The organism is Actinoalloteichus caeruleus DSM 43889 (assembly GCF_000429185.2).
In the GTDB taxonomy this organism is placed as follows: Bacteria; Actinomycetota; Actinomycetes; order Mycobacteriales; family Pseudonocardiaceae; genus Actinoalloteichus_B; species Actinoalloteichus_B caeruleus.
The window spans coordinates 3,164,941-3,222,386 of sequence record NZ_AUBJ02000001.1 but is presented as its reverse complement, the minus strand read 5'-3'; the positions used below and the strand labels follow the sequence as shown (position 1 = coordinate 3,222,386).

51 protein-coding genes, 1 tRNA gene and 2 pseudogenes (2 of these 54 only partly in view) are annotated in these 57,446 nt (G+C 74.0%); 27 read left to right on the top strand and 27 right to left on the bottom strand.

Annotation, left to right across the window (positions count from 1 at the left end; all coding sequences use genetic code 11):
- The 4 genes in view from G443_RS12285 to G443_RS12270 are tightly spaced (each overlapping or abutting the next) and all read right to left on the bottom strand, a layout consistent with a single transcriptional unit that may run on beyond the window.
- On the bottom strand, positions 1–262 hold the 5' end (the start) of the coding sequence (locus G443_RS12285; RefSeq protein WP_245588664.1) for a hydroxyacid dehydrogenase. It extends 815 nt beyond the left edge of the window; the window shows 262 of its 1,077 coding nt (coding positions 1–262); the start codon lies at positions 260–262; the stop codon falls past the left edge of the window.
- Positions 259–1,116, bottom strand: a complete 858-nt coding sequence (locus G443_RS12280) for a carbohydrate ABC transporter permease (protein WP_016699882.1) — start codon at positions 1,114–1,116, stop codon at positions 259–261. The genes G443_RS12285 and G443_RS12280 overlap by 4 nt, the downstream gene beginning before the upstream one ends.
- A complete protein-coding gene (locus tag G443_RS12275; protein ID WP_016699883.1) occupies positions 1,113–2,057 on the bottom strand; it encodes a carbohydrate ABC transporter permease in 945 nt (314 codons plus the stop codon). The genes G443_RS12280 and G443_RS12275 overlap by 4 nt, the downstream gene beginning before the upstream one ends.
- On the bottom strand, positions 2,054–3,376 hold the full coding sequence (locus tag G443_RS12270; RefSeq protein ID WP_016699884.1) for an ABC transporter substrate-binding protein: 1,323 nt from the start codon (positions 3,374–3,376) through the stop codon (positions 2,054–2,056). Before G443_RS12270 ends, G443_RS12275 begins: the two co-directional genes overlap by 4 nt.
- A gap of 215 nt (positions 3,377–3,591) precedes the next feature.
- On the opposite strand from G443_RS12270, the gene G443_RS12265 reads away from it, so the two are divergent.
- Together G443_RS12265 and G443_RS12260 are read left to right on the top strand one after the other, a co-directional pair.
- Positions 3,592–4,692: a substrate-binding domain-containing protein gene (locus G443_RS12265; protein WP_026417223.1), complete on the top strand. Its 1,101-nt coding sequence runs from the start codon at positions 3,592–3,594 to the stop codon at positions 4,690–4,692.
- A 210-nt stretch (positions 4,693–4,902) separates the two neighbouring features.
- Positions 4,903–5,763, top strand: a complete 861-nt coding sequence (locus G443_RS12260) for a hypothetical protein (RefSeq protein WP_155886011.1) — start codon at positions 4,903–4,905, stop codon at positions 5,761–5,763.
- A gap of 328 nt (positions 5,764–6,091) precedes the next feature.
- Here the strand turns inward: G443_RS12260 and G443_RS12255 are convergent, their stop codons facing one another.
- The 5 genes and pseudogenes from G443_RS12255 to G443_RS12235 form a co-directional block, all read right to left on the bottom strand.
- The gene (locus tag G443_RS12255; RefSeq protein ID WP_026417221.1) at positions 6,092–7,696 is read right to left on the bottom strand and encodes an outer membrane protein assembly factor BamB family protein; all 1,605 of its coding nucleotides are present in this window, start codon (positions 7,694–7,696) and stop codon (positions 6,092–6,094) included.
- A gap of 434 nt (positions 7,697–8,130) precedes the next feature.
- Complete coding sequence (locus G443_RS12250; RefSeq protein ID WP_253860206.1) at positions 8,131–9,585, bottom strand: outer membrane protein assembly factor BamB family protein; 1,455 nt, start codon at positions 9,583–9,585, stop codon at positions 8,131–8,133.
- A 701-nt stretch (positions 9,586–10,286) separates the two neighbouring features.
- Complete coding sequence (locus tag G443_RS12245; protein ID WP_253860205.1) at positions 10,287–10,820, bottom strand: hypothetical protein; 534 nt, start codon at positions 10,818–10,820, stop codon at positions 10,287–10,289.
- A gap of 583 nt (positions 10,821–11,403) precedes the next feature.
- On the bottom strand, positions 11,404–12,756 hold the full coding sequence (locus G443_RS12240; RefSeq protein ID WP_253860204.1) for an ATP-binding protein: 1,353 nt from the start codon (positions 12,754–12,756) through the stop codon (positions 11,404–11,406).
- Positions 12,757–13,079: 323 nt separating this feature from the next.
- A pseudogene (locus G443_RS12235) lies at positions 13,080–13,823 on the bottom strand (AfsR/SARP family transcriptional regulator); the annotation flags it as partial.
- Positions 13,824–14,411: 588 nt separating this feature from the next.
- Here G443_RS12235 and G443_RS12230 point away from each other — a divergent pair.
- Positions 14,412–15,296, top strand: coding sequence for an alpha/beta fold hydrolase (locus tag G443_RS12230; protein WP_016698688.1), 885 nt, complete (start codon positions 14,412–14,414; stop codon positions 15,294–15,296).
- 219 nt (positions 15,297–15,515) lie between these two features.
- Here the strand turns inward: G443_RS12230 and G443_RS12225 are convergent, their stop codons facing one another.
- A complete protein-coding gene (locus G443_RS12225) occupies positions 15,516–16,637 on the bottom strand; it encodes an NADH:flavin oxidoreductase (protein ID WP_026417219.1) in 1,122 nt (373 codons plus the stop codon).
- A gap of 141 nt (positions 16,638–16,778) precedes the next feature.
- Here G443_RS12225 and G443_RS12220 point away from each other — a divergent pair, with 141 nt between their 5' ends.
- Positions 16,779–17,225, top strand: a complete 447-nt coding sequence (locus G443_RS12220) for an RrF2 family transcriptional regulator (RefSeq protein ID WP_016698686.1) — start codon at positions 16,779–16,781, stop codon at positions 17,223–17,225.
- A 158-nt stretch (positions 17,226–17,383) separates the two neighbouring features.
- Here G443_RS12220 and G443_RS12215 read toward each other — a convergent pair.
- Positions 17,384–18,552, bottom strand: a pseudogene (locus G443_RS12215) (MFS transporter).
- Between the two features lie 204 nt (positions 18,553–18,756).
- Between G443_RS12215 and G443_RS12210 the strand changes: the two are divergent.
- Complete coding sequence (locus G443_RS12210; RefSeq protein WP_026417218.1) at positions 18,757–19,728, top strand: LysR family transcriptional regulator; 972 nt, start codon at positions 18,757–18,759, stop codon at positions 19,726–19,728.
- Positions 19,729–19,932: 204 nt separating this feature from the next.
- Here G443_RS12210 and G443_RS12205 read toward each other — a convergent pair whose 3' ends face one another.
- A complete protein-coding gene (locus G443_RS12205; protein ID WP_211237445.1) occupies positions 19,933–20,124 on the bottom strand; it encodes a VOC family protein in 192 nt (63 codons plus the stop codon).
- A 262-nt stretch (positions 20,125–20,386) separates the two neighbouring features.
- Here G443_RS12205 and G443_RS12200 point away from each other — a divergent pair, with 262 nt between their 5' ends.
- From G443_RS12200 to G443_RS12190, 3 genes are all read left to right on the top strand, one after another.
- Positions 20,387–20,863 (top strand): SRPBCC domain-containing protein, encoded by a 477-nt coding sequence (locus tag G443_RS12200; protein ID WP_035291273.1) that lies wholly within the window; start codon positions 20,387–20,389, stop codon positions 20,861–20,863.
- Positions 20,860–21,204 carry an ArsR/SmtB family transcription factor gene (locus G443_RS12195; RefSeq protein WP_026417217.1) on the top strand — a complete coding sequence of 115 codons (345 nt, stop codon included), beginning with the start codon at positions 20,860–20,862 and terminating at the stop codon, positions 21,202–21,204. The genes G443_RS12200 and G443_RS12195 overlap by 4 nt, the downstream gene beginning before the upstream one ends.
- A 584-nt stretch (positions 21,205–21,788) precedes the next feature.
- Positions 21,789–22,529: an MBL fold metallo-hydrolase gene (locus G443_RS12190; RefSeq protein ID WP_026417216.1), complete on the top strand. Its 741-nt coding sequence runs from the start codon at positions 21,789–21,791 to the stop codon at positions 22,527–22,529.
- Positions 22,530–23,033: 504 nt separating this feature from the next.
- On the opposite strand, the gene G443_RS12185 is transcribed toward G443_RS12190, so the two are convergent.
- Positions 23,034–23,109: transfer RNA gene (locus G443_RS12185), tRNA-Ala, on the bottom strand.
- A gap of 322 nt (positions 23,110–23,431) precedes the next feature.
- Positions 23,432–24,694, bottom strand: coding sequence for an MFS transporter (locus tag G443_RS12180; RefSeq protein ID WP_026417215.1), 1,263 nt, complete (start codon positions 24,692–24,694; stop codon positions 23,432–23,434).
- 288 nt (positions 24,695–24,982) lie between these two features.
- Between G443_RS12180 and G443_RS12175 the strand changes: the two genes are divergently transcribed.
- Complete coding sequence (locus tag G443_RS12175; protein ID WP_026417214.1) at positions 24,983–25,828, top strand: putative RNA methyltransferase; 846 nt, start codon at positions 24,983–24,985, stop codon at positions 25,826–25,828.
- Positions 25,829–26,962: 1,134 nt separating this feature from the next.
- Here the strand turns inward: G443_RS12175 and G443_RS12170 are convergent.
- The 4 genes from G443_RS12170 to G443_RS12155 all read right to left on the bottom strand — a co-directional run bounded on the left by G443_RS12170 (position 26,963) and on the right by G443_RS12155 (position 31,112).
- A complete protein-coding gene (locus G443_RS12170; protein ID WP_026417213.1) occupies positions 26,963–28,084 on the bottom strand; it encodes a polysaccharide deacetylase family protein in 1,122 nt (373 codons plus the stop codon).
- A gap of 287 nt (positions 28,085–28,371) precedes the next feature.
- Positions 28,372–29,343, bottom strand: coding sequence for a 5-oxoprolinase subunit C family protein (locus tag G443_RS12165; protein WP_081715195.1), 972 nt, complete (start codon positions 29,341–29,343; stop codon positions 28,372–28,374).
- Entirely contained in the window at positions 29,340–29,996 is a 657-nt protein-coding gene (locus tag G443_RS12160) for a 5-oxoprolinase subunit B family protein (RefSeq protein ID WP_081715194.1), read from the bottom strand. Before G443_RS12160 ends, G443_RS12165 begins: the two co-directional genes overlap by 4 nt.
- 351 nt (positions 29,997–30,347) lie before the next feature.
- Entirely contained in the window at positions 30,348–31,112 is a 765-nt protein-coding gene (locus G443_RS12155; RefSeq protein WP_245588663.1) for a LamB/YcsF family protein, read from the bottom strand.
- 362 nt (positions 31,113–31,474) lie between these two features.
- Here G443_RS12155 and ctaD point away from each other — a divergent pair, with 362 nt between their 5' ends.
- The 5 genes from ctaD to G443_RS12130 all read left to right on the top strand — a co-directional run bounded on the left by ctaD (position 31,475) and on the right by G443_RS12130 (position 37,026).
- On the top strand, positions 31,475–33,253 hold the full coding sequence (gene ctaD, locus G443_RS12150) for an aa3-type cytochrome oxidase subunit I (protein WP_026417209.1): 1,779 nt from the start codon (positions 31,475–31,477) through the stop codon (positions 33,251–33,253).
- A gap of 198 nt (positions 33,254–33,451) precedes the next feature.
- A complete protein-coding gene (gene serB, locus G443_RS12145) occupies positions 33,452–34,657 on the top strand; it encodes a phosphoserine phosphatase SerB (protein ID WP_030104072.1) in 1,206 nt (401 codons plus the stop codon).
- Positions 34,658–34,825: 168 nt separating this feature from the next.
- Positions 34,826–35,599 carry a peptidyl-tRNA hydrolase gene (locus G443_RS12140; protein ID WP_026417207.1) on the top strand — a complete coding sequence of 258 codons (774 nt, stop codon included), beginning with the start codon at positions 34,826–34,828 and terminating at the stop codon, positions 35,597–35,599.
- A 116-nt stretch (positions 35,600–35,715) separates the two neighbouring features.
- Positions 35,716–35,946 carry a hypothetical protein gene (locus G443_RS12135; RefSeq protein WP_155886010.1) on the top strand — a complete coding sequence of 77 codons (231 nt, stop codon included), beginning with the start codon at positions 35,716–35,718 and terminating at the stop codon, positions 35,944–35,946.
- Between the two features lie 237 nt (positions 35,947–36,183).
- A complete protein-coding gene (locus G443_RS12130; protein ID WP_308208852.1) occupies positions 36,184–37,026 on the top strand; it encodes an MsnO8 family LLM class oxidoreductase in 843 nt (280 codons plus the stop codon).
- Positions 37,027–37,088: 62 nt separating this feature from the next.
- On the opposite strand, the gene G443_RS12125 is transcribed toward G443_RS12130, so the two are convergent.
- The 4 genes from G443_RS12125 to G443_RS12110 form a co-directional block, all read right to left on the bottom strand.
- The gene (locus G443_RS12125; RefSeq protein ID WP_026417204.1) at positions 37,089–39,221 is read right to left on the bottom strand and encodes an ATP-dependent DNA helicase; all 2,133 of its coding nucleotides are present in this window, start codon (positions 39,219–39,221) and stop codon (positions 37,089–37,091) included.
- A gap of 512 nt (positions 39,222–39,733) precedes the next feature.
- A complete protein-coding gene (locus G443_RS12120) occupies positions 39,734–40,330 on the bottom strand; it encodes a biotin transporter BioY (RefSeq protein WP_026417203.1) in 597 nt (198 codons plus the stop codon).
- A 142-nt stretch (positions 40,331–40,472) separates the two neighbouring features.
- Complete coding sequence (locus G443_RS12115; RefSeq protein WP_026417202.1) at positions 40,473–41,042, bottom strand: isochorismatase family protein; 570 nt, start codon at positions 41,040–41,042, stop codon at positions 40,473–40,475.
- Positions 41,043–41,123: 81 nt separating this feature from the next.
- The gene (locus G443_RS12110) at positions 41,124–42,422 is read right to left on the bottom strand and encodes a nicotinate phosphoribosyltransferase (RefSeq protein WP_026417201.1); all 1,299 of its coding nucleotides are present in this window, start codon (positions 42,420–42,422) and stop codon (positions 41,124–41,126) included.
- Between the two features lie 107 nt (positions 42,423–42,529).
- Here G443_RS12110 and clpS point away from each other — a divergent pair, with 107 nt between their 5' ends.
- From clpS to G443_RS12070, 8 genes are all read left to right on the top strand, one after another.
- Positions 42,530–42,829 (top strand): ATP-dependent Clp protease adapter ClpS, encoded by a 300-nt coding sequence (clpS, locus tag G443_RS12105; protein ID WP_026417200.1) that lies wholly within the window; start codon positions 42,530–42,532, stop codon positions 42,827–42,829.
- Between the two features lie 192 nt (positions 42,830–43,021).
- Positions 43,022–43,585 (top strand): DUF2017 domain-containing protein, encoded by a 564-nt coding sequence (locus G443_RS12100; RefSeq protein WP_026417199.1) that lies wholly within the window; start codon positions 43,022–43,024, stop codon positions 43,583–43,585.
- Positions 43,582–44,664 carry a P1 family peptidase gene (locus G443_RS12095; protein ID WP_026417198.1) on the top strand — a complete coding sequence of 361 codons (1,083 nt, stop codon included), beginning with the start codon at positions 43,582–43,584 and terminating at the stop codon, positions 44,662–44,664. Before G443_RS12100 ends, G443_RS12095 begins: the two co-directional genes overlap by 4 nt.
- Positions 44,665–45,271: 607 nt before the next feature.
- A complete protein-coding gene (locus G443_RS12090) occupies positions 45,272–45,520 on the top strand; it encodes a hypothetical protein (protein ID WP_030146987.1) in 249 nt (82 codons plus the stop codon).
- Positions 45,521–45,522: 2 nt separating this feature from the next.
- Positions 45,523–46,167 (top strand): DUF2017 family protein, encoded by a 645-nt coding sequence (locus G443_RS12085; protein WP_030104066.1) that lies wholly within the window; start codon positions 45,523–45,525, stop codon positions 46,165–46,167.
- Positions 46,168–46,176: 9 nt separating this feature from the next.
- Positions 46,177–46,632 (top strand): M67 family metallopeptidase, encoded by a 456-nt coding sequence (locus tag G443_RS12080; RefSeq protein WP_026417195.1) that lies wholly within the window; start codon positions 46,177–46,179, stop codon positions 46,630–46,632.
- A 71-nt stretch (positions 46,633–46,703) separates the two neighbouring features.
- A complete protein-coding gene (locus G443_RS12075) occupies positions 46,704–46,976 on the top strand; it encodes a MoaD/ThiS family protein (RefSeq protein WP_026417194.1) in 273 nt (90 codons plus the stop codon).
- Between the two features lie 62 nt (positions 46,977–47,038).
- Entirely contained in the window at positions 47,039–47,989 is a 951-nt protein-coding gene (locus G443_RS12070) for a PLP-dependent cysteine synthase family protein (protein WP_026417193.1), read from the top strand.
- A gap of 468 nt (positions 47,990–48,457) precedes the next feature.
- On the opposite strand, the gene G443_RS12065 is transcribed toward G443_RS12070, so the two are convergent.
- On the bottom strand, positions 48,458–49,372 hold the full coding sequence (locus G443_RS12065; protein WP_308208851.1) for an SMP-30/gluconolactonase/LRE family protein: 915 nt from the start codon (positions 49,370–49,372) through the stop codon (positions 48,458–48,460).
- Positions 49,373–49,631: 259 nt separating this feature from the next.
- Between G443_RS12065 and G443_RS12060 the strand changes: the two genes are divergently transcribed.
- The 3 genes from G443_RS12060 to G443_RS12050 all read left to right on the top strand — a co-directional run bounded on the left by G443_RS12060 (position 49,632) and on the right by G443_RS12050 (position 52,002).
- Positions 49,632–50,273, top strand: coding sequence for a rhomboid family intramembrane serine protease (locus G443_RS12060; protein ID WP_026417191.1), 642 nt, complete (start codon positions 49,632–49,634; stop codon positions 50,271–50,273).
- Between the two features lie 35 nt (positions 50,274–50,308).
- Positions 50,309–51,127 (top strand): glutamate racemase, encoded by an 819-nt coding sequence (murI, locus tag G443_RS12055; protein ID WP_035273341.1) that lies wholly within the window; start codon positions 50,309–50,311, stop codon positions 51,125–51,127.
- Between the two features lie 101 nt (positions 51,128–51,228).
- Complete coding sequence (locus tag G443_RS12050) at positions 51,229–52,002, top strand: MBL fold metallo-hydrolase (protein ID WP_026417190.1); 774 nt, start codon at positions 51,229–51,231, stop codon at positions 52,000–52,002.
- Between the two features lie 175 nt (positions 52,003–52,177).
- Here the strand turns inward: G443_RS12050 and G443_RS12045 are convergent, their stop codons facing one another.
- The gene (locus G443_RS12045; RefSeq protein WP_026417189.1) at positions 52,178–53,263 is read right to left on the bottom strand and encodes a magnesium transporter CorA family protein; all 1,086 of its coding nucleotides are present in this window, start codon (positions 53,261–53,263) and stop codon (positions 52,178–52,180) included.
- A 244-nt stretch (positions 53,264–53,507) separates the two neighbouring features.
- On the opposite strand from G443_RS12045, the gene rph reads away from it, so the two are divergent.
- Together rph and rdgB are read left to right on the top strand one after the other, a co-directional pair.
- Positions 53,508–54,263, top strand: coding sequence for a ribonuclease PH (gene rph, locus G443_RS12040; RefSeq protein ID WP_026417188.1), 756 nt, complete (start codon positions 53,508–53,510; stop codon positions 54,261–54,263).
- Positions 54,260–54,910, top strand: coding sequence for an RdgB/HAM1 family non-canonical purine NTP pyrophosphatase (gene rdgB, locus G443_RS12035; protein WP_026417187.1), 651 nt, complete (start codon positions 54,260–54,262; stop codon positions 54,908–54,910). Before rph ends, rdgB begins: the two co-directional genes overlap by 4 nt.
- Positions 54,911–55,306: 396 nt before the next feature.
- On the opposite strand, the gene bcp is transcribed toward rdgB, so the two are convergent.
- The 3 genes from bcp to G443_RS12020 form a co-directional block, all read right to left on the bottom strand.
- The gene (bcp, locus tag G443_RS12030) at positions 55,307–55,780 is read right to left on the bottom strand and encodes a thioredoxin-dependent thiol peroxidase (RefSeq protein ID WP_026417186.1); all 474 of its coding nucleotides are present in this window, start codon (positions 55,778–55,780) and stop codon (positions 55,307–55,309) included.
- A 272-nt stretch (positions 55,781–56,052) separates the two neighbouring features.
- Entirely contained in the window at positions 56,053–56,649 is a 597-nt protein-coding gene (locus G443_RS12025) for a hypothetical protein (protein ID WP_026417185.1), read from the bottom strand.
- A protein-coding gene (locus G443_RS12020) for a DUF7224 domain-containing protein (protein ID WP_155886009.1) crosses the window boundary here: on the bottom strand, positions 56,646–57,446 show its 3' portion. It continues 450 nt past the right edge of the window; 801 of the gene's 1,251 nt are visible here — the last part of the coding sequence; the start codon falls outside the window, past its right edge — the gene reads right to left on this strand; it ends in the stop codon at positions 56,646–56,648. The genes G443_RS12025 and G443_RS12020 overlap by 4 nt, the downstream gene beginning before the upstream one ends.

Here is a 57,446-nt window from a genome sequence, read left to right as displayed (position 1 = left end):
ACGGCGGACAACCCCAGGAGGTGATGAGCACCTCCGTCTCGGCCAGCCGGCGCAGCGCCGCCGGGGAGGACAGGTCGTGGGCGACCACCGGGTCACCCAGGGACGCCGCCGCCCGCAGCCGGGCGAGCTCCTCCGCCCCGAAGAGGGTGTCGAACCACGACGGGTCGAGCACCAGCGTCGTCTCCGGCCGCGACCGGGGGCGCCGTCCACCGCCGTCGGTCCCGTGCTCGCCGGGCAGGACCGGCCCCTCCGGCGCGCTCACTTGACGCTCCCGGCGGCCAGCCCGGAACGCCACTGGCGTTGGAGCACCACGAAGGCCACGATGAGCGGGACCACCGCCAGCAGCGAGCCCGTGATGACGAGCGGGGTGTAGGACGGGAACTGGGTCACGCGCGAACTCCACTGGTAGAGACCGAGGGTGATGGGGAACAGCTTCGGATCGGTGAGCATGACCAACGGGAGGAAGAAGTTGTTCCAGATGCCCACGAACTGGAACAGCAGGATCGTGACCACCCCAGGGCGCATCAGGGGCAGCGCCACGGTGAAGAACGTGCGCAGCTCCCCCGCGCCGTCCATGCGGGAGGCCTCCAGCAGCTCCCCGGGGATCGCGGCCTCCGCGTACGCCCTGGCCAGGTAGACCCCGAACGGGTTGGTGAGCAACGGGATGAACACCGCCCAGAACGTGTCCACGATCCGCAGCTCGGACGCCAACAGGTACAGGGGCAGCGCCAGCGCGGTGGTGGGGACCAGCACTCCGGTGAGCGTGACCGCGAACAACGCCCGACGACCGGGGAAGTCCAGCTTGGCGATCGCGTATCCGCAGGCCGAGCAGATCAGCGCCCCCAGCAGCGCGCCCACCCCCGCGTACAGCAGCGAGTTGACCGCCCAGTGCAGGAAGACGCCGTCCTCCTCGGCGAGGAGGTCCCCGACGTTGGTGCCGAGGTTCCACTCGCCCAGCTCGAACGCCCCCGTGGTGGAGAAGTCACCGAGGCTCTTGGTGGAGGAGGTCACCAGCCAGACCAGCGGGAGCACGCTGTACAGCGTCGCCAACACCAGGACGACGTGCACCGCGCTCCGGGAGGTCCACCTGCTGCCGTTCCGGTGCGCCCCGTTCATCCGGACCTCCTCGTGGACAGCCGCATCACCAGCGCCGAGAGCACCGCGCAGGCCAACGCGAGGAGCAGCGAGGCCGCCGCCGCCCGGCCGTAGTCGTTGGTGATGAACGCCGCCTCGTAGACGTACAGGCTCGGGGTCCAGGTGCTGGTCACCGAGCCGGTGAACGAACGGAGCACCAGCGGTTCGGTGAACAGCTGGAGGGAACCGATGACCGTGAACACGAGCGCGACGAAGATCGTCGGTCGGATGATCGGCACCTTCACCGACAGCGCGGTGCGCACCGGGCCGGCGCCGTCGATCCGCGCCGCCTCCAGCACGTCACGGGGCACGGTGCGCAACGCGGTGTAGAAGATGATCATGTTGTAGCCCATCCACTGCCAGGTGGCCATCGTGACGATCGAGGGCAGCACGCCCTCCGACCCCAGCGGATCCCACGGCAGGACGTCGTTGAGGGGGCCGATCCCCGGGCTGAACAGGTAGGCCCACACCAGGCCGGCGATGACGCCGGGCACCGCGTAGGGCAGGAACACCGCGAGCGACCACACCTGGCGCAGCCACACCACGGCCCCGTCCAACAGCAGCGCGAGGACCAGCGCGGCGCCCAGCATGAGCGGGACGTGCACCAGCGCGTAGCGGGCCACGTTCCACACCGACTCGGCGAAGGCCGGGTCCGACAGCACCGCGCCGTAGTTCGACAGCCAGACGAAGACGTCCTCCGGGCCGGAGAAACCCAACCCGGACAACCGCTCGGTGAACAGGCTCAGGTAGAGCGCGTACCCGATCGGCACCAGCACGGTGGCGAGCAGCAGCAGCGCGAACGGGGCGACCAGCAGCAGCGGGGCCAACCTGGCCCGACCCGCTCGCCCGCCCATCCGGCGGGGGGCGGGGGAGGGAGCCGGGCGACGAGCGGAGGAGTCCCCCCGGTCCGTGACGACGGTCATGCCGCACCACCGGCCCGCGCGGACAGCCCGCGTTCCCGCAACCCGGACAACGCCACGCCCTGCACCCGGCGCAGCGCGTCCGGGATCGTCGTCCGCCCGGCCGGCACCCCGCCGAAGGAGTCGGTGATGTTCGAGAACAGCCCCAGGGCGTTCGGCCCCCAGGTCCACTCGGGAACCCGCCGGTCCGCCTCCTCCAACACGTCGAACACCGGGTCGCCCACGAAGTAGTCCAACCCGACCTCGTCGCGGGCCACCTCCCGGTTGGGCAGGTAGCCGGGGAACGGCGAGGTGAACGTCGCCCCGATCCTCGGCACCTCCGGGTCGGTGCTCAACCAGCGGAGGAAGGTCATCGCCGCCTCCGGGACCTGGCTGTCCTCCGACACCCCGAAGGCGGTGCCGCCCTGCATCCCGTTGGCCGGCTCGCCGCCCCAGGTGGGCATCGTGGTGACCGCCCAGCGGCCGGTGTCGTCGGGAATCGACTTCTGCAACGTCCCCACGCTCCAGGACGCGCCGAGCAGCCCCCACAGGCGGCCCTCGTGCATGCTCGCGATCCAGTCCTGGGTGCCGGTGCCACCGCTGCCGACCAGGTCCGAGGAGATCAGGTCCTGCCAGTAGGAACCCGTCCGCAGCGTGCCCTCGCCGTCGACGTCGACCACCCAGGTGTCCCCGTCGATCCGCCACCACGGCTGGCCCGCCTGCCAGGACATCCCGGCGAAGAACGAGCCGTCGTTGAGCGGGAACGTCGTCAGCCTCGCCGCCGGGTCCGCCTCCCGCACCGCCTCGGCGGCCACTCGGAACTCGTCCCAGGTGCGGGGGACGGCGATGCCGTGCCGGTCGAAGAGGTCCGCCCGGTAGTAGAAGACCATCGGGGCGAGGTCCATCGGCACCGCCCAGGTACGGCCGTCCGGGCGGACCCCGCGCCAGGCCGCGTCCGAGTACCCCTCGGCGAGATCGCTCATGTCGTCGGTGATGTCCCGCAGCCCGCCGGTCGCCAGGACCTGGATCAGGCCCTGGTACTCCACGTGCAGGATGTCCGGCGCGTTGCGGGCCCGGATCGCGTTGGTCTGCTGCGCGTAGCCGCCGTCCAGACCGGCGGCGATGACGCTGAGCTCGACGTGCACCTCGCGCTGGGCGGCGTTGAAGGCCGCGACGTACCGGTCCATCCCGGTCAGCCACGACCAGATCCGCACCCTGGTCGCGCCGGAGGCGGTGGTCGAGGAGGAACAGCCGGACAGCGTCGCGCCGCCCGCGCCGAGGGCCGCCGCGCCCAGTGTCGCCCGCAGGAAGGCACGCCGCGACCAGCCGGTATCAAGCACCATTGCTTGGATGTCCCTTCTGGCGGTGGTTCGCGTCACTCCACCGTGTGAGAGAGTTCGACGTCAATCGTTGCGAGCGGAACCGAACGGAAACGAACAGGAACGAAAGTGACCGGGGTCTCGTCACCGGCGGGACCGGCTCCCGCCGACGAGGGGACCGGCCCCGGTCGGGCTCGCGCCGACGCCCCCGCCGACGACCCACGCGGAGGAGGACCACGATGCTGGCCTCACAGCGGCAGGAGCTGATCCTCGCCCTGGTGCAGCGGCACGGGACCGTCCGGCTGGCCGATCTCGCCGAACGGATGGGGGTCACGGCGGTCACCGTGCGCCGGGACGTCACGGCCCTGGCGGACCGAGGTCTCGTGCAACGCGTCCACGGCGGGATCACCCGCCCGCACCGGCCGAACCGCACCCCCACCGCACCCCGCCCAGCCCTCGGCGGGGCGACCGGCAGAACCCTGGTCGGGATGGTGGTGCCCTCCGTCGAGTACTACTGGCCGCACGTCGTGCAGGGCGCCCAGGCGGCCGTGGCCTCGGCCGGGAGCAGACTGGTCATGCGCGTGTCCAGCTACGACCCGACCGAGGACCGCCGGCAGATCAGCGCGCTGGTCGACCACGGCGTCCGCGTCGTCCTCGCCGCCCCCGTGGTCCACGGGGACGCCGGCCTCGACCTGCTCCGCTGGCTGGGGAGCCTGCCGGTGCCCGTGGTCCTGATGGAGCGGTTACCGCCGCCGGAGCTGTCGACCCTCGCGCTCGACGCGGCCACCACGGCGCACGCCCTCGGCGCGGGCCTCGGGGTGCGCCACCTGACCGCCCTGGGGCACCGGGCCGTCGCCCTGGTCACCTCCCGGACCAGCCCCACCAGCACCGCGCTGCGCGCCGGGTGGGCGGCCACCACCGCCGAACTCGGCCTCCCCCACGACACCGACCTGGACATCGAGGTGCCCAGCTACGGGACGCCCGGCTGGCCACCCGTCTACGACGAGGTCCTGCTCCACTGCGCGGAGCGGGGGGTGCGCGCGATGCTCGTCCACGCGGACCGGGAGGCGATCGGCATGGTCGAACGGGCCAGGGACCTGGGCATCGACGTGCCAGGGCGCCTGGCGGTCGTCTCCTACGACGACGAGGTCGCCGCCGCCTCCGACCCCCCGCTCACCGCCGTCCGCCCGCAGAAGCACCGCCTCGGTCAGCTCGCGGTCGAACTGGCCCTGGGCAGGGCGGCCGAGGGCGACCGGCGACCGGTGCACCGCGTCCAGCTCTGGCCCACCCTGGAGGTCCGGGAGTCCTGCGGAGCCGCTGCCCCCGCCAGCGAGCTCTGAGGGCCCCGCCCGCTCCGGCCCGCCTGGCCCGGTGGCCCGGAACGCGACCGCCACCGCCACTGCCACTGCTCCGCGCGGCACCTGCCCCACCCCGCGGTTCGGCGCGTGCTGCCCCGGCGCAGAGGGACACCGATTCTGGTGAGGCTGCCTCGGGAGCGGCGCGGAGTCGCTAGCGTCGGCCGGGCAGGTCGTTCTTCGTCGGAGGCCCCCATGAGTGCACGACCGACCCCCTCGACCCACCCGCTGCCCGGAGACGGACCGACGCCCTGGCCCGTGTTCTCGGTGGCGGAGCGCGGCGACGACATCGTGGCCGAGACCCCCGTTCCGGTCCCGGACCACCTGCCGAGGGAGATCCTCGGCTGGGCCACCACCGCCGCCCTGCTGTGGCCACTGGCCCTGATGCCCCTCCTCAGCCAACTGCTCGGAGCAGGGCACGTCCCGTGGTGGTGGGCGCTTCCCTGTGTCCTCCTGGTGTTCCTGGCCGCGGTGGTCACCGAGATCACCTACGACGCCGCCCACCGGATCTACGGGCAGCGCGCCACCGCGCTGCGGATCGCCGAGGTGCCCGCCCTGGCGGGCTGTGCCGCCGCCGGCGTCGGTACCTCAGCGCTGCTGCTCGGCCCCTGGCCTCCCGCCGACGGCGCCCCGTTCGACGTGGTGCTCGGTGCGCTGCCGGGCGCCCTCGGCGCCCTGTGCCTCCTCCTCGCCGGAGTGTCCGCGCTCCGAGCGCGACGCCGACTCCGCTACGTGCGGACCCGCCAGCGGACCATCCGGGCCCTCCGCGAGTGGGGCCGATCCGAACCCGGGGTGCTCACCGCCGTCGAGTTCCACCGGGAGTGGTCGGGCGGCAACCCACGTTTCGCCGCCACCGTGGAGGTCCCCGGCGCCCAACCCTCCCGGACGATCCGCGCCCACCTGGTGACCACACCCGACCAGGTCCCCCGCCTGGGCAGCGCGGTCCTGGTCACCACGGACCCGTCGGATCCGGCCGTCGTCCTCGTCGACCTCCCCGCCGAACCGCCTCCCCGCTTCGAGGCGGACGGCGGACGCTACCGGCAACCGTCGAACTAGCCGGGCTGAGTGGCGGGCTGGGCCCGCCTCCCCACCGACGGTTGGGACCGGTCGGACGAGGTGACGACGACCCACGCCCGCCCTGACCCCTCCGGACGCGCGGCGCGAGCCCGGAGGGAGCCGGGAGGAGGCCGCAGGGCGGACGGTGGGTCGATCCGGGGGAGGACCCACGTCGTCATCCGGCGGGCTGCCGCCCTGGTCGAGTCCTCGTGTGGGGGCGGCAGGGGAGGAGGGCCGGCCACGGCGGCCCCGGCGAGCTGTCGCGGTGGAGGAGGCCGGGGCTACCGGGAACGGCGAGGTCAGCCGGGCCCCACGACCGCTCCCCCTGTCACGGTGCGGCGACGGCCAGTACGCCGGTCTCCGTGCCCAGCATGAAGTCCGGGAACACGATGATGCTGTCGCCGTGTCGGTGGGCCCGGCCGGACAGGGCCCGCCCGGTGCTGCCCGGGTCGGCGGCCAGCGGGCCGATCTCCCTGGTCGAACCGTCCGCCAGCGCGACGGCGATCAGCGTGGCTTCCTCGCCGGCGGAACCCCCGTTGGAGATCACCAGGGCCTCCCCGTCCTCGACGCCGAGGAGCACGTGTTCGCAGCTGGTGGCGACGCCCTCCCACGCCACGGCGCCGGTCGTCACGTCGATGCGGGTCAGGTTGTGCTCGCAGCCGCCGCCGGGCGTGACGATGCGCAGCAGCAGGCTGTCCGGAGTGGTCAGGACCGTGTGCGGCGGGGCGTCCCCTCGCAGCGGGCTCTGCCCGAGCGCCGGCGGTGGACCTTCCAGCACGAGGTCGTGCGTGATGCTCCCGTCGTCGGGGTCGAACACCACCACCGGGCTGGCCGTCGAGTTCAGGGGGAAGTGCCCGAGGACCGGCGGATCGGTGGACAACAGCTCGGTGCCGGTGGGCTCCCCCAGCGGGATCACCGACTCCGGGACGAGGGTCTGCCACCGCACCTCCCCGGTCGCCGCGTCGATCCGGGCCACGTACCGGTGGTCATCGCCCAAGGTCAGGTTCCTCGGTCGGCAGTCGCCGTGCACGTAGAAGCTGTCCGGGGCCGGGGTGAAGCCGTACACCGAGCACCGGGCCGGCTGTTCCGGGTCCGCGACGGGGTTGGGCATCCGCATCAGGTCCCACAGCTCCTCGCCCGAGTCGGCGGAGAAGGCGCGCATCCTCCCTCCGTCGTAGTCGGCCAACACCACACCGCTGGTGACGGCCGGTCGACGGAGACCGATCTCGTCGGGCTGCGCAGGGTGTTGTTCGACCTCCCACACCGTCTCCCCCGTGTCGAGGTCCACCGAGGACAGCAGGTTGCACAGCTCGCCAGCCTCGCCGTGCACGACGAACACCCGGTTCTCGTGCGTCTCGGCGCTGACGGCGCAGTACGAGCTGCCCTCCGGAGCCGGCCGTTCCCACGTCGGCTCGCCGGTGCCCAGGTCGTGGCCGACCATCGTCCAGTACTCCGCCCGCACGGCGGTGCTCTCGGTGACCCAGCTGCCGAGCAGGTCGTTCTCGTAGGGCTGGGTGACGGGAGCCGGTGCCGCCCACAGCGGCTCCGTCGGCGCACCTGGAGGTTCCGAGGCCACACCGCCCGCGGCGGGATCGGGCGCCGGGGGGTCCTCGCTGCCGCCCCGGGTCAGGACGACGGCGGCCACACCGGCCAGGACGACGGCTGGCACCGTGACGAGCGCGATGACCAGGCCTCGTCGCCGGGGCTTCCGGGGCGGCGGCCCGGCGGGCTGCCCGTGGTTCCAGGGGGGCGGTGCCTGCCCGCCGGAGCCCGGGGGCGCTCCCGCCCAGCCCTGGGGGTTGGCTCCGCCCTGCCAGGGGCCGGGTTGGCCGCCGCCCTGCCACGGGTTCGGTTGGCCGCCGCCCTGCCACGGGTTCGGTTGGCCGCCGCCCTGCCAGGGGCCCGGACCCGGCTGGTCGCCACCGCCGCTCACCGTCTCCCCCTCCGGCTGTCCCCTGACGCGGCGGTGCTGGTCGCCGACGCGCCGCGCGCCGGCCGAGGTGTGGTGTCCATCCGTTCCTGGTGCCCCCGTCGTTGTCCTTCGGCCGGGTCGGGGAACTCCCCCCACCGTCCCAGCTCGACCACGTATCCGGCGCGAGCGGTCACCCGCCGTGCCGATGCCGACCGGACTCTAGCCCCAGGGGCGGACCCGATGGGGTGGTTTCGGCGGAGCCTGCTCCGACGAGGAACGTCACCAACGGTGACGCGGGTGGGGCTCCGCCGCGTCCCCGAGCCAGGGGGTGGGCTCTGACGCCAGCGCTCGGGGCGCTCGGCCGACGGCGTCCTTGGGAGCACGCGGACCCAGGACGGGACGGCTCGCGGAGGCCTGCCGCCGGGCACCCACGGCCTCCGCGAACCGATCCGGGCTCAGGGCGCGTCGAACGCGAGCACGGCGGTCCTCGTCATCGACGAGTCGACCGGGAAGACGACGACGCTGTCCCCGTTCCGGTGCGCGCGGCCCGTCAGCGGCAGCCACACCGACTCCGGGTCACCCCCGAGCGCGCCCAGGTGCCGCACCTGGCCGTCGGCCAGCGCCACCGTCGCCAGGGTCGGCGCACCGTTCGAGGAACCCACCGACACCAGCAACGGCTCCTCGCCCTCCACGGCGACCGGCAGCTGACCACAGGTGGTCTCGTCCGTCTCCCAGGCGATCGAACCGGAGTTCAGGTCCACCCTGGTCAGCGTCTCCTCGCACTCCCCGACGGCGGACCTGAGCACCAGCCCGCTCCCGTCGGACCAGGTCGGCACCGGCGGCGCCGCGCCCTGTTCCGGTTCGGGGTCCACCCCGATCGGGAGGCCGTCCACCACCAGGTCATGGGTGAGCGTGCCGTTCTCCGGGTCGAAGACCGCGATCGGCCCCGACCCCTCACCCCGCACGACGAGCCCGATCACCGGGGGGTTCGCGGAGAGCAACCGCACCGAGCCGGTCGTGCCCTCCTCGATGACGTCCCCGGGGACCACCGTCTGCCAGACGACCGCCCCGGTCTCCGGCGCGACCCTGGCGACGAAGCGCTGCGCCTCGCCGAAGGCGAACCGTTCGGGGGCGCAGTGCCCGCTGACGACGAGGAACCCCTCGGCCGGGGCGGCCTCGGTGGCACGGCAGGGCCTGGCCTCGGCATCGGCCGCGATCGGGTTCGGCAGTTCGACCTCCCACCGGATCTCACCCGTATCCGCGTCGTGCGCCGTGAGCCGTTCGGGGACGACGGAGGTCAGGGCGACACCGTCGGCCACCACGGGCCGCAACACGGCGCCGGGGTCCGGTTCCTCGGCCTCCGGCGTGACCTGCCAGCGCGTCTCCCCGCTGTCCAGGTCGACCATCGAGAGCTGGTCGCAGACGTGCCCGACGCCGTGCGACACGACGATGCCGTTCTCGTGGGTCTCCGCGCTCAACCCGCAGTACCGCTCGTCGCCGGAGGACGGCAGCTCCCAGCGGACATCCCCGCTGGCCAGGTCGTAGCCGATCACGGAACCGGCCTCCGCGCGGACCGCCGTCGTCCCCGTCACCCAGGAGCCCAGCAGCTCGTGCGCGAACGGGTCCTCCGAGGCGACGGGAACGTGCCACCTCGGCTCCTGGGCTTCGCCGACCGGCACCGCGCCGTCGACGCCCTCCCCGTCCTCCACCTCGGTGCCGGCGGCTGCCGGGGACCCGGACGGTTCGTCCCCGCCTCGGGTCAACACCACGGTCAGCACGATGCCCAGCACGACGACGGGAACCGCGACCAGCGCGGCGAGCAGACCGGTCCGACGCGGACGGGGCGGCTGGGGAGCGGGGTAGCCGGGCGCCCACGGCCCCGGCGCCGGCGGCGGGGCACCGGCTGCCACCCGGTCCCGGCCTGGGGCTGGTCCCCGCCCGGCGGTGGGAACGCGTGACCGTGCGCGGCGGCCGCCTCCGGCGGTGGCGGGACGGCGCCGGGCATCGGCGACCCGGACCACGGCGTTTCCCCGACCTCGCCGGGGGACTGGTCGGGGCCGGGGGTGGGGTGCGCCTCGCGGTCCTCGGAGGACGGTGGCGGGGTGGCCGACGAACTGTCGGGCCGGGGCGACGGGGGAGTGTTCTCGGGGTCGGTCACCGCGTCGACCTCCGCACGCCTCGGCACGCCATCGCGGCAACGACACGGGTCACCGACCCGGGGTGGGAAAAGACGGACATGTTCCTCTGGTCCTACTCGTCCGTGGAGGGAGAACGGACGGGGCGCTCGGGTCGAACTCCGACGCCTGCCCCGCCCCCACGGAAACCGGTGGGGCCCACTGCGGGCGCTCTTCCGGAGCAATCTAGGCCCCGCCCCACCCCCGGGCGTGCGACCTTCCGGCCCGTGCGGGGGAACCGTGGCCGAAAACCCGCGTTTCGCCGGTGCCCCCGGCCCCGGCATCTCCGCCAGACGGATGATCCGCCCCCGACCCGGCTCGCCCCGCCGGGCACGGCCGACACCCGGCAGGGCTCGACCCGGCGCGGTCCGACCTCGGTTCCGGCCCGGGGAGCCGAGCCGGCGACCACGTCCGCGCGCAAGCCCCGGGGGCTGGTCTCACCCACGGCTCGACCGGCTCCGGACCGCCGCCCGCGCCTGCTCGGCGGCCCGCGCCCAGTGCGGGGCGCCCACCCCCTCGGCGAGGGCACGCGCCCGGTCGTAGTGCTCGACCGCCGCGCCGGGACGCCCCAGGGTCCACGCCAGGTCGCCGAGGTGGTGGGCCACCGGGCGCAGCGCCACCAGGCCACTGCCCGCCCCGGCGATCTCCGCCTCGGCCGGCGACAGTTCCTCGTACAGCCGGTCCGAGGTCTCCCGGTCCGCCAGCAGCGACGCCGACACCGCCCGCAGGCACAACCGGGCCTCAAGGAACAGGTCCTGAGGCGACTCCGGCACGCGGCACGCGGCCTCCCGCGCCTCGGCGATCCGCCCGGCGGCCAGGAGACGCAGCGGGCGGCACCAGGGTTCGTAGTCGTCCGCGTCGCCGCCCGCCGCCGCCACCCGGACCTCCCCGCCGGCGGAGGCCGGTGGATCCCACCGGAGTTGGTGGCAGAACGACGCGAACTCGCGCAGACCCCGCTCGAGCCCGAACATGCCCGTCCCAGCCAGCCGCGCCGCCGCCGACCGGTAGGCGGCGGCCCGGCTGCCTCCCGGCCCGAGACGGAGGTGCGCATCGCCCGGTACCAGTCCGTGAGGACGCCGACCAGCGGCGACTGGTACTCCCGGCCCAGCCGGTCCGCCTCGGTCGCGTGGCGGTCGGCGGCGGTGAAATCCCCCAACGCGGAGCGTGCCTGGAGCGACACGAGTTCCCCGAGGATCTCGAAGGTCACCAACGAGTGGTCCCGGGCCAGCAGCGCCAGTTCCCCGCCGAGCGCGGCCCGCTGGTCCGCCAGGCCGGCACGCCAGAAGGTCTGCATGAAGCGCGCGTTCAGCGCCAGGGCCACCACGGCCGGATCCCCCGACTCCCTCGCCAGGCGTTCCGCCTCCTCGGCGGCCGCCAGAGGGCGGCTGTCCCGGCCGCCCCGGAGTTCCAGGGCCAGCGTGGCCAGCAGCCGGGCGCGGTCGACCACCCGGTCGACCGGCAGGCGGACCACCACCCTGTCGACGAGGTCCGCGATTCGCCGGGCCAGCCGCTGGTCGTCGCTCGTCGTCCACACCGCCGGCACGTCGAAGGCGGTCAGCGCCCGCACCACCTGGTCGTCCCCCAGCCGTTCCGCCAGGTCGAGCGCCTCCGACCGGCAGGAACGCGCCCCGCCGAGATCGCCGGCGACCGCGAGCGCCCGCACGAGCCCCAGGACGAGGTCGAGCCGTTCCTGGGCGGCCTCGTCCTCCGCCGAGGCCCCCGGAGGCGGACCGCTGAGTCGTGCGAGTCCAGGGCGTGCCGCCACCACCGGGCCGCCTCCTCCGAGGCGAACCGGGCCGCCGCGTCCGTCGCGGCGATCCGCGCGTACCGGACCACCTGGTCCGCCCGCTCCCGGTCACCCGTCAGCACGAGGTGGTGCGCGATCGTCGTCACCTCCCACGGCCGCAGCCGTTCCACGACGTCGGCGACGGCGCCGTGCGCGCGAGCGCGTCGCGGCCCCGACAGCTCCTCGTACACCGCGTCGCGCACCAGGGCGTGCGCGAACCTCACCCGACCGGCGCCGCCCTCGACCAGGAACCCGGCGCCCGTCGCGAGGTCGAGGGCGTCCAACACCCGTTGTTCGGCCCCGACCACCGCCACCAGGACCGCCACGTCGAACTCGGTCCCGATGATGGCGGCCCACGAGAGCACCGACGCCGCCGACGCCGGCAGCCGGGTGATGCGGTAGCGGACCACGTCCCGTACCCCGGGTGGGACCTCGGCCAACGCCTCCGCCCCCTCCGCGAGGAGCAGGCGGGCCAGTTCACGGACGAAGAACGGGTTGCCGCCCGTGCGTCCGCGCACCGCCGCCGCCGTCGCGGCGTCCACGGGGCGCCCGGTGATCGAGCTGACCAACCCCGACACCTCGTCCCGGTCCAGCCCGCCCAGGGCCACCCGGACCGGTTCGGCCCGCGCCACCTGCCCCAGGAACGTCGTCAGGGGCGCCGGTGGGTCCGTCGTCCGGTAGGTGCCCACCACCAGCACGGGGCCGGTGACTCCGCCGTTCACCAGTGAGGACAGCAGGCGGAGCGTTTCCTCACCCGCACGGTGGAGGTCGTCCAGCACCACCAGCACCGGCCCGTGCGCCGCCGTCTCCGCCAGGAACCGCGCCACCTCCCGATGCCACCGGAACCGGGCGGCCACCGCGTCCCCGGCTGCCGCCCCGCCCCTGGTGGGCGCGGTGCCGCGACCCGACGCGACCAGGACGCCCAGGACCTGGTCCCACGCCCAGTCCTCCGCCGCGCCCGTCTCCTCCGGGTTCGCTCCCCAGGCCACCAGCCACCCCCGCCCCGTGACCCTGGCGGCCAGGGCCTCCGCGAGGGCGGTCTTGCCTCCGCCCGCCTCCCCGGTGACCAGCGCGAGGACCAGCCCGTCCCGTGCGACCGCCTCCGCCGCGGCGCCATCCACGGCCGCCAGTTCACCCGCCCGCCCGACCAGGCGGGGGACGCGTGCGGACCGGGCAGGTCACCACCGCCGGGGCCGCCCAGCGCCGAGTCGGCCGCCGCCGGGCCTGAGGAGGCGGTGGCCGCCCGCCCGCGCCGGTTCGGCGTCGAGGCACCCGACCGCCCCCCGGCCCGATCGGTACCGAGGGGCTCGACGGGTCCCGCCGCCGGTGCCACCGGGCTCTCCCGTCCTGTCGAGGAGGGGCCGCCCGGGTCGGAACCGCCGGTGTCACGCTCCCACGGCCGCTCCGCCGGCAGCAGGTGCTCGGCCTGCGCCAACACGTCCGCCTCCAGCCGGCGCAACTCCGGCCCCGGATCCACTCCCAGCTCCTCGGCCAGCACCCGGCGCGCGCGGCGCAGGGCGGACAAGGCGTCGCCCTGCCTCCCGCCCCGGTACAGGGCCAGCGCCAGGAGCCGCCACCCCTCCTCCCGCCACGGGTGCCCGACCACCTGCGCCTCCAGGTCGGGCACCGCCTCCGGCCCCCGGCCCCCGGCGAGCAGGGCGGCGGCCCTGCGCTCCACCGCCACCAGCCGTGACTCGTCGAGGCGGTTGATCTCCGCCCGCGCCCACGGGTACTCCTCGAACCCCGCGTACGCCGGACCGCGCCACCACCCGAGCGCCTCGTCGAGCAGCGCGAGGGCCGAAGCGGGCCGACCGGAGGCGAGCAGTTCACCGGAGTCGGCGACGGCCGCCTCGAACCGTCGCGCGTCCACCGCGTCGGGGTCCACCCGCAGCGCGTACCCGGGAGGGGAGGTGACCAGCAGCCGGGCCGGGGCCCGAGGAGGCCGGTCGGGTTCCAGCACGCGGCGCAACGCCGAGACGAAGGTCCGCAACGCTCCCACGGCACCGGCGGGCGCGGGATCCCACAGGTCATCGACCAGGCGGTCCACCGGAACGACGCGACCCCGCGCCACCAGCAGCCTGGCCAACACCGCGCGGTGCCGGGGGCCGGGCAGGGCCAGCGGTCCTCCCGCGTTCCCGGCCGCCAGCGGACCGAGCACCGAGAACCACACCGACGAGGTCACCGACATCCTCTCCGCAGCCACCGGTCCGGCACTGTAACCGCGCCGCGGCGGCACAGCAGCCGGGGTGTGGTGACCCCGAGGAAGTCGTTCTCCGGCGCCGCATGGTCGACGAGCACCGTCCCAGTGACGGTGGGGAGCACCGGCGGCCACGCGCGCCACCTCCACCGTCGCGGGACGCGTGATCGGTGCCGCCGACGCCGGACCGGTGCGCCGGCCCGTGGTCGGGGGTCGGCTGGCCCTGACCACCGCGCCGCCGAGCGGGCACCCGGCCGCTGTCTCGGGCGGGGCCCGATGGCCACCACCCGGCCCTCGCGCTGGAGCCGGCGGAGGACGTCGACCTCGTTCTGGGGGAGTTCCCCGGCGGGGGGAGAGCACGTAGCCCAGGCGTCCTCGGATCCGGCACCCGAATTCGGCGCCAGACCCCGCCGGGTGGGCCGGCTCGTTCTCACGTGGCCGGCGAGACCAGCGCGGTGGCGCGCCGCGCGGGCCACGCTCATCCCGCGCTGACCCAACGCTGACGTGGTGCTCATCGCCTCGGCACACGCTCGGGGCATCGGCGTCACCCGGACGCCGCGCCCGAGAGGAAGGCACGAGATGAACAGCGACGTCCGCATCACCGGATTCGACTACCAGCGGGTCCCCGTCGCAGGGGGAGTGGAGTTGCACGTCGCCGTGGCGGGCACCGGGAGCCCGGTCGTCCTCCTCCACGGCTTCCCCCAGACCCACCTCATGTGGCGGCACGTGGCCGCCGACCTGGCCACCGACCACACCGTCCTCTGCCCCGACCTGCGGGGCTACGGGGCCAGCGACAAGCCCGCCGACACGGACGGGACCACCTACGCGAAGCGACGCATGGCCGAGGACGTCGTCACCCTCGCGCACGCGTTCGGGCACGAACGCTTCGCGCTGGCCGGCCACGACCGGGGCGCGCTGGTGGCGTTCCGCGCGGGACTCGACCACCCCGACGCCGTCACCCACCTGGCGGCGCTGGACGTCGTCCCCACCCTCGACACCTGGGACGTGCTGCGTGGAGTCAGCGCCGCCGTCGGATTCCACCTCTACCTGATGGCCCAGCCGCCCGGGCTGCCGGAGGCCCTGATCGGGGCGGCGCCGGACGCCTTCTTCGGCCACTTCCTCGACGTGTGGGGCCAGGACCCGGACGCCGTCCCGGCGGAGGTGCGGGCCGCCTACCTGCGGGCCTCCCGGGAGGCGGTTCCCTCCATCGTGGCCGACTACCGGGCCTCGGCCACCGTCGACATCGAGCACGACGAGGCGGACCGGCTGGCCGGCAACGAGCTGCGGATGCCCGTCTCCGTCCTCCAGCAGGACTGGGGCGCCGCGCTCGGCTACGACGCCGGCGAGGTGTGGCGACGGTGGGCCCCCGACCTCGCCCACTCGACGGTGTCCGCCGGGCACTTCATGGCCGAGGAGTCGCCCGGCGAGGTCGTCCACGCGCTGCGCGCCCTGCTGGCCCGCTGAACGGCCGACCGGTGTGTCGGCCGGACGAGGAGGGCTGCCCCCTGGTGCCGGCGTCACCCCTGCCGGCGTTCCGTGCCATCCCGGCGGCGTCCCGCCGACGGCGTGCTACCGGCCGGGCCGTCGTCGCCCCTTCCCACCGCCTGGCCCGACGGGACCGGTATCGGCGCGAACCGAACCGTTCGGGCCGGCCAGGGGCGACGACGGCGTTCGGGGAACCGGTCAGCGCAGGGTGCCCAGGGCGTCCGCGCTGAAGGGGGTGAGCTCCTCCTCGCGTCCCTCCAGGACCTTGCGCGCCCACTCGGGGTCGGCCAGCAGCGCGCGGCCGACGGCGACGAGGTCGAACTCGTCACGCTCCAGCCGGTCCAGCAGCCGGTTGACGCTCTCCACGCCGGCGCCCTGACCCGCGAAGAGGGCGGCGGGTTCGAAGACGGAGTCGAGGCCGACCGACCCGACGGTGATCACGGGCTTCCCGGTCAGCTTGCGGGTCCACCCGGCCAGGTTCAGGTCGACACCCGAGTCGGGGAACTCTGGCTCCCAGAAGCGGCGGGTGGACGCGTGGAAGGCGGTCACGCCCGCCTCGGACAGCGGGGTGAGCAGCCGCTGGAGCTCGTCGGGGGTCTCGGCCAGTCGCGCGTCGTAGTTGTCCGCCTTCCACTGCGAGAAGCGGAGGACGACGGGGAAGTCGGGAGCGACGCGTTCGCGCACGGCGGTGATGATGTCGGTGGCGAAGCGGGTGCGGGCGACGAGGTCGCCGCCGTAGCCGTCGGTCCTCCGGTTGGTGCGCTCCCAGAGGAACTGGTCGATCAGGTAGCCGTGCGCGCCGTGCAGCTCGATCCCGTCGAAACCGATGCGTTCGGCCTGGTGGGCCGCTTCGGCGAACGCGGTGATGACGCGGTCGATCTCGGTGGGGGAGAGGGCCTCACCGGCTCCCTCGGTGCCGTCCAGCGCGATCCCGGACGGGCCGACCGAGGGGGCCTCCGGGAAGGGCGGGTTGCCGGCGGGGCGTTGGATGCCCACGTGCCACAGCTGGGGCATGATCCGGCCGCCGGCGGCGTGCACCGCCTCGACGACGTGGCGCCAGCCGGCGAGCGGCGCCTCGCCGTGGAAGCGGGGCACGCTCTCCACGTCCCCGGCCGAGGGGTGGTCGATGTAGGTGCCCTCGGTGATGATCAGCCCGGTGCCGGCCGCGGCCCGGCGGGCGTAGTAGTCGGCGACATCCGTTCCTGGGACGCCTCCCGGTGAGAAAGCCCTGGTCATCGGGGCCATGACGAGGCGGTTCGGCAGTTCCGCCGAACCCAGGGTCAGCGGGCGGGCGAGGGCCTGGGCGACGCGAGTGGACATGGGGCTGGACTCCCGGGAGGTCGACGAATTGCTCCTTTGAAAGATACAGTTTCTGCCAGAAAACGCAACTGTGTCTGTGACGTTTTCGGCTCGGCATGTGGTGTCCGAGTAGGCTGCGGGGACGAACGGGGAGGTGCGACGGTGCTGGACATCAGGTTCTCCAGTGCGCTGGCCGTCATGTTCTTCCTGGCCATCGCCGAGGAGGAGGGCGCGCCGGTCGTGAGCAGCGGCCAGCTCGCCGAGCGCGTCGGCGCCAACCCCAGCCTGGTCCGCAAGCTCCTCGTCCCCCTGGGGCACGCTGGTCTGGTCGAGTCGATCAAGGGGCGGGCCGGCGGCACCCGACTGGCGCGACCGGCCGAGGCCATCACGCTGGCCGAGATCTACCGCTGTGCAGTCGGGGACAAGCCGTTGTGGGTGTGCCGGCCGGAGGTCGAGAGCGGGTGCGTCGGTGCCGCGCACGCCTCCGCCTACTTCGAGGACCTCACCGCACGAGCCGAAGGCGCGGTGCTGGCCATGCTCAACCAGGAGACGCTCGCCGACGGCCTCCGAGCGAGCCGAAGCCACTGCGCCCCCGGTCACGCCGGTTGACCCCACCCTCCCGGTCCGCTGGCGAGGGCGCCGAGGGGGCTCTCCGCCGTGACCACCGCCCGTGCCCTGGGAGGCGGGACGCGCTCCGCTGGTCGGGCTCGCCCTCGTCGCTGGGTCCTGGTCTGTGCCGGCCGGCGGGGCACTCGTGGCCGGGGAGTTCAGGTGCGCGAACCCGTGGTGCCGGGGTGGTTCGCCAGCTCGGCCGGCATCCGGGAGCCGTTCCCGTCGGTCCCGCTCCCGGAGGGAGGAACGGCGCGGGGTCCCGCCAGGCCGATGGCGAGGGCGGCGAGGGCGAGGCAGGACGCGCTCCACAGCAGCGGCACGATGCCGACGGCTCCGACCAGGCCTCCCCCGAGGAGGGCGCCGAGCGCGATGGCGGCCGTGAACAGGCCCACGTAGAGGCCGGTCACCTCCTCGACGCGGTCGGGAGCCGACCGCTGCATCCAGAGCTGGCCGGCGACCGAGAGACCACCGTAGGCCAGGCCCCACAGGCCCATCGCCACCCCGGCGACCCCGGTCAGGCCCGCCGACAGCGCGAGCAGGGCGACGGAGGCGGCGATGCCGCCGGCCAGGAGCAGCACGGTCGCGCGCGGCCGCCGCGCCGCGAGGGCCCCGGCCGCGAAGTTCCCCACCAGTCCGAACACCCCGTAGACGAGGAGCGCCACGGCGATCCCGCCGGCCGTCATCCCGTGCCCCTCGAGGGTGGGGCGCACGTAGGTGTAGGCGGCGAAGTGGGCGGTGACCAGGACGACGACCACGGCCAGTCCGCCGACGACCGCCCTCGAAGCCAGTGGTGACCGGCCGGCCGGCACCCCAACGGCCGGCTCGGTCCGAGGCCTGGGCAACCGGGGCAGCGTGACCAGCAGGGCGGCGGCCAGGACGACGGCGCTCACGGCCAGCGCGACGAACGCCGCCCGCCACCCGAAGGCGTCGCCGATGACGGTGCCGGCGGGCACGCCGGCCACCGAGGCTGCCGCGACCCCGCTGACGGCGCAGGACACCGCCAGCGCCGCATGACGGGCCCGACCAGGCGCGGGGCCACCGCCGCCGCCAGCCCCCACACCGCTCCCATCCCCAGACCGAGGATGACGCGGGAGACCACGAGAAGCCCGAACCCGTCCGCGACCGCGGTGAGCGCGTTCCCGGCCGCCAGCACGACCATCGACACCGCGAGGACCCACCGCCGGTCCACCCCACCCAGCACGCGGGGCACCACCGGCGCGGTGACCGCCGTGACCAGGCCGGTGATCGTCAGGCTGAACCCGGCCGTTCCCGAGCTGACCCCCAAGCCCTCGGCCATGGGCGTCAGCACGCCCACGGGCAGCATCTCCGAGGTGACGACCACGAAGGTGGACAGGGACAGGACGGCCAGCGCCACCCACTGCCAGGCGGTCGTGTGGTGGGAGCCGGTCCCGGCGGAAGCGGAGGAACTCATGCTCCCCAGGCAAGCAACGGGACGGCAGCCGAACAACGGCGATCTCCTCGCCGATCGATAAGCTCAGCTGATCGAACGTGGTCGGAGGGGGGTGCCGTGCACCAGGCCAACCTGCACCAGATCGAGTGCCTGCTCACGCTGGCGGAGGAGCTGCACTTCGGCCGCACCGCCGAGCGGCTCGGGTACTCGCAGAGCCGGGTCAGCCAGCTCGTCGCCGAACTCGAACGGCGGCTCGGGGTCCGGCTGGTCGAGCGCACCAGCCGGCGGGTCGCGCTGACGAGGTTCGGGGTCCAGTTCGTGGACGAGGTGCGTCCCGCCTACGAGGAACTGACGGCCGTCTTCTCCCGAGCGCGTGATCGCGCGCGGAGGCGTGAGCTGCGTGAGCTGCGAGTGGGCTTCCACGGCGACGTCTATGAGGAGATCACCGAGGCCTTCCGGTCGCTGCGCGCCGAGCACGGGGTGTCGATGGCGCTGAGCGAGGTACCGCTGGGTTCGCCCTTCACCGCCGTTGTGGAGGGTCGGGTCGACGCGGCGGTGGTGGAGCTGCCATGCCACGAGGCCGCGCTCACCGTCGGGTACCGGTTCCCCCCGCAGGACCGGCTGCTGGCGGTCTCGACGAACCACCCGCTGGCCCGCCGGACGTCGGTCACGGTCGAGGAGCTGGCGGAGTGGGACGTCGTCCGCCCCCTCGGCGACGCACCCGACTACTGGATGGCCGCGAGGGTGCCGCGCGCGACGCCGGCGGGCCTGCCGATCTCCTCGTCCGTAGCCATCTCCACCATCCACGAGGGTCTCGCGACGGTCGCCGGCGGAGAGCACGTGATGCTGGTCTGCCGTCCGCTCGCGGACCGCGCGGCGCGCCGGGACGTTCGCTTCCTGCCGGTGACGGGCATGGAGGCGTCCTCCCAGCTCGGGTTGGTGTGGCGCCGTGATCGGGGTGGCGACCAGCTGGTCACCCTGGCGCGGTTGCTGCGCACCGCCTTCACGGTCGCCCCAGCGGGAGCTCGGGCGGCGACAGCGGCCGAGGAGGGGCCCGGAAGGTCGGCGTCCCCGGTCGTCGTGGGCTGACGCGGGTGCCGGGTGGGCCACCGGCCACCACCGGGGCTTCCGCTCGGGTGGGGCGGCGGGCCGCGCCGCGCCTCCGGAGGAGGGGGCGTGGGCGAGGGCTTGAGGCCCTCCGTCCCGGGGCGGCGGCAGCCCACGAGCCCGCCGGGCCGTCGGACCCGGCCCGTCACGCAGTGCGCTGGCTGGCCGAGGTGGCGCGGCGGTTGGTCATGACGTGTGCGGGTGCAGGATGTGCGGCACCCCGGTCGGAGCGCACACCCAGTGGGCTCGGCTTCCCGGCGGTAGCTCCTCCAGCTCGTCGTTGGTGCCGACGCCGTGCGCCGCGAGGTGTCGGACGGCGTCGTCGAGGTCGTCGGTGGTCAGCTCCAGCCAGATGTCGGAGTGCGCGTAGTTGTCCACCCGGTCGAGCCACAGGGTGTAGGCGTCGAATCCACCCGCACCGAGCGCGAGACCATCCCGGTCGCCGCCGATGGTTCCTCGGTGACGTGGAGACCGAGCACGTCCCGGTAGAAGGCGACCGTGTCGTCGAAGCGCGCGGCGGGCAGTTTCATGGCGATGTTGGGGCCACCGCGGAACCGGGGACTGGGCATTGGTACCTCCTGGAGTGAAGTGCAACAGGATGATTGCACTAAATCCAGCGTTCATGCAATAGACTGGTTGCATGTCGCGGGATGGGAACGAGGACCGGATCGAGCGGGACATCCTCATCGAGGCCTCACCTCGAGTGGTCTGGGACCTGGTGTCCGAACCGGGCTGGTGGATCAACGGCGGCGAGATCACCCCGCACGAGCTCCGGGCCGACGGAGACGCCCGGGTCCTGGTCCGCGACCCGGAGCACGGCGTCTTCGCCGTGGAGACCGTCGACAGCCGTCCCCACGAGTACATCGCCTTCCGCTGGTACGGCGGCCCTTCGGAGGCTGGGCGCGTCGCCGCCCTCGGGCCTGGGAACTCGACGCTCGTCGAGTTCCTCCTCCGACCCGTCGGTACCTCCTCGGTCCGGCTGCGGGTGGTGGAGAGCGGCTTCGCGGAGCTGGACGAGACCGCACTGCTCCGGCGCAGGATGCTCGACGACAACACCGAGGGCTGGCGGCAGGAACTCGCGGCGCTCCACCGGCACGTCGGACGGACGGCGCGGTGAACGGGCCCGACCGGACGGTCGTGGAGATCTGTTCCGCTCTTGGGGACGACACGCGGTGGGCGATCCTCCGCAGGCTGGAGGCCGGTGCCGCCTCCGCCTCCGCCCTCGCCGAGGGCTTGCCCGTCACCCGGCAGGCGATCTCCCGCCACCTGGAGATCCTTCGGGGAGCCGGCCTGGTCGAGCGGGAGCGACACGGTCGGGAGTTGCGGTACAGGGCGGTGGGAACACGGCTCGGTGCCGCTGCCAACCAGCTGGGCCTGATGGCCGCGGCCTGGGACCGGCGGCTGGAACTCCTCCGGGAGCGGGCGACGTCGGGAACCGAGCCAGGGCAGCCGGGGTGAGCGGTGGTCCGGGCTTCGCCGAGTGCGTTCGCGCCACTGGGCCGGCCGCCACGGCCCGACCAACCCACGGCCGACCAGCTGATCAGGCCTCCTGGCCTGGCAGCCGCCCCTCGGGGTCACCTCCCGATCCAGAGGGGCCGCGCCATGACAGGGGTCGCCACGCCGGAAAGGCAGGGCGGATACGGCCCCGCCTCACGGCCATGCGGGGACGACATCCCGCGTCCGCTCACAGGACATCGACATCACCCCGCCCGACCTCGCGCCGCGGGCCCCCCCGACCGGCCTCCGTGGCGGACCAGCAGCGGCTGCCCCGCCCTGGGCACGTCGGACTCGCCACGGACGACCGCGCGTCGCACTCCCTCCTCGGGGTGGCGGAGGGCGGCGTCGACGTGAGGCGCGACGGGAGAGCGAGGTCCTTCCTGGCATGCGCCTCGCCTCCGCCGGTTCCGCGAGCCCGGAATGTGGTGGGAGTCCTCGGGTAGCCCCCGTGCATGGGTTCACGGCGAGAGCGGCCGGCGTGGCTCGCCCCCGGCCGTGATCCGGCGCCGTGAGGACCGACGCGAGCCCCGACCCAGGAGAGCGACATGTTGCGCAGGAACGTCGCGGACGGTATCCACCGCGTGGAGCACGCCCACACCAACTGGTTCATCGTGGAGGATGACGACGGCCTCACCGTCGTCGACGCCGGGCTCCCGACCTCGTGGGAACCACTGCGGCAGGCGCTGGCCGACCTGGGCAGGCGTCTCCAGGACGTCGAGGCGCTGGTGCTGACCCACGGGCATTTCGACCACCTCGGCTTCGCCGAGCGGATGCGGTCCGAGCTGGGGGTTCCCGTCCTCGTCCACGACAACGACGTCCCGCTGACCCGGCACCCCCGCCAGTACGGCCGATCCCGGCCGCTCAGCTGGTACCTGGCCACCCAGCTCAGGGCGGCGCCGCTGGTCGCCGGATTCGTGAGGAACCGCGCGTGGTGGCCGAAACCGGTGGAGGAGGTGCACCGCATCCGGGACACCGAGCTGGTGGTCCCGGGAGGCCCTCGGGTGTTGTACACCCCCGGCCACACCTTGGGCCACTGCGCGTTCCACTTCCCCGAGCGAGACGCGGTCATCGCCGGTGACGCGGTGGTGACCCTCAACCCGTACCGGGGTACGACGGGCCCGCAGATCGTCTCCGGGGCCGCCACCGTCGACCCCGAACGCGCGCTGGAGTCGTTGGACGCGATAGCCGAGACCAGCGCGCGGACCGTGCTGGTTGGGCACGGCGACGACTGGACGGCGGGGGCCGAACGTCTGGTGGAGCTGGCCCGGCGGCACGGCCCCTCCTAGCTGGGAGAGCACCCGCATGCCCGTCGTCCGCGTCCCGTCACGTCAGGGCGGGCTAGCCGCGGGCGGGCGCCGTGGCGCGGGGTCACCGAGGCCGAACCCGTTCCTCCAGCGCACCCGTTGGCGACTTGGTGGCCGGTCCCGGGTCGGACGGCGGGTTCCGCGTCCACGCCCTGATCCCGCCGGGTGGTGGCGGATGACTGAGTCGATCCGCGTCCGCATCCGCCAGGACCAGGAACTGGTGCGCACCGGACACGTCACCATCCTCTCGACGCGGACTGACCCTGACGGTCGTTAGTGAGACGGTGGTCAGCATCCTCGTCGACGTCGCGGCCGGAACGATGTCGCGGTCCTTCAGGACGGCGGCCGGTGAGGACCCGGACGGGCGCCATCCGCACCGGCTGGACCGACCCAGCGCCAGCGGGTCAATGTCAACGGCAACTGTCCGCGAACCACGAAAAACCCTCCTGACCTGGATGGTGATCCCGATCAGAAGGGTTTCGATGGTGGTGGAGCTGAGGGGACTCGAACCCCTGACCCTCACACTGCCAGTGTGATGCGCTACCAGCTGCGCCACAGCCCCGTGTCGCTCGCTCCCGGAGGACCGCCTCCGTTCGCTCGCAGGGATACAGTACAACACCCCTGGAGGGGTGTGCGCAGGGGGGTGCCTCGGCGTCGTCGAGCTGGGGGAGAACCGCCCTGAGCTGCGGGAACGAGGACGGTCCGGCGTGCGGGCCGGTCCTGGGGCCAAGGGGCGCCCGCTGCGGGGCCCGGACACGTGCGGTTGCCGGGCTCGCCGCCTTCCTCCCAGCCCGGGCCCGGCCGCCGCCTCCCTCGGCGCCGCCCGAGGTGGGGTCCTCCCCTCTTGGGGGCCGCCGGCGGGCGGGTGGTGCCCCGGGGGTCGCTCAGCGGCCGATCGGGGAGGTGGCCCGCTCCCCGAACCCGCCAGCCGGGGCGGCCGGCAGCTCGGCACCCGTGGAGCCATCACCCTCGGAGGGGGTCGGTCCGCCGCCCTCGCGCGCGTTCTTCCGGCGGGCCAACACCCCGGAGACGACCGCGATGCCCAGGCCCACCACGGCCAGCCCCGCGCCGACGAGGTTCGGAGCGGTGAGGCCCAGCCCAGCGCTGATGACCAGCCCACCCAGGTAGGCGCCGATCGCGTTGGCGATGTTGAACGCGGACTGGATGCTGGCGGCCGCCAGGCTCGGCGCGCCCTCCGCCCGGTCCAGGATCAGCGTCTGCACCGTCGGACCGGCGGCGAAGCCGGTCACGCCGATCAGGAAGATCGTGACGGCGGCGAGCACCTTGTCGTGCGCGGTGAAGGCGAACAGGCCCAGCATGAGGGCCAGGCCGGCGAGGAACCCGTACAGGCTGGGCATCAACGCCCGGTCGGCGAGCCGGCCGCCCAGCAGGTTGCCGATCGTCATGCCGACGCCGAACAACGCCAGCAGCCAGGTCACGCTGCCGGCGTCGTAACCGGCGACGTCGGTCATCATCGGGGTGATGTAGCTGAAGCAGGCGAAGGTCCCGCCGAAGCCGAAGGTGACGATGCCCAGCGCCAGCCACACCTGGGGCCGGCGGAACGCCCCGAGCTCCCGGCGCATGCCCGCGTCCCGTGGCGCGGGCTGCCGGGGGACCAGGGCCGCGACGCTGACCAGCGCCGCCGCGCCCACCAGGCCGACCATGACGAAGGTCCACCGCCAACCGACCTGCTGCCCGAGCAGGGTGCCGAGTGGCACGCCGACGACGTTCGCGAGGGTGAGCCCGGCGAACATCATGGAGACCGCCTTCGCCCGGTGTTCGCGGGCGACCAGGCTGGCCGCGACGACGGCGCCCACTCCGAAGAACGTCCCGTGGGGCAGCCCGGCGAGGACCCGGGTGGCGAGCAGGGTCTCGTGGTTGGGGGCCAGCGCCGATACCAGGTTCGACGCGGTGAACAACGCCATCGTGCCGAGCAGCATCGTCTTCCTGGGCAGGCGGGCGCCCACGGCGGTGAGCGCGGGCGCGCCGATCACGACCCCGAGGGCGTAGCCGGAGATCAGGTGGCCCGCCGTGGGGATGGACACCTCGTTGCCGGCGGCGATCTCCGGCAGCAGGCCCATCATGACGAACTCCGTGGTGCCCAGGCCGAAGGCGCCGACGGCCAGGGCGAGGAGGGCGAGTGGCACGACTTCTCCAGATCGGTGGTGAGGCGAGTGGTGGCCCGTCGTGCGGGTGACGACGTGGGTGACCGGCGCGGTGGGGAGGTCACCCGGGGAGGGGAGGACTTCCGAGTGCGGGACCTCGACCCTGAGGCACCCTCTGCCCAACCGTGCACGAGATCGCCCGCTTCCCAGAACCGGTTGTGAGGCGAGCCACCGCGAGCCGCCCGGGTGCCCGTCACGGGGGTGGTGCCGCCGCTGCCTAGGCTGAGCGGCGCGAGTCACCGTCCCCCAGTCCCCGAAGGTTCCCGTCCCGTGCTTTCCGACGTCGTGGATGTCCTGGCCTGCCCGCACTGCCATCGGGCCTGTTCAACGACCCGGTCGGGGCTGCGCTGCGAGGAGGGGCACCACTTCGACGTGGCCCGGCAGGGCTACGTGAGCCTGCTGACCGGACGCCACTCCGGGCACGGTGGGGACACCGCGGGCATGGTCGCCGACCGGGCGGACTTCCTCACCGCTGGCCACTACGCGCCGATCCGCGACCTGGTCGCCACCGCCGCCGGATCAGCCGTCGAGCCGGGGCGCGACGGCACGTGCGTCGTGGAGGTGGGCGCGGGGACCGGCTACTACCTGGCGGGTGTCCTCGATCGGCTGGCCGGCTCCCGGGGCGTCGCGGTGGACGTGTCCAGGTACGCGGCGCGGCGCGCGGCCCGCTGCCACCCGAGGGCCGGCGCGGTGGTCGCCGACGCCTGGGCGGGGTTGCCGGTGCGGGACCACGCGGTCGACCTGGTGCTGGACGTGTTCGCGCCGAGGAACCCGGCGGAGATGCGCCGGGTGCTGGCGGCGGACGGCGTGTTGCTGGTGGTCACGCCCGAGGACCACCACCTCGCCGAGCTGGTGGGGCCGTTGGGGTTGGTCGGGGTGGACAGCAGGAAGCAGGAGCGGATGGACGACCAGCTCGGCGCCCACTTCCGGTTGGTGGAGCGCGAGCAGGTGGAGTTCGGGCTGGCCCTCGGTCACGCGGACGTGCGGCGGCTGGTGGGCATGGGGCCGAGCGCCCACCACGTCCAGGAGGTGGAGGTCTCGTCGTGGTTGGCGGGACGGCCCGAGGTGGTGGCGGTCACCGGCGCGGTGGCGCTCTCGGTCTACCACCCGCGGTGACCGCCCTCCCGTCGGCGAGGTGGGCGCTCCGGGGCGCCGTCCGGGGGCGCTGATCCGAGGCTCCGTGCCGTCGCCGGCGCGGTGTCCTCTCCGGGAGCCGGTGGCCCGTTCGGGAGTCAGGAGTGTCGGGGTCGCGTTCCCGGGTCCTGTCCCAGATCGGGACGGTCGCGGTCGCGGTCCGGAGCACCTTCGCGTCGGTGCCCCTCGGGCTTCTCGGGAACGGAGCGGAACAGGGTGATCGCCGTCCGCAGTGGATTCGTCCCCCGATAAGCGTCGAGCCCGATTGTTGCTCCGTTGTGAAGTGAATCACCTGGTTTTCTCGTTTTCTGGGGTTCGCCCTTCGGTGGCGGAGGTCGAGAACGGGAACCTCGGCGCGGATGCGGGTTGTGGTCGGGCTTGTCCGCGCGGTTTCCTTCGAATTGCGCAGGTCACGTGCTTGGTTCGTCGACGTGAAGTAGATGTGAACGCAAGTGATTCCCGATGTCTTGTGTGCTTCTTGGTTGGTGGGATATTCTGCGGCGGAGTCCTCTTTGTTCGGTGGTGTGGTGGCCCGGCGCGGCTCCGGTGAACCGTCGAATCGCTCGCCAGGTGCTCTGGTCAGGGCGTTGAGGGGAAGTTTCCATTCCAGGTCTCCGCGCGGCGGGGCGGTGAGACCGCTCCGTGTGCCGTTCTCGCGGCACGTCCGGGCGGCGACGTCACGATTTCGGTCCTCCGGGACCGGTAGGAGAGGGCATGGACGTTACCTTGGGCGATGAAGTCCGCTCGGCGCGTGATCGCGCTGTCCTGGGGAACGGTTGTTCCTGCGTGGTCGGGAGCCACGAGTTCGCGGTGGTTTCCGTGGCGCGTTTCGCGAGCGCCACCCTTCGTCGTTACGAATGCGCGTGCTGTGATTCCTGTCGGGCGAGTGAGGTTCGGGTGCGGCCGGCGGTTCGGTCCCACCGGGGTTCGGACTGGCCGACGCAGGTCATCGGAGTGATCGGCGAGGACCAGCCGGGCACGCTGGTGGGCGAGCTCCCCGCACCGCGTTACGCGGCCTGACGGGGCCGGCGCCGGGTCGCGTGACACTGGGAGCCGATCCGCGACCGTCGGCGTCCACGGCGGGTGCGGCCGATGACACTCGTGGCCGCACCCGCCTCACCAGGTTCCCGCTCCGCCGGGACGCCCTCGGTCCTCCGCCTCGTCCCCGGCAGGCGTCCCCGGTGCCTGGTCGGCGTGCGGGACGACCATCCGCTGGTAGGCCAGCAGGGTGTCCCGGTTCTGGAGGTCCAGCCATTCCACGGCCTGGGCGTGGGTGGCGCACACCGTCTCCTCGGCCGGGCAGACACCGAGCAGTTCCTCCCGCAGAGCGGAGACGAACAGCTCGTCCGACCACCGCGTGGACCGCGTCGTCAGGACGAGGGGCGCCCGGTTGGAGCCCCGGGTCGAGTCGTGCAGGTCCCTGATGCGGGTTCGGGCCGGCACGGTGGCCACGGGGGCGGTCGCGCTGTTCGGACGGGCCCCGGTCGCGCCGTCGGCGTCTCCGTCGTGGCCGAGGTCGAGGGCCCGCAGCACCCAACGTCCGTCCTCCCGTTCCGGCCACTGGGGGAGCGACGTGCGGCCCCAGATGGTGTAGTCGACCCGGGCCGGTAGTCCCGGGGTGGGCGAGGTCGCCTCCGCGCACCGCAGGAGGACACCGGTGCGCGCGGGCAACGGCGAGTCCTGCCCGCCGAGTTCGGCGAGTTGGGAGACGGCGCGCCGGATCGTCGCCTCCGGGTTGGCGGGGTGCCGGGGGCTCGCGCAGTCCGCGCCCCGCACCAGCAGCCCCACCTCGTGTCCCTCACCCAGCGCGCGGAACACCGGGGAGTCGCTGCTCGGCGCCCTACCCGCGCGCCGCTCCGCGTGCGCGTCGTCGATCGCCGAGGCGGGGAGGAACACGGTGAGACCGGCACCCGTGGTGGTCGCCACCTCGGTCATCCGCCGCCACTCCGCCGGCGAGGGGGTGCCCTCGGCCGCGAGCAGGACGAGCTGGGGCGCCCGCTCGGCGGGGGCCAGCGGCCGCGGCCACCCGGCGCTCCCCGAGGAGAGCGTCTCCGGTCGCTCGTCGGGGAGCGCCCCCGGGTCGCCGCTCGGATCGGCCGCCGTCGGAATGCGCCGGCCGGCCGGCGGGGTGTTCGTTCCCCGGGAACGCTCGTCCGGGTCGGTCCACGTGATGCCGGCGACCACCCCGAACACGAAGAACAGGGTGGACCCGACCAGCAACCACCGCCGCAGCGTCATGTGTCGTTCGTCTCCTCGGTCCCGGTGTTCGCCGCCCCCGAAGCGGTGGGCACGGCCCCTCGTCGATCACGGAGTGATCGGGAGGACCGATCCGGGCGGCCAGCCACCTGATCGGTGACAACCACCGGTGTCCGGTGGCGGCGCGGGACGGCCAGGGCTATGGGGCGTGGAACGGGCGCTGCTCCGGGAGACCCGGCGGGTTCGACGACTGGGCGGGACGGCGAGGACGACCGCGCCCGGTCGTGGGCCGGGGCGGTGGGGAGGGAGGCGGGGCGGGGCCGGCCCGGTCAGCGGACCGGTCGGAACCGCACCCGTTGACCGGGAACGCACTGCGCGGCCAGCGGCACGTCCTCGGACACGACGACCGCGACCACCGGATAGCCGCCGGTCACCGGGTGGTCGGCCAGGAACAGCACGGGGTGGCCGTCGGGAGGAACCTGGACCGCTCCCGCCACCATGCCCTCGGACGGCAGTTCGCGACCGTCGGAGCGCCGTAGTTCTGGGCCGGACAGGCGCATGCCGACCCGGTCGGACTCCCCGGTGACCCGGAACTCCTCGTGCGCCAGGCGCGTGAGCGCCTCGGGCGGGAACCAGTCGTCTCGGGGGCCGAGCCTCACCCGGAGGACGACGAGGTCCGCCGGCGACGGCAGCCACCGCACCGGGGCGACGACGTCGGCCGGCCAGGAGCCGCCCGCACTGCCCACCGGCAGGACCTGGCCCGTCGAGAGGGGCGGTGGCCCCAGCCCGGAGAGCAGGTCGGTGGACCGGGAGCCGAGCACCGGTTCGACGGCCACCCCTCCCCGCACGGCCAGGTAAGCGCGCAGGCCCGCCACCGGGGCGCCCACCCTGAGCACCTGCCCGGCGAGCACCGGAACCGCGCAGTGGATGCCGACGGGCCTGCCGTCCAGCCACATCGGGCAGGACGCGCCGGTCAGCGCGACCAGCCCCGCCTGGCGGAACCGCACCGCCAGGCCGCCGAAGGTCAGTTCGAGCGCGGCCGCCGACCCGGGGTTGCCGACCAGCCGGTTCGCCAGCTCCAGGCTCGGCGGGTCGGCGGCACCGGACCGGGGAACGCCCATCGCCGCGTAGCCGGGGCGGCCCTGGTCCTGCACGGTCGTCAACGGGCCGGCCACCAGGACGTCGAACCCGGCGGCCTCGGTCTCCCCTCGCCGGGACGCGGGGACGCGTGGGACCGGCACCGCCCCCTCCCCGGTGTCCTCGGTGGTGGGACTCCCACGACCGAACTCCGGTGCGGTCACGACGCCACCTCCTCGAAGCGGACCACCGTGCCCGGCGTCAGCAGGGCCGGCGGGTCGCGCCGCGCGTCCCACAGGGGCAGCTGGGTGTGGCCGAGCAGCCGCCAACCACCGGGGGACTCCCTCGGGTAGACGGCGGAGAACTCGTCGGCCACCGCCACCGCTCCGGCGGGAACCCGGACGCGGGGTGAGGGCAGCCGGGGCACGCGCAGCACCGGGTCGCCGCCGATCAGGTAGCCGAAACCGGGGGCGAAGCCGCAGAACGCGACGCGGTAGCGGGCGGCGGTGTGCCTGGCGACGACCTCCGCGCTGGTGAGACCGGTCAGTTCCGCCACCTCGTCGAGGTCGGCGCCGTCGTACCGGACGGGCACCCGCAGTCCCTCGCCCTCGCTGGCCGGGGAGGGCGCGGGAACCTCGATCTCGTCGAGTTCGGACAGCAGGGCCGCCCGGTCGGTGCCCGCGTCGGCGTAGCGGAGCAGCAGGGTGCGCGCCGCCGGGACGTACTCGGTCACCCCGGTGAGCGGGCGGTCGGCGAGTGCCCGCCGTAGCCGTTCCACCTCGTCGAGCGAGTCGACCTCCACGAGGAACGCCCTGTCACCCACCGCCCGGGTGGCGCGCACCAGATCTCGTGCCGTCGACGTGGGGGATGGTGGCATGGCCCCTCCCGTTCGTCCGCGAGGACCGGGACCACGTTCCCGGCTCGGCGTCGTCGCTGGGTGTCCGTTCCCATCGTCCCCCATGTCGCGCTCGCCGTCGCCTCCGACGAGTCCCCCGCCAGTGGGAGGGCGCGGCCCGGGGCCGAAGGTCGTGCGGCCGCACAACGGAAGCGGGTCCTGGCTGTGCCGGGTGACGGGGCGCGCTCAGCGCGTCGTGCGGGCAGGCGTGGGTGGGGCGGCGCCCCGCCACCGGGTGGTCCCGCGGACGGGTTCCGCGCGGGTGGGACCGTCGGTCGGGCACACCGGCCGCACGTCGGCCCAGGGCCGGGCGGCGGGCCAGCGTGCCGCCGGTCAGCCGAACGCGCGGACCTCGACCCCGGCGTCCCGCAGGGCGTCCCGGACGCGCACCGCCAACGCCACCGCGCCGGGAGTGTCCCCGTGCACGCACAGCGAGGCGGGACGTACCGCCACGTCGGTGCCGTCCACGGCCCGGACCACGCCCTCGGTGACCATCCGCAGGCCGCGGTGGACGACCTCGTCCCCGTCCCGCACCACCGCACCGGGTTCGCGACGCGGGACCAGCGAGCCGTCCGGGCGGTAGGCGCGGTCGGCGAAGGCCTCCCGCACCGTGCGCAGCCCCGCCTCCTCGGCGAGGCGCAACCACTCCGAGCCGGGCAGCCCCAGGGCGGCCAGGTCCGGGTCGTAGTCCCGCACGGCCGCGACCAGCGCCTCCGCCTGCCCGGTGTGGGTCACCACCGCGTTGTAGAGCGCGCCGTGCGGTTTGACGTAGCGGACGCGGCTTCCGGCGATCCGAGCGAACCCGTCGAGGGCCGCGAGCTGGTAGACGACCTCGTCGGCGAGTTCCCGGGGTTCGACGTCGACGAAGCGGCGCCCGAAGCCCGCCAGATCCCGGTAGGAGACCTGCGCGCCGATCGTCACGCCCCGGTCGGCGGCCGCCGCGCACACCCGGCGCATGGTGGAGGGGTCCCCGGCGTGGAAGCCGCATGCGACGTTCGCGCTGCTCACGACGTCCAGCAGCGCGGTGTCGTCGCCGAGGCGCCACACACCGAAGCCCTCACCGAGGTCGCTGTTGAGGTCCACCCTGGGTCGCTCCACGGCCGCTCCACCTCCCGTGCCCTGACTGCGCCCACCTTAGGGGCGGCGGACCCGACCCCGTGGGGCGACGACCAGACCGCGGGCGCCGCCCGCGCCGGCGTGGTGGGTGCCGCCGCCGACGGCTACTCCGGGGCACGGACCGCGCCCCGCGAGCCATCCGGTGCGTCCCTCACCCGTCGGAACGGTGACGTCCTCCCGCCACCTGCGGTTCTGGTACCCGACCGGCTGGCGATGTCTAGTACGCCTACAGCCCAAGTGAGAGGTGAACGAGGCTCCGGTTTACGATCCGTGGTGTCGTGAGCGCCCGTCAGTGGGTCGCCCGCGCAGGTGAGAAGGGTCTACATGCCAGTGCAGGAGGCACCGTGACGGCCGTCGCTCCACAGCCGATAGCCACGCGCCCGTACAAGGCGCGGAGGGAGCCGAAAGGTTCCGTCCTGCTCCGGATGATGCGCACCACGGATCACAAGCAGCTGGGCATCATGTACCTGGTCACCGCGTTCGGGTTCTTCCTGATCGGCGGTGCGATGGCGATGCTGATGCGCGCCGAGCTGGCGCTGCCCGGGATGCAGTACCTGTCCCAGGAGCAGTACAACCAGCTGTTCACGATGCACGGCACCGTCATGCTGCTGCTGTTCGCGACACCCGTGCTGTTCGGCTTCGCCAACTACCTGATGCCGATCCAGATCGGCTCGCCGGACGTCGCGTTCCCCCGGTTGAACTCGCTGTCCTACTGGCTCTACCTGTTCGGCGGTCTCACCGTCGTCGCGGGCTTCCTGACGCCGGGTGGCGCGGCCGACTTCGGCTGGTTCGCCTACACCCCGCTGTCCAACGCCATCCACTCCCCGGGCCTCGGCGCCGACCTGTGGATCGCGGGTCTGCTGGTCAGCGGTCTGGGCACCATCCTCGGCGCGGTCAACATGATCACGACGATCGTGTGCCTGCGGGCGCCGGGCATGACGATGTTCCGAATGCCGATCTTCACGTGGAACATCCTGGTCACCAGCCTGCTGGTGCTGATGGCGTTCCCGATCCTGACGGCCGCGCTGTTCGGCCTGATGGCGGACCGGCACCTCGGCGCGCACGTCTTCGACCCCGCCAACGGCGGCGTGATCCTGTGGCAGCACCTGTTCTGGTTCTTCGGCCACCCCGAGGTCTACATCGTCGCCCTGCCGTTCTTCGGCATCGTCAGTGAGATCTTCCCGGTCTTCAGCCGCAAGCCGCTGTTCGGTTACAAGGGCCTGGTCTTCGCGACCCTGGGCATCGCGGCGCTGTCGGTGACGGTGTGGGCGCACCACATGTACGCGACCGGCGCGGTGCTGCTGCCCTTCTTCGCCTTCACGACGTTCCTCATCGCGGTACCGACAGGTGTGAAGTTCTTCAACTGGATCGGCACCATGTGGAAGGGCCAACTCACCTTCGAGTCCCCGATGCTGTTCAGCGTCGGCTTCCTGGTGACCTTCCTCTTCGGTGGTCTGTCCGGCGTGCTGCTGGCCTCCCCGCCGATCGACTTCCACGTGTCGGACAGCTACTTCGTGGTGGCGCACTTCCACTACGTGCTCTACGGCACCATCGTCTTCGCCGTGTTCGCCGGCATCTACTTCTGGTTCCCGAAGATGACGGGCCGGATGATGGACGAGCGGTTGGCGAAGTTCCACTTCTGGACGACGTTCATCGGCTTCCACGGCACCTTCCTGGTGCAGCACTGGCTGGGCAACGAGGGCATGCCCCGCCGCTACGCCGACTACCTGCCGACCGACGGGTTCACCACGCTCAACGTGATCTCGACGATCGCGGCGTTCATCCTCGGTGCCTCGACGCTGCCGTTCATCTGGAACGTCTTCAAGAGCTACCGGTACGGCGAGCGGGTGACCGTGGACGACCCGTGGGGCTACGGGAACTCCCTGGAGTGGGCCACCAGCTGCCCGCCGCCCCGGCACAACTTCACCGAGCTGCCCAGGATCCGCTCCGAGCGGCCCGCCTTCGAGCTGCACTACCCGCACATGTTGGAGCGGATGCGGTTGGAGGCGCACACCGGCGGCAGGCACGGGCGCCACGAGGACGGCCCGGCGGCGCCGTCCGAGCGGACCGCCAACAAGGTGGTCCCGCCGGAGGAGCGGTCGGAGGACCCCCGCGAGAAGTGACCCACGATCCACCATCCGAGACGAGCCCCGCGACTCCCGCCACAGGGAGGCGCGGGGCTCTTCTCGTGGACCGGGACGGTGAGTACGGTCGATCCGGACCCGGCCGGACCGGAGGTCCCCGCCGTCCCGCACGGCCGGCGGGTGGACGAGCGAACGAGGAGCACCGGAGCAGTGAGCGCAGCCGACACCACCGTGCTGATGACCGTGACGGGACCCGACCGGCCCGGAGTCAGCTCCGTGCTGTTCGCCGCGCTCACCCGGCACGGGGTGGACCTGCTCGACGTGGACCAGGTCGTCATCAGGGGGCAACTCGTCCTCGGGGTGTCGGTGTCCACGCCGCACGACCCCGAGGGTCTCCAGGAGGCCGTCGAGCAGGCGATGGCGTCGGTGGGCATGCGCATCGACGTGGTCATCGGGGAGCGGGCCAGCACGGCCACCGGGCCGGACTCCACCCATGTCGTCGTGGTGCTGGGCAGCCCGCTGTCCGCCCGCGCCTTCACCTCCGTCGCCAGGACGCTCGCCGTGCTGGACGTGAACATCGACGCCATCCGCCGCGTCGCCGACTACCCGGTCACCGGCCTGGAGTTGATGGTCAGCGCGGAGGACACCGGCGAGGACACCGACGCCCGGCTGCTGTCGGCGATGACGGAGGTGTCCGCGCGGGTCGGGGTGGACATCGCCGTGGAACGGACCGGGCTCGCCCGGCGCGCCAAGCGGCTCGTCGTCTTCGACGTGGACTCGACGCTCATCCAGGGCGAGGTCATCGAGATGCTCGCCGCGCACGCCGGTCGGGAGGCGGAGGTGCGGGCCGTCACCGAGGCGGCGATGCGGGGCGAACTGGACTTCGCCGAGTCGCTGCACCGCAGGGTGGCCGTGTTGGCGGGTTTGCCCGTGTCCGTGCTCGACGAGGTCGCCGGCGCCCTCGAACTGACACCCGGTGCCCGCACGACCGTCCGGACCCTGAAACGGCTCGGCTACCGCTGCGGGGTGGTGTCCGGTGGCTTCGCCCAGGTGGTGGCACACCTGGTCGACGACCTCTCCCTGGACTTCAGCATGGCCAACCAGTTGGAGGTGGTCGACGGACGTCTCACCGGGCGGGTGGTGGGTCCCGTCGTCGACCGCGCGGAGAAGGCGGCGGCGTTGCGCCGGTTCGCCGCCGAGTTCGACGTCCCCCTGTCGCAGTGCGTGGCGGTCGGTGACGGCGCGAACGACATCGACATGCTCACGACGGCCGGCCTCGGGGTCGCCTTCAACGCCAAACCGGCCCTGCGGGAGGTGGCGGACACCTCGCTGTCCGCGCCGTTCCTGGACGCGGTGCTGTTCGTGCTCGGCGTGACCCGGTCGGAGATCGAGGCGGCCGACAGCGAGGACGGCGTCCTCAGCCGAGTCCCGCTCCAGCCCTGAGCCGGCCGGGCCCGCCGCGAGGACGTGCGACCGGGGGGCGGTGCCAGCCGGCCCGCCCGCCGGGTCGCTACTGCCAGCCGCGCCAAGCCGCACCGGGTACGGGCGTCCCTAGGCCGAGGAGCGGACGCGCCTGACCGGTGACGTGGCGTGAGTTGGCAGGATTGGGGCATGTCCGTCCTCGCACCCCTGGCCGCCAGGTACGCGCACTGGCTCGGCCTGCCGGCCGAGTCGACCGGAGACACCACGGAGGAGGACCCCGATCGGGTCGTCCTGATGCCGGTGGTGCTGCGCATCGAACGCGGCGACCCCCCGACGCGCACCGCGCTGCTGGAGGCGGCCGCCTCGGCTGCCCTCGCCGTCACCCTGGACGATCGCGCCGCGCCGGGCGGGGAGTGGCACGAGGCGGTCGCCACCTGGGTGTCGGGGCGCATCAGGAAGGTGTCCCGCCGGGCGAGGGGGGCGCACTGGCAGGCGGTCCAGCAGCTCCCGGGGCACACGGTGGAACTGCCCACCGGGTCGGCGAGGGCGCTGCTGCCGAGCCGGGTCGCGGACATGCCACGGGAACTGACCCGCCTCCAGATCTCCGGGAGCGAGGTGCCGGTCGACGAACCCGGCCCGCCGGAACCCGGAGTCCCGGTGCTCTGGCTGACGCCGGAGACGACGATGACGGCCGGCAAGGCGGCGGCCCAGGTGGGCCACGCCTCCATGCTGCTGGCGGCACTGACCGAGCAGGACACGGGCGGGGCGACCCGGCTGCGGGAATGGGCGGACCGGGACTTCCGCTGCGCGGTGCGCCAGGCCGACCACGCGACCTGGCGACGGGTGTCACCGGGCGCGGACCCGGCGTCGGCCTGGCGCGACCGGGGGGTCGTGGCGGTCCGGGACGCCGGGTTCACCGAGATCGCGCCGGGCACGGTCACCGTCATCGCCGAGTGGCGGTGACCCGGTGCCGTCCGGCCGAGGTGCCGGCTCGGCCAGCCCCGGAGCCGGCAGGTCCTCGCCGGTGGGAATCCGGGGCGGAGAGCCTGCCGGCATGCTGGGTTGATCGGGTCCGAACCGTGCTGAGGAGGGGGCGGTTCGCCGTGCACGTCGAGACGGGTGGAGCCGGCGCCGGTGACGCCGCGACCGGCAGGATGGTGGGCGGCATCGCCCGTTTCAGGGCCGAGGCCGCCGCCGGGAGGGTCTCGATCGACCCGGAGAGCGCCGAGAGCATGGCAGCCAGGATCGACGCCATCCGTGGCCGGGTAGCCCGGATGCCACGAGCCGAGCGCTCCCCGCTCTCGACGTGACCCAGGCGACACGAGCACCCGGCAGGAATCACCGGCGCCCCGGGTTGTACCCGGTATGGGGTTCGACACGGTGAGGCTGTCCCTGCTGGACCGCTCCCGCACGCGCGCGGGCTCGCCCGACTCGCGGGCGGTGTGGAACACCGTGGAGCGCGCGAACTGGGCGGAGCGGTTCGGGTACCACCGCTTCTGGGTGGCCGAACACCACGCCGTGCCCGGGGTGGCGGGGCGAGCCCGGCCGTGCTGGTCGGTGCGGTGGCGGCCAGGACCTCGCGTATCCGGGTCGGCGCGGGTGGGGTGATGCTGCCCAACCACCCACCGCTGGTGGTGGCCGAGCAGTTCTCCACGCTCTCCGCGTTGTACCCGGGCCGGGTGGACCTCGGGCTCGGGCGCTCGCTGGGTTTCACGCCTCCCGTCCGGCGGGCCCTGCGGCGGGACAGGGACGCCCCCGACACCTTCGCCGACGACGTGGCGGAACTCGCCGGTTACCTGTCCGGGACGGGCGCGGTGACGCTGCGGCCGGCGCCCGAGGAAACCGTGCCGCTCTTCGTGCTCACCGGCGGCGGCGGGGTGGGGCTGGCGGCCGAGGCGGGCCTGCCCGTGGTGGTCGCCGGGCCACTGCTGGACATCGACCGCGACCCGGGCCGGACCCGAGCGGTCCTGGACGGCTACCGGGAAGCGTTCCGGCCGTCCCCGAGCCAGCCCCGGCCCCACGTCGTGGTGTCCCTGGACGTCATGGTCGCCGACTCGGCGGCGGAGGCCGCCGACCTGCTGCTGCCGGAGGCGTGGGCGATGGCGGCCGCCCGGACGCGTGGCGAGTTCCCACCGCTGGAACCGGTGTCCGACGTCCAGGCCCGCGACCTGACCGACCGTGAACGCCGCTACCTGGAGGAGACCCGCTCCGGGGCGATCCACGGCGACCGGACCGAGGTGGCCGAGCACCTCGGCCGGCTGCTGGCGGTGACGGGGGCGGACGAGCTGCTCGCCTCGACCAGCACCTACGACCGGGACGCCCTGCGGCGCTCGGACCAGCTGCTCGCGGAGATCTTCGGAGCCCACCGCCCGGAAACCCTCCCCGGTTGACGCGGCCCGGGCCGGGCGCCGTACCCGGCCGCCGGAGGCGGTCCGGTGACGTCGCCGCGGTGTCAGTCCTCGGCGGCCCGGCGCAGCCGCTCCAGGGCGCCCCGCACCACCCCGGGGTCGGTGGTGGGCCAGAACGGTGGCAGGGACGCCCGCAGGAATCCCCCGTAGCCGGCCGTCATCAGCCGGGGGTCCAGGACCGCGACCACGCCCCGGTCGTGCACGGACCGCAGCAACCGGCCGGCTCCCTGGGCGAGCAGCAGCGCGGCGTGGGTACCCGCGACGGAGAGGAACCCGTTCCCGCCCCTGGCCGCCACCGCGCGCTGCCGTGCCGTGGCCAACGGGTCGTCCGGACGGGGGAACGGGATGCGGTCCATGACCACGAGTTGCAGGGACGGCCCCGGCACGTCCACCCCCTGCCACAGCGAGAGCGTGCCGAACAGGCAGGCGGCGGGGTCCTCGCTGAACTCGCGGACGAGCAGGGGTGTGCTGTCGTCGCCCTGGCACAGCAGTGGGACGTCGACCCGTTCCCGCAACACCTCGGCGGCCTGCTTCGCCGCCCGGGTGGAGGAGAACAGGCCCAGGGTGCGGCCGCCGGCGGCGGTGACGAGTTCGGCCAGCTCGTCCAGGTACTCCGGGGGCAGCCCGTCCCGGCCTGGCTTGGGGAGGTGCCTGGCGACGTAGAGGATGCCGCTGCGGGGGTGGTCGAAGGGCGACCCGACGTCGAGGCCGCTCCACGCCGGCCCGTCGGACCGGGGTGGTTCCTCCTCGGTGGCCACGCCGTCCACCGAGGCGGACGGGCGCGGCCCGGCGGGGAGCCCCCACTGCCGGCCCAGGGTGTCGAAGGACCCGCCCAGCGTCAGGGTCGCGGAGGTCAGGACCACCGTGCGGGGGCCGAACAGCTTCTCCCGCAGCAGACCGCCGACCCCGATCGGAGCGACCCGCAGCGCGGGTGGGGTGGCCGGGCCGTCGCCCCACGGACGCGTCAGCCAGACCACGTCCCGTCGTTCGGTGAGTTCGGGTTCGAAGGCGTCGAGCAGCCGGACGGCCGTGTCGTGGAGCTCGTCGAGACCGGACACCGCCATCTTCCTGGCCGCGCTGGCCTCGGCGTCCTCCCGGCGGTTCGGACCGAACGCGGACAGGCAGGCGTGCGCGGCGTCGCGGACCGCCGCGACGGCCCCGCCCAACGCGGGCGGCAACGCCAACAGCTCGCCGGGGGAGAGGTCCTCGAAGGTGAGCGCCAGGCCGTCACCGGCTTCGGCGAGCCGATCCGCGATGTCCTCGGGGATCAGCCGGCCGCACCGCCGGACGGCGGTGGCGATCTCGGCGGCCGTCAGTTGCACGGTGGCCACGGAGGTCACCCGGTCCACCAGGTCGTGCGCCTCGTCGACGATCACGACCTCGTGTTCGGGGAGGACGGGGGCGTCTCCCATCGCGTCGATCGCCAGGAGGGCGTGGTTGGTCACGACGATGTCGGCGCGGGAGGCCTCGGCGCGGGCGCGTTCGGCGAAGCAGTCCGACCCCACCGGGCACTTCGACATGCCCAGGCACTCCTTGGCGGTCACCGACACCTGGCGCCACGCCTGCTCGGGAACGCCGGGGACCAGTTCGTCGCGGTCCCCGGTCTCCGTGTCCGACGACCACTCGTGGAGTCGGCGGACCTGCCTGCTCAGCGCCGACAGTTCGAAGGCGTCGAAGAGCGCCGTGCCTTCCGGCTCGTCCGGGGCGTCGCCGTGGACCCGGTTCAGGCACAGGTAGTTCCGCCGTCCCTTGAGGATCGCGACGGTCGGTTCCCTGCCCAGCAGCGGGGCGAGCGCCTTCGCCAGCCGGGGCAGGTCGCGGTCCACCAGCTGCCGTTGCAGGGCGATGGTGGCCGTGGACACGACCACGGTCGTCGAGTGCGCCACCGCGTGGCGGAGCGCGGGAACCAGGTAGGCGAGCGACTTCCCCGTCCCGGTGCCCGCCTGCACGGCCAGGTGTTCCCCGGTGTCGACGGCCCGCGCGACCGCCTGGGCCATCCGCTGCTGGCCGGGGCGGGGCGCACCGCCCAGCGCGGCCACGGCCGCCGTGAGCAGCTGGTCGACGGGTGGGAGCCCGCCGTCGTCGGAGGACCGGGGGGTTGGCTCCCGCTCCGGATCGTCGAGGGTGGCGGTGCCGGCCTCCCCGGCCGAGGTCATGCTGGCGGGCGCGTCGGACACAGCGGGAGACGCTACCCGGTGGTGCCGTCAGCCCGGTCGGAGTGTCCCCGAACCGCGCCGTCCACCCCGCGCGTCCCGCCGGGCCGCGCCGCGACCGGGCGGATCGGGGGCGCGGTCATGCCCGCGTTCGGGCTCGTGTTCCGGTGTGTGTGCGGTGGGGCGACTCCGGGGGGCCGGGGCGGCGTGCTTCGAGGTGCCCTCGGGCTGAGCCGGGGGTCCGCCGCGCGGTGGGCGAGGGGCCGGGTGGCCCGCCCAGTCGGCCCACCTCCGGCCCGGCGGTCGGGGGCGCGGAGCCGGTGGGTACGAGCGGGGCGCGCCGCACCCCGCCCTGACGAGCTCGGACGGCGAGCCGGTCCGTGTCCCCCGCATCCGAGCGGTGGGGACCTCCCGGCCAGTCGTGGACCCCAGCCCCTCGGTCGGCCAGGTGCTGGGCGGCCCCGGGTGGGCCGAACATGCCGGGGGCCGCCGTCGACGTCGCGACGGCGGCCCCCGGAAGCCCGTGTGCGGCCAGGTCAGGACTTGCGGCCCCGGTTCACCAACGACCAGGCGCCGGGCAGCACGCCGGCGGCCAGCGCGGTCTTCAGCGCGTCACCCACCAGGAACGGGACCACGCCGACGGTCAGCGCCGCACCCAGGCTCAGACCACCGGCGATCATCAGCCCCGGCACGCCGACCGCGTAGATCACCAGGTTTCCCAGGGCCATCGTCCCCACCGTGCGGAGCACGGTGCGGTCGCCGCCACGGCTCGCGAGGGCCCCCACCAGGGCGCCGGCGAGCAACATGCCCAGCAGGTAGCCGACGGTGGCACCGGTCAGGTAGGCGGTGCCGCCCTGGAACCACGGCACGCCCATCGCGCCGACCGCCAGGTACACGCCCATCGCCGCCGCCGCGCGCCGCCACCCCAGCGCGGATCCCACCAGCAGGACACCGAAGGTCTGGCCCGTGATCGGGACCGGGCTGCCCGGAACCGGCAACACCACCTGAGCGGTCAGCCCGACCAGACCGGCGGCGGCGAGAACGAGGACGATGTCCCTCGCCAGTGCTCCCGGCACGACGTCGGCGAGCACTCGGTAACGAGGCGTAGTCGTCGGTGAAGCGGCAACGGACACGGAAACCTCCCTGGCACGAACAAGCCTGTCGGCGCGAGCCTAACCGGGACGGCTCGACCCCCGGTAGTGCTGTGGTCAGACGCACGAGCTCCCTCACCGCCCCTACCAGCGAGTAGGTCGGGGCGGGGGTCCTCACGCGGAGTCACACGGTCAGCGGATCCCCCACCAGTTCCGCCCCGGCGGTGGAAAGGTCCTCCCTGGCCTGGGCGACGGACTCCGGGGAGACCCCGGCGGTCAGGCCCAACAACACCCGGGTCGGGAACCCCGAGGCGACGGCGTCCAGGGCGGTCGCCCGGACGCAGTGGCCGGTGGCCAGCCCCACCACGTCGACCCGGTCGACCTGGTGGCCGCGCAGCCAGTCCGCCAGCGGCGTGCCCTGCTCGGTCGTGCCCTCGAACCCCGAGTAGGCGGCCGAGTAGGCGCCCTTGGAGAACACCGCCTCGATCCGGCTCACGTCCAGTTCGGGGTGGAACGCGGCGCCGGCCGTCCCCGCCACGCAGTGCACCGGCCAGGTGTCGACGAAGTCGGGGTCCCCGCTGAAGTGGCCGCCCGGGTCCACGTGGTAGTCCCGGGTGGCGACCACGTGGTCGTACTCGCCACCCCGGATCAGGTCCGAGACCGCCCTGGCCACCGAGGCCCCGCCGGCGACGGCGAGCGCTCCCCCCTCGCAGAAGTCGATCTGCACGTCGACGACGATCAGCGCGCTGGTCATGTCCTCACCTCGTTCTCCTCGCCCGTCTGTGGGGTTCCCACCCGGCCGCGTGTCCCACCCGGTCCGGTGGCGCGTTCGCGGTCAGGCGAAGACCGTCGGGATGGCCGGCTCTCCCCGGGAGAGGGTCAGTCCCTCCCACGGGACGCTCACCAACGCCCTGCGCAGCCGTTCCCGACCGTCCTCCAGCGTGGGCGCGTCCGCCACGGGGCCGCCGTCCCGCCACACCGGCCGTTGGAGCAACCGGTCGTGCGGGCCGAGTTCCGGTACCGGCCCGGCGGTGGGGAACACGACCTCCTCGGTGGCGGTCCCGGTCGGCCGGTGCCGGCGCAGCGCCGCCTTCCCCCCGCCCCGCGAGGTCTTGTGCGCGCTCCTCTTCTCCACCGGCCTGCCCTCCACCTCCACCAGCTTGTAGACCATGCCGGCCGCCGGCGCACCGGATCCGGTCACCACGGAGGTCCCGACCCCGTAGGCGTCCACCGGCTCCGCGCGCAGCGCGGCGATGGAGTACTCGTCGAGGTCCCCGGACACCACGATCTTGGTGCCGGTGGCGCCCAACCGGTCGAGCTGGTCCCTGGCCTGCCTGGCCAGTACTCCGACGTCTCCCGAGTCGATGCGGATCGCGCCGAGCTCCGGTCCGGCGACCGCCACGGCGGTCTCGATGCCCCGGGCGATGTCGTAGGTGTCGACCAACAGGGTGGTGCCGGTGCCGAGCACGGCGAGCTGGGAACGGAACGCCGTCGCCTCGTCGTCGTGCAGCAGGGTGAACGCGTGCGCCGAGGTGCCGGTCGTGGGTATTCCGTACCGCCGGCCGCACTCGAGGTTGGAGGTCGAGTGGAAGCCGGCGAGGTAGGCGGCGCGGCTCGCCGCCAGGGCCGACTCCTCGTGCGTGCGCCGCGAGCCCATCTCGATCAGCCGGCGCCCGTTGGCGGCGCTCACCATCCGGGCCGCCGCGGACGCCACCGCGCTGTCGTGGTTGAGCACCGACAGCACCAGGGTCTCCAACAGCACCCCCTCCCCGAAGGGGGCGCGCACCGTCATGATCGGCGAACCCGGGAAGTACAGCTCCCCCTCCGGGTAGGCGTCGATCTCGCCGCTGAAGCGGTAGTCCGCCAGCCACGACAGCGTCGCCTCGTCGACCACGCCACCGTCGGACAGCCAGGCCAGTTCCCGCTCGCCGAAGCGGAAGTCGCGCAGCGCCTCCACCAGGCGCCCGAGTCCGGCGACCACGCCGTAGCGCCGGCCCAGCGGGAGGTTCCTGGCGAAGACCTCGAACACGCAGTCCCGGGCGGCGGTGCCGTCGCCGAGCGACGCGGAGAGCATCGTCAGCTCGTAGCGGTCGGTGAACAGCGCGGTGCTCGCGGAGGGCAGTCCCGTCGACATAAGGCAGGAGCCTACGTCGGGGACCTGACCGCGTGCCCTGCTCGCGTCCGCACCGCGAGGTGAGGTGCGTGACAGGTCGGACGAATGGCTCATGTCACCATGGAGGCATGAACAGCCCAGTCGAGCTGGAGCGCGCCCAGGTCGATCCGTTGGGTCGCGAGGTCGGCTCCGAGGACCGGCCGTGGATGACCGTGGTCTGGAACGACCCCGTGAACCTCATGTCGTACGTGACCTACGTGTTCCAGAAGCTGTTCGGGTACAGCAAGGACCACGCCACGAAGCTCATGCTGGACGTCCACCAGAAGGGCAGAGCGGTGGTGTCCTCCGGGGGCAAGGACAAGGTGGAGGCCGACGTGGCGAAGCTGCACGCCGCGGGCCTGTGGGCCACGATGCAACGCGACTCCTGACCCACCCGCCTGTCCCGGCGGTGCCGGTCGGACCCGTCCAGGCGCACCGTCCCGCGCCAGGGCCGCCAGCGGCGGGCGCGCGGCGACCGGCGCGGATCGGCACGCGACCACCGCGTTTCCAGGATCACTGAGCACGGAGAGAAGGGGGATCGGCGCGGCCGGCGGTCGTCGGCGGTGCGCCGGAACAGCGCGATGAACGGGTGGAGCCGACGGGGAACGGTCCTGGTCACCGACTTCTCCAGGCAGGAGGCCGCCGTGCTGCGCGGCCTGGTGGGGCAGGTCCACGAGATGCTGTCCGGGCGGGCCGACGACGGTCCCAGGGACGAGCTGGCCGAGCTCACCGGGATCCGGACCGGGCACTCGACCGCCCCCGACGACCCGGTGCTCCGCCGGCTGCTGCCGGACTTCCACCGGGCCGAGGAGGAGGACGGCGAGCTCAGCGAGCGGGACAGCGACTCGGCGGCGGCCCTGCGGTCGGTGCACGAACCCGAGTTGCTGGAGCACAAGACCGGGGTGGCCCAGGTGGTGCTGGACACCTGCCCGGAGTCCGGCGGTCGCATCGAGCTGGCGGACGAGCAGGCCGACGCCTGGCTGGCCGCGCTGAACGACGTGCGGCTCGCCCTGGGCACCGCCCTGGACATCAGGGAGGACGGCCCCGAGGAGGTCGCGCAGGACGACCCCCGGGCCCCGCACCTGGGTGTCTACCACTGGCTCACCGTGGTCCAGGAAACGCTCGTGGAGGCGTTGACCTCGTGACCGGGGCCGGGACCGCCGACGTCACGCCGCCGACCCCGGGGCCCGGGAACGCCGTCACCGACGTGCCCGGCGTCCTGGTCGGCCACCACCACCGCCTCGACGCCGGCTGGGCGACCGGCTGCACGGTGCTGCTGACCCCGGAGGGCGTCACCGCCGGTGTGGACGTGCGGGGCGGCGCCCCGGGCACCCGCGAAACCGACCTGCTGGCCCCGGGTCGCCTGGTGGAACGCGTCAACGCGATCTGCCTGGCCGGCGGGAGCGCCTACGGGCTCGCCGCCGCCGACGGGGTGATGCGCTGGCTGGGCGCGCGGGGACACGGGTTCCGGGTGGGCCCCGAACCGGGGAACACCGGCGGCGCCGTCGACGGGCCGGTGCCCAACGTCGTGCCCATCGTGCCGGCCGCCGTGCTCTTCGACCTGGAGGAGACCGCGTGGGGCCGGGTCCCCGACGCCGGGTTCGGCCACCACGCCTGCGAGGACGCCAGCGGGGAACCACCGGCCACCGGGTCGGTCGGCGCCGGTGCCGGCGCGGCCGCCGGCTCGCTGCGGGGCGGCGTCGGTACCGCCAGCGTCCTGCTCCCCACGGGGTGGACGGTGGGAGCGTTGACGGTGGCGAACCCGGCGGGTGAGGTGGTCGACCCGGCCACCGGCCTCCCGTTCGGCTGGCCCCTCGGCTTCCCCGGCGAGTTCGGCCTGGTCCCCCCGTCGGCGGACGAGATCCGCCGCGCCGCGGCCCGGCGCGCACCGGCCCGCTCCCTCAACACCCTGATCGGCGCGGTCGTCACGGACGCCGACCTGACCCGCGCCGAGTGCGGCAGGGTCGCGGCCGTCGCCCACGACGGCATCGCCAGGAGTGTCCGCCCCGCGCACTCGGTGTTCGACGGGGACACCCTCTTCACCCTGGCGACCGGACGCCGGCCGCTGCCGCCCACCGGACCGGCCCGCACCGCCCTGGTGGACGAACTCGCGCAGGCCGCGGCGGACGTCGTGGCCCGGGCCGTGGTGCACGCGGTGCTCGCCGCCGCGCCGGGGGGTGTGGTGCCCAGCTACCGGGAGCTCTACCCCTCGGCCCTCGGCTGAGGCCGGGGCGGGGTCGGGGTCCGGGGGCGCTCCCGCCGGCTTCGGGGTCCGCCTGGTCTCCCCGCTCGCCGGGCTCCCCAGCACCCACCCGGTGCCCCGCCTCCCCGCCACCGTTGTCGGAGCTCCTGGTCAAGGAGTCGTCGTCGCCAGGCCCGGCATGACTGGCGCCCCCAGTCGAGCGCATGATCCGGGGGTGGTGTCACCGGGTCTGGTGGCATCGAGACCGCTGATGGGGACACGGCCACCGGCTCGGGAGGTCTCGTCGTCACGGGGGTGCCGGCCGTCGACGCCCTGCCCGGTGACCACCCGCGGCGAGTGAACGGCAGGTGGACGAACAGCGGTTCCGGGGTGCTCCTTGGCCTGGATGTCGGCAAGGACGCCCCCGCCCGAGGCGGTCCCGTCCTCGGCGGGGCGGGGTCCCCGCGCCCGACGCGACCGGCCGGGGCCTGGGTACCGGCGCCGGGGCGACGGGCGCGAGGCACGCGTTGACGCCGGGCACGGAACCACTGGGCCGTCCGGAGGAGTCGGTGCCGTTCCCTCCCACGTGTGGCGGAAGTTCACCGTCGAGGCCGCTAACACTCCGTGGCACCCGACCGATGATCCGATCATGAACGCACCAGGGGCCAGGTGGTCCGTGCTGCTTCGCGACGATGCCAGGAACGACATCGCCACCGTTGCCTCGGCGCTGATGCTGACCCTGCACGTCAGCGCGGACGAGGCCCTGCGCCGCACCCTCGCCGTCCGAGGGCTCGGTTCCGCCGAGATCGCCAGTGCCGAGGACGTCGAGGAGGCCGAGGCGATCGCCTCCCGCCTCCAGTTCCTCGGGCTGTCCCCGACTCTGCTCCAGGAGGCATGAGGGTGAGCACTCCCGCGATGACCCCACCGGTTCCCTCGCGGGAGGCGGGCGGACACGCGGCGGCGGCCCTGCACGACGGCCGGGTGGTCCTCACGATGTCCGAGGACACCGCCGAGGTCCTGCGGCACCTCGTGGTGGAACTGGCCGCCGAACTCGCCGGGCCGAGCCGGCCGGCCGCTCCCGCGCGCCGATGGTGGCAGCACCGCGACGACCAGGACCTGGACCGCCGGTTGTTCCCCGCCGTCCACCCGGACCCGGTGGTGGAGGCCCGGTACGGGGACGAGCGGCGGGCCGGGCTGCGCGCCGAGGTGTTGGCCGCCGCCCGCAGGGTGTTGGCGGCCGGCGGTTTCGCCGAGGTGCGGATCGACCCGGCCGAGGTGCCCGACTGGATCTCCGTGCTCGGCCACGCGCAACTCCGCCTGGCCCGGCGGGATGACCTCCGGGTCGCGGCCCGCGCCCGCCGGGGTCGCCCGGACGCCGTCGCGGTCACCTGGTTGGCCTTCGTGCGGGGTCTCCTGGTGACCACGGTGTTCCCCAGCCTGGCCGGCGAGCTGCGGAAACTGGCCGCCGAAGCGGCCGCGCGAGGTCCGGTCGACGACCGCCGGCCCCCTGCCCACGATCTGGGATCGCCTCGACAGCGGCCGTAGGATTGACCTGTGCTGGTGATCCGACGCGACCTCGTGGACGCGATGGTGGCCCACGCCCGCCGGGACCACCCCGACGAGGCGTGCGGCGTCATCGCCGGACCGGAGGGCTCGGATCGTCCCGAGCGCCTCGTGGAGATGGTCAACGCCGAACGCTCGCCCACCTTCTACCGCTTCGACTCGATGGAACAGCTGCGGGTCTGGCGGGCGATGGACGAGGCCGACGAGGTCCCCGTCGTCATCTACCACTCGCACACCGCCACCGAGGCCTACCCGTCGCGGACGGACGTGTCCTTCGCGTCCGAACCGGACGCGCACTACGTGCTGGTGTCCACTCGGGACGCCCATGACGTCGAACTGCGTTCCTACCGCATCGTCGACGGGGTGGTCACCGAGGAACAGGTCGACGTCGTCGAGTCGTACATGTTCTCCCACACGGGAGCGGACGACGTGCCCGACGCCGACTGAGGCGACCCGGCCGGACGTCGTGCGGATCGGCGTCCCCTCCCCGAACACGGCACCGATCAGGAGGTACCACCATGGCAGTCAAGGTCTCGATCCCCACCATCCTGCGCACGCACACCAGCGGTGAGAAGTCCGTCGAGGCCAGTGGCGGCACGCTGGGACAGGTCATCGACGACCTGGAGTCCCGGCACGCCGGCCTGAAGGCCCGGCTGGTGAAGGAGGACGCGCTGCACCGCTTCATCAACGTCTACGTCAACGACGAGGACGTGCGGTTCTCGGGCGGGCTGAACGCCGAGGTCAAGGACGGCGACAACGTCACCATCCTTCCCGCGGTCGCCGGCGGCTGACGGGGTCACCTCCCGCCGGCCGCCGCCGCCCTCCCCGGGGCGAACCCACGAAGGAGCAGTCCGTGGCCAGATACGACTCCCTGCTCGACGCGCTGGGCGACACGCCGTTGGTGCGGCTCGCCCGCCTCTCACCCAGCGAGGACGTCCGGTTGTGGGCGAAGCTGGAGGACCGCAACCCGACGGGTTCGATCAAGGACCGGCCGGCCCTGGCCATGCTGGAGGCGGCCGAACGGGACGGTCGGCTCACTCCCGGCGCGACGATCCTGGAGCCCACCTCGGGCAACACCGGGATCGCGCTGGCGATGGCCGCTCGTCTCCGGGGCTACCGGATCATCTGCGTCATGCCGGAGAACACCTCGGTGGAGCGTCGGCAACTGTTGGCCGCCTACGGCGCGGAGATCAGGTTCTCCCCGGCGGCCGGCGGTTCGAACCAGGCCGTCGCGGTGGCCAAGGAACTCGCCGAGGAACACCCGGACTGGGTCATGCTCTACCAGTACGGGAACCCGGCGAACGCCGAGGCCCACTACTCGACGACGGGGCCGGAGATCCTGCGCGACCTGCCGGAGATCACCCACTTCGTCGGGGGGCTCGGCACCACGGGGACCCTCGTCGGCGTGGGCCGCTACCTGCGGGAACACCGACCCGGCGTGCAGGTCGTCGCCGCGGAGCCCCGCTACGGGGAACTGGTCTACGGCCTGCGGAACCTCGACGAGGGGTTCGTCCCCGAACTGTACGACCCCGAGGTCCTCACCGGCCGCTACTCCGTCGGCTCCTACGACGCGCTCCGCCGCACCCGGCAGCTGCTGACGGAGGAGGGCATCTTCGCCGGCATCTCCACCGGCGCCGTCCTGCACGCCGCGCTGGGTGTGGCCGAGAAGGTCGCCGGCGCGGGTGAGTCCGGTGACGTGGCGTTCGTGGTGGCCGACGGCGGCTGGAAGTACCTGTCCACCGGTGCCTACAGCGGTGACCTGACCGACGCGGCCCAACGCCTGGACACCCAGCTCTGGGCGTGACCGCCCGCTGCTCCTTCAGCCGTGGACCGGCCCCACCGGCGGTCCGGGGCGGCGGCGGTCCGCCCGGCAGCACGCGGAGGGTGGGTCGTGGTGGCGGTCGGGTCCGTCCGGAGGGGGGCGGCGTCCTCGCGGGACGGCCCCTGGAGCCGGACCCATGTCGGTTCCCCGGGAGGCGGGTCCCGGCGACGTGACCGAGCTGTTCCGCCGCCCCCTTGGCAGGTCGGTGAGCGGGGAGACGCGTTCGCGTCCTCCCCGCGGCGCCCTCCATCACACGGTGTCCTCGGGCCGCCCTGGTTCACCGGCCGCCGGATTGGGGCGATCGCTGGGCCGGGGTTCGACCGACAGCCCGCCGGGGCGACGCCCCCGGGGCGGCGCTCAGCGTGGCACCCGCGTCGACGAGGGCTCGCGCGCCCGCCGGTCCTCCGCCGCCGCCCCGCCGGGACGGCGTCGACCGGAGGCCGGGACGGTTCAGCCCGGGAACACCGTCGACGGTTGTCCGGCACCCACGTCGGGCAGGACCAGCAACGACCCCGCCTCCGGCTCGTCGGCCAGCTGCTGGTCGCCCATCCCGTGCCGGGCGGAGGTGACGTAGAGGTCGGTGAACCCGATACCGCCGAACGCGCAGGCCGTCGGCCGGCTCACCGGCAGGCGGAACTCCCGGTCGAACGCCCCGTCCGGCGTGTGGCGCCGCACCGAGCCCGCGCCGTACATCGTCACCCAGACGCAGCCCTCGGCGTCCACCGCGATCCCACCGGGGAGCCCCTCGGACCGGTCGAAGGCCCGGAACTCCCGGCGGTTCCCCAAGGCGCCGGTGGACGCGTCGAAGTCGAAGACGTCGATGCGACGGCTGGTGGCGTCCACGAAGTACATGAGCCGCCAGTCCGGGCTCCAGCCCAGGCCGGCTCCGAGGCCGACCCCGTGCAGGGCGACCCGCGCCGCCCCGTCCGGTTCGACGCTGACCAGCCAGCCGTCGGTGCCGCCGCCGTCCGCGCGGGTCGTCGTCGCCCAGAGCCGCCCCGAGGGGTCCACCGCCGCCTCGCCGCCACGCACCCCGTCCCTGGCCCAGTACACGAGCCAGGTGCGGGTGTTGTCGGTGTCGATCAACGCGACCCCGTCCCGCAGGTTCGTGACGATGCCACCCCGGGACCGGGGGCGGGCCGCGCTGACGATCTGCGGCACGGACAGGACGTCGTCCTGGTCCCTCGCCGGCTGGTACCGGTGGACCTCCTGGCTGAAGGAGTCGACCCACAACAGCGAGTCGGCGCTCGCGTCCCAGGTCGGAGCGGCGCCCAGCACCGCCTGGGCGGCCACCGCCACCTCGCACGTCGTCGTTTCCGTCACGCCCAGACCCTCCGCCCCCGCGCGGTCAACCAGCCCTGTCAACCCGGCTGAGCCTATCGGCTGATCATGACGGAAGGGTCGCGAGCGGTGAACGGTCCGCCGTCGACCTGCCGCCAACCCGGTGGCCCAGGCGCCCTGCTCAGGGGTTTTCCACCGGAGCGGCGGTCCGGGCGGAGGTCGACGCCGCACGGGGTCGTTCCTCGCCGGTCGGACCGGGGAGCGGCCAGGAAACCAGGGTGGCACCCGGGTCGTCCCGGAGGGGCGAAGTCGGTCCGGTGCGTACCCTCGAGGTGTGGATCCTGTGGTGAGCTCTCCCCGCCCGCCCGCGAAACGCGTGCTGCCCCCCAATCCCCGACAGGCCGCCGTCGTGGTCGGCGCGTTCGTCGCGCTCCTCTACGTGGTGCAGCTCGTCAACAGCCTCACCGGGGGTGGGCTGGTGCGGCACGGCATCCTCCCGCTGTCGCTCGCCGGCCTCGACGGGGTGCTGTGGGCGCCACTGCTGCACGGCAGCTGGCCGCACCTCCTCGGCAACACGGTGCCGGTGCTGGTGTTGGCGTTCCTGGCGATGTCCGGCGGGTTCGGGCAGTTCGCGGCCGTCACCGGCGTGATCTGGCTGGTGGGCGGGCTCGGCACCTGGGTCACGGGCGGCGTGGGGACCGCCCACGTCGGCGCGTCCGGCCTCATCTTCGGCTGGTTGGCGTTCCTGCTGGTCCGGGGGATCCTGAACCGGGCGCTCGGCCAGGTCCTGGTGTCCCTGGTGCTCTTCTTCGTCTGGGGCGGGATGCTGTGGGGCGTGTTGCCCACCACGCCGGGGATCTCCTGGCAGGGCCACCTCTTCGGCGCGATCGGCGGGCTGGTGGCCGCCTGGTTCGTCGCCAGGGCGAACAGCCGCGGCGCCGGCGCCGGGACGGCGCGCCCGAGGGTCCACGGCGGGTCCCCGTGACGCCCCGACCACCCGGCGACCGGGGGTGGCGGGAGATCACCGACCCGCACGCGCCCATCGGCGTCTTCGACTCCGGGGTGGGTGGGCTCACCGTCGCCAGGGCCATCACCGACCAGCTGCCCGCCGAGCACGTCCGCTACGTCGGTGACACCGCCAACGGCCCCTACGGTCCGCTGCGCATCGAGGAGATCAGGGAGCACGCGCTCTCCGTCGCAGACACCCTGGTAGACCAGGGGGTGAAGTTGCTGGTGATCGCCTGCAACAGCGCCTCGGCGGCCTGCCTGCGCGACGCGAGGGAACGCTACCCGGTCCCGGTGGTGGAGGTGGTCGTCCCCGCCGTCCGCCGCGCCGTCTCCGCCACCAGGTCCGGCCGGGTCGGCGTCATCGGCACCGAGGCGACCGTGCGGTCCCGGGCCTACCCGGACGCCTTCGCCGCGAACCCGAGGGTCACCGTGACCAGCGCGGCCTGCCCCCGGTTCGTCGACTTCGTGGAGCGGGGCGTCACCTCCGGCCGGCAGGTCCTCGGTCTGGCGCAGGGCTACCTGGAACCCCTCCAGGCCGCCGACGTCGACACCGTGGTGCTCGGCTGCACCCACTACCCGCTGCTGACCGGCGTCATCCAGATCGCGATGGGACCGGACGTCACCCTGGTGTCCAGCGCGGAGGAGACGGCGAAGGACGTCGTCCGGGTGCTCACCGAACGGGACCTCCTCCGCCCCTCGGAGCTGGTGGACTCCGCCGTGCGGTCCTACTCGGCCACCGGCCCGGCGGAACCCTTCGCGCGGCTGGCCCGCCGGTTCCTCGGCCCCCACTTCGCTGGCACCGGCACGGCCGTGCCGGCCGCCGCCGGCTGAACCGCCGCTCGGCAGGACCCCGTCCCCCACGACGGCAGCCCGCGTCGGACGCGGGTCCGGGTCGTGCGGCTCGGGCCGCCCGGTTCCGGCAGGCTGAGGGCATGTTGTTGACGGTCCTCGGCTGCGCCGGCAGCGTGCCCTCACCCACCTCGCCCGCCTCCGGCTACCTGGTGACGACCGGGCGGACCCGGATCGCCCTCGACCTGGGCAACGGCACCCTCGGCCCGCTGACCGGCCACGTCGACCCGTTCGAGCTGGACGCGGTCCTGCTCTCCCACCTGCACGTCGACCACTGCGCCGACCTGGCCGCGTTGGTCGTCGCCCTCCGCCACCAGCCGCGCCGTCCCCGGCCCGCGCGGCGCCTGCCCGTCCACGCGCCGCGCGGCGCCGCGCGGCGGCTCGCCGGCCTCTACGCCGCCGAACCCGGGTCGGCCGCGACCACGGACCTGACCGACGTCCTCGACTTCCACGACCTGGAGGACCTCACCGCGACCCCGGCCGTGATCGGTGACCTGGAGGTCAGCGCGTTCCCCGTTCCCCACTCCTGCCCGGCGTTCGGGTTCCGCGTCCGGCACGGCGACCGGGTCCTCGCCTACACGGGGGACACGGGCGGTGGTCCGACCGTCCGACGTCTCGCGGAACACGCCGACCTGCTGCTCGCCGAGGCGACCTGGCCGCACCGCCAGGGCGCCCCGCCCGGCCTGCACCTGTCGGGCCGGCAGGCCGGGGAACTCGCGAGGCGGGCGGGGGCGCGTCGGCTGCTGGTCACCCACGTCGCCCCCTGGGAGGACGCCTCGGAGGTCGCCGCCGAGGCCTCGCTGGCCTTCGGCGGGCCCACCGAACTGGCGGAGCCGGGCGCGCGCCACGAGGTGTGAGGGAGCCCGCCGGCCGAGCCGCCGCGCCACCACCGCGAGGAGCGACCGGCGGAGCGCTCCCCGGCGCGGCGGAGCGGCGCCGAGCCGGGCGGAGGTGGTCGGGTCCCCGCTCCGACACCCGGTGGGAACGACCGGTGGGAACGACCGGCGGGCCGCGCCGGCCCTCTCGGCTCCGTCAGAGCCAGCCCCGCCGGGTGAACAGCAGGTACAGCGCGACGGAGGTGACCACGATGAGGATCGAGGACGTGACGACGCCGCCGTGGTCCAGGTACCCGGGGTAGGGCAGGTTCTGCCCGTAGAAGCCGGTGATGGCGGTCGGCACGGCGATGATCGCCGCCCAGCTCGTCACCTTCTTCATGACGACGTTGAGCCGGTTGCCCTGGAGCGCCAACTGGGTCTCCCGCAGCGTGCTGGCCAGTTCCCGCACCCCCTCCAACCACTCGGTGGCCCGGAGCACGTGGTCGTGGACGTCCTGGTAGTAGGGCGTCATCCGGTCCCCGACGAGCCCGGTCGAGTCCCGCATCAGGCCGCCGAGCACCTCGCGCATGGGCAGCACCACCCGCCGCACCGCCAGCATGTCCTTCCGCGTGCGGAACGAGACGCGCTGCGCGCGGCGCATGTCGGTGTGCTCCTCGAAGAGCATCGTCTCCAGGTCCTCCAGTTGGTCGTCGAAGGACTGGACCACGTCGAAGTGCCCGTCGACGACGACGTCGAGCAACCCGTACAGCAGGGAGTCGACGGTCTGCGCGTCACGCCCCGGGCCGGTGTCCCACCGGTCCCGCAGCCGGTCCAGGTCCAGCCCGGGGGACCGACGGACCGTGATGAGCGCGTTCGCCGTCACGAACACGTCCACCTCCGAGAGGTGGACGCGGCCCTCCGCGTCATCGCCCTGCTGGCCCGGTGCCGGGGTCGTCCCGCCCGGCCCGCTCCGCGCCACGGGGGCGGTGTCCATCCCGGTGCGGTCGCCGGCGGCCCCGGCCGGTCCGCTGACCGCCGTTCGAAGGCTCGTCGCGAAGACGACGAGGAACAGGTGGTTGTCGTAGCGGTCGAGCTTCGGGCGCTGCCGCTCCTGCCCGGCGTCCTCCACCGCCAGCTCGTGCAGGCCGAGCTTGTCCGCCAGCCGCTCCAGGGTCGAACGGCTGGGGGCTGGCAGGTCGAGCCAGACGAGGGCGGAGCCCTCGCGGAGGAGGGCCGCCAGTTCGTCCTCGGCGACGTCCTCCCCAGCCAGGACCCCGTCCCGGTACACCCGGTTCGCGGCCACGACAGCGGATGCTAGCCCCCGGTGACCGGATCGACGCGGACCGTGGCAGCGGGTGTGTCACCGGGGTGGCCCCCCTCCGGTGTGGTGCGACGCCGAGGCCGGCGACCCCGGCTGGCTCGCTCGACGTCGCTCCCGCCGGCGTGGCGGTGGGTGGTCCCCGGCCCTGGTGGTCGGGGCGCGGGGGCGCGTGCCGGCCCGTCGAGTCGACTCCGGTCGCGGGCCGCCGATGTCCTAGGGTGACCGAATGGCTCGTGCGGATGGTCGACAGGACGACGCTCTCCGGGATGTTCGGATCACCAGGGGATACCAGCAGTGGCCCGCCGGTTCCGTGCTCGTGGAGTTCGGGCGGACCCGCGTGCTGTGCGCCGCCAGCGTGCAGGAGGGCGTGCCGAGGTGGCGTGCCGGTTCCGGGCTGGGCTGGGTGACGGCCGAGTACGCCATGTTGCCCTCGGCGACCCACACCCGGAGTTCCCGGGAGTCGGTCAAGGGTCGGGTCGGCGGCCGGACCCACGAGATCAGCCGGCTCGTCGGCCGCGCGTTGCGCGCCTGCCTCGACATGTCCGCGATCGGGGAGAACACGATCGCGATCGACTGCGACGTCATCCAGGCCGACGGCGGCACCCGGACCGCCGCGATCACCGGCGCCTACGTCGCGCTGGCCGACGCGATCACCTGGCTGGGCGCGGCGAAACGGCTCGCCGACCCCAAGCCGCTGTCCTGCGCGGTGGCCGCCGTGAGCGTCGGCGTGGTCGACGGCCGGGTCCGGCTCGACCTGCCCTACGAGGAGGACTCCCGCGCCGAGGTCGACATGAACGTGGTCGCCTCCGACACCGGGACGCTCATCGAGGTGCAGGGCACCGGCGAGGGCGCGACCTTCACCCGGTCCACGATGGACACCATGCTCGACTACGCGATCGCGGGTTGCGCGCGGTTGACCGAGATCCAGGCCGAGGCGCTGGCCCTGCCCTACCCGGGGGAGCTGCCGGGGGCGGCGAAGTGACGGGGCGCGACCCGGGGTCGGCGCACCGGCTGCTGGTGGCGTCCCGCAACACGAAGAAGCTCGACGAACTGCGGCGCATCCTCCTCACCGCGCACGTGCGGGACCTGGTGGTCGTCGGCCTCGGCGACGTGCCCGAGTTCCCGGAGGAACCGGAGACGGGCGCGACCTTCGAGGAGAACGCGCTGATCAAGGCGCGGGCCGCCGCGCGGGCCTCCGGGCTCCCCTCGGTCGCCGACGACTCCGGGCTCGCGGTGGACGCGCTGAACGGGATGCCGGGGGTGTTGTCGGCCCGCTGGGCGGGGCGGCACGGCGACGACCTGGCGAACCTCGAACTCGTGCTCGCGCAGACCGCCGACGTGCCGGAGGAACGCCGGGGGGCGGCCTTCGTGTCCGCCGCCGCCCTGGTCGTTCCCGGTGGCGGGCCGGAGGGCACCGACTCGGAGATCGTGGTGCGCGGGGAGTGGCGGGGCCGCCTCACCCGGGAGCCCCGGGGCGGGAACGGGTTCGGTTACGACCCGATCTTCCAGCCGGAGGGTGAGGGGCGGACCTCGGCGGAGCTCACCGCCGAGGAGAAGGACGCCCATTCCCACCGGGGGCGCGCCCTGCGCGCGATGCTGCCAGCCCTGCTCGCCCTCGCCGAGAGCTGATCGGGGAACCACGACGCTGGCGCCGGATCACCGGATCTCGCGCTCGCCCGGCACGCCCCGAGGGGAGTGGGCGGGTCCAGCCCGGTCGGTCCTGGGGGCGCCGGCGGTGCCCGGCCCGGGCTCGACCAGCGGCGTCCCGGTCGGCAGGGGTCTTCGGCCGCTCGTGCCGAGCGCCGCGCCGGCGGTGACCGCCGGGTGCTTCCCGCTGACCGCCCGCGCGCCTCGCCGGCCGGGTCGGCGCTCCCGCCCGGGCTGCGCCCGCCGACGTGGGCGGCCGCGTTCCTCGGCAGGCCCGGCCGGCGAGGTCGGCGGTCGAGATCCCTGATCGGGAACGGGAGGCCTGGCCGGCGGGACCGCGCACCGGGTGGTGGCGGCCCGCCTCCGGCGTGCTCGCCCTCAGATCCTCAGGTCCCGCCGGAGCTTGGCGACGTGGCCGGTGGCGCGCACGTTGTACAGGGCGGTCGCGATCCGGCCCTCCTCGTCCACCACGAAGGTGGAGCGGATGACCCCGGTGACCGTCTTCCCGTACATCTGCTTCTCCCCGAAGGCGCCCCAGGCGGTGAGCACCGCCTTCTCCGGGTCGGAGAGCAACGGGAAGGTCAGGTTCTCGGCGTCCCGGAACTTCGCGAGCTTCTCCGGCTTGTCCGGGGAGATCCCGATCACCGACAGGCCGGCCTCGGACAGCTCGGCGAGGTTGTCCCGGAAGTCGCAGGCCTGCTTCGTGCAGCCGGGGGTGCCGGCGGCGGGGTAGAAGTACACCAGCACCCGCTGGCCCCGGTAGTCGGAGAGGGAGACCTGGTCGCCGTCGGCCGAGGTGAGGGTGAAGTCGGGCGCGACGTCGCCGTCGGCCAGCCGCTGCTGCTCGCTCATGCCGGCCACCGTAGAGGGCGGGTGCCCCGGCCGGCCCACCCGCCTCCTGGGCTCCCCTCGCGGCGGTCGGTCAGCGACTCGTGCCACGCGGGTGTGCGGGTCTCCACGGCCTCCGGCCCCGGGACACCTGGCGTTCGACCCGCGCCCCGGGCATGCGCGGTGGCGGGCCACCCGGCGGTCGTGCCACCCGGCGGTCGTGCCACCGGGCGGTCGTGCCACCCGGCGGGGGCGCACGCGTCGGACCGCGTGCGCCCCCGCGCTGACGGGCCGGGTCAGCGGGCGACCTGGCGGCGCCGGAGCCAATCGGGGAGCCAGGCGTGCGCCACCACCCCGAGGACGAACACCAGCACCGCCAGGCCCAGCGCCCGCACCGAGAACACGTCGGACACCGGCCACGCCCACCAGGACCGCCCCCGGTCGCCCAACACCATGGCGGCCACCGCGTACAGGGTGGGCACCGTGGCCGCCGAGACGGCGGTGGAGAACCGGGACACCAGCAGGGCCAGCCCGGTGAACCCGAGGGCGTTGCGGGCGGCGATCACCGCCGTCGGTTGGAGGTCCGTGACGTGGAGGGCCAGGCACAGGACCCCGTACAGGCCGCCGAGCGCCACCAGGAAGGCGCTGTCGTACACCCGAACCGGACGCACCGCGTTCGCCTCCCAGTCCCGGGGTGCCCTCGACAGCAGGTAGGCGACGGACCCCGAGCAGAGCAGGGGGATCAGGACCGCCGCCGGGAGCGCGAGGGCGATGCCGCCCAGGACGTTGGGCGTGGGGACGAGGGTGGACCCGAAGGGCGCCACGAGGACGAGCGTCACCAACCACATCCCGGTGACGACGGGCAGGGCCCGGTTGGTCGCCCAGAACCTCACGACACCTCCGGCCCGAGCGCGTCCAGGTGGGACCCGCAGGCGGCCACCGCGTCCCGGGCACCGTGGAACCACGCGAGCTGGTCCTCCTCGGGGAGCCGGTGCAGCGCCGCCCAGTGCTCGTTCAGCTCCGGATCGTCGAACTCGTCCTCAGCGGTGGTCAGCCAGTCCAGGGCCAGGTAGTAGGTGAGGTACGTGCCCATGCCGCCGCAGCCTTCCGGCATGGAGGGGACCTGAGCGGCGACGATCGAACTGGCCAGGCTCTCCGGGGACGAGAAGGCGTTCATGGTGAACGTCCAGGTCTCCTCGTCGTCGGCACCCACGCCGTGGATCGCGCGGGTGGGTGCCGGGAAACCCCGCGAGGTCAGCTCGGCCACGGCGAGATCCACGCCCGCCCGGATCTCCTCGACCCTGTCGAGGTCCTCGGGGTAGACGCAGAGGGTGACGGGACCGTCGAAGCACTCGTCGGGAGCCGCCCGGAGAACGACCGGGTCCGGGCCGAGGTGCCTCGCGGTGGAGATCCCGCCCGCGAGGGCGGGAACGAGGACAGCCGCGCAGAGGACGGCACCCGTGGCGGTGGACCTCGGGCTCCGGTCGGGGGCGGAGCAGGCGAGGGCGAGGGCGAACGCGACGAGGACGCCACCGTTGACGAGGATCGGAGCCCACACCCCGGCGGGATCCACCTCCAGGTAGACGGCGAGCCCCCAGTCGGTGAAACCCGTGAGGTGGCGGAGCCACATCGGCTCCACGCCGATCGGGAGCGCCATCCAGCAGTACAGCAGGATGAAGCAGGAGGGGAT

What these genes read in the sequence shown, in the direction of transcription:
- G443_RS12280 (WP_016699882.1), bottom strand. Translation starts at nt 1,116, where the DNA reads ATGAACGGGGCGCACCGGAACGGCAGCAGGTGGACCTCCCGGAGCGCG.
- G443_RS12275 (WP_016699883.1), bottom strand. Translation starts at nt 2,057, where the DNA reads ATGACCGTCGTCACGGACCGGGGGGACTCCTCCGCTCGTCGCCCGGCT.
- G443_RS12270 (WP_016699884.1), bottom strand. Translation starts at nt 3,376, where the DNA reads ATGGTGCTTGATACCGGCTGGTCGCGGCGTGCCTTCCTGCGGGCGACA.
- G443_RS12265 (WP_026417223.1), top strand. Translation starts at nt 3,592, where the DNA reads ATGCTGGCCTCACAGCGGCAGGAGCTGATCCTCGCCCTGGTGCAGCGG.
- G443_RS12260 (WP_155886011.1), top strand. Translation starts at nt 4,903, where the DNA reads ATGAGTGCACGACCGACCCCCTCGACCCACCCGCTGCCCGGAGACGGA.
- G443_RS12245 (WP_253860205.1), bottom strand. Translation starts at nt 10,820, where the DNA reads ATGTTCGGGCTCGAGCGGGGTCTGCGCGAGTTCGCGTCGTTCTGCCAC.
- G443_RS12230 (WP_016698688.1), top strand. Translation starts at nt 14,412, where the DNA reads ATGAACAGCGACGTCCGCATCACCGGATTCGACTACCAGCGGGTCCCC.
- G443_RS12225 (WP_026417219.1), bottom strand. Translation starts at nt 16,637, where the DNA reads ATGTCCACTCGCGTCGCCCAGGCCCTCGCCCGCCCGCTGACCCTGGGT.
- G443_RS12200 (WP_035291273.1), top strand. Translation starts at nt 20,387, where the DNA reads ATGTCGCGGGATGGGAACGAGGACCGGATCGAGCGGGACATCCTCATC.
- G443_RS12190 (WP_026417216.1), top strand. Translation starts at nt 21,789, where the DNA reads ATGTTGCGCAGGAACGTCGCGGACGGTATCCACCGCGTGGAGCACGCC.
- G443_RS12170 (WP_026417213.1), bottom strand. Translation starts at nt 28,084, where the DNA reads ATGACGCTGCGGCGGTGGTTGCTGGTCGGGTCCACCCTGTTCTTCGTG.
- G443_RS12160 (WP_081715194.1), bottom strand. Translation starts at nt 29,996, where the DNA reads ATGCCACCATCCCCCACGTCGACGGCACGAGATCTGGTGCGCGCCACC.
- serB (WP_030104072.1), top strand. Translation starts at nt 33,452, where the DNA reads ATGACCGTGACGGGACCCGACCGGCCCGGAGTCAGCTCCGTGCTGTTC.
- G443_RS12140 (WP_026417207.1), top strand. Translation starts at nt 34,826, where the DNA reads ATGTCCGTCCTCGCACCCCTGGCCGCCAGGTACGCGCACTGGCTCGGC.
- G443_RS12115 (WP_026417202.1), bottom strand. Translation starts at nt 41,042, where the DNA reads ATGACCAGCGCGCTGATCGTCGTCGACGTGCAGATCGACTTCTGCGAG.
- G443_RS12110 (WP_026417201.1), bottom strand. Translation starts at nt 42,422, where the DNA reads ATGTCGACGGGACTGCCCTCCGCGAGCACCGCGCTGTTCACCGACCGC.
- clpS (WP_026417200.1), top strand. Translation starts at nt 42,530, where the DNA reads ATGAACAGCCCAGTCGAGCTGGAGCGCGCCCAGGTCGATCCGTTGGGT.
- G443_RS12100 (WP_026417199.1), top strand. Translation starts at nt 43,022, where the DNA reads ATGAACGGGTGGAGCCGACGGGGAACGGTCCTGGTCACCGACTTCTCC.
- G443_RS12090 (WP_030146987.1), top strand. Translation starts at nt 45,272, where the DNA reads ATGAACGCACCAGGGGCCAGGTGGTCCGTGCTGCTTCGCGACGATGCC.
- G443_RS12075 (WP_026417194.1), top strand. Translation starts at nt 46,704, where the DNA reads ATGGCAGTCAAGGTCTCGATCCCCACCATCCTGCGCACGCACACCAGC.
- G443_RS12050 (WP_026417190.1), top strand. Translation starts at nt 51,229, where the DNA reads ATGTTGTTGACGGTCCTCGGCTGCGCCGGCAGCGTGCCCTCACCCACC.
- rph (WP_026417188.1), top strand. Translation starts at nt 53,508, where the DNA reads ATGGCTCGTGCGGATGGTCGACAGGACGACGCTCTCCGGGATGTTCGG.
- bcp (WP_026417186.1), bottom strand. Translation starts at nt 55,780, where the DNA reads ATGAGCGAGCAGCAGCGGCTGGCCGACGGCGACGTCGCGCCCGACTTC.